The following is a 57671-nucleotide window of genomic DNA, read 5'->3' as shown; positions in this document are numbered from 1 at the left end:
AGGTGGTTCTGCCCAGACCAAGATCATCAAGAAACTGTCCGGTGGTATCCGTACCGCACTGGCACAGTACCGTGAACTTGCGGCGTTCGCCCAGTTCTCGTCTGACCTTGATGAAGCAACGAAGAAGCAGCTTGATCACGGTCAGAAAGTAACTGAGCTGATGAAGCAGAAGCAGTACGCACCGATGTCTGTTTTCGAACAGTCACTGGTTATTTTTGCTGCTGAAAAAGGCTACTTGAATGACATCGAGCTGACTAAGCTTGCTGATTTCGAAGCCGCGTTGCTTTCATATGCCAAAGGTCACTTTGCTGAGCTAGTGTCTCAGGTTGATGAAACGGGTGCTTGGAATGATGAAATCGAAGCCCAGTTCGTGAAACTGGTTGAAGGTTTCAAAGCGACCCAGACTTGGTAATTGGTTGGTGATCGCTCGCGATCACCTACTAACGGAGAGTAACGATGGCCGGCGCAAAAGAGATTCGTAACAAGATCGGTAGTGTCAAGAACACTCAGAAGATCACCAAAGCGATGGAAATGGTGGCTGCGTCTAAAATGCGTAAAACGCAAGACGCAATGGAGTCATCACGCCCATACGCACAAACTATGCGCAAAGTGATCGGTCATATCGCCCTTGGTAGCCTTGAGTATAAGCATCCTTATCTCGAGGAGCGTGAAGCCAAGCGCGTTGGTTACATCATTGTTTCTACAGACCGTGGCCTGTGTGGTGGCCTGAACATTAACTTGTTCAAGCAAGCTATTGCAGACATCCAGGGCTGGTCTGAACAGGGTGCTGAGGTTGAGTTGGGCCTGATTGGTTCCAAGGCGACCGCATTCTTTAACAGCTACGGCGGCAACGTGGCGGCTCAGGTTTCTGGCCTGGGCGACCACCCATCAGTGGATGAGCTGATCGGTACCGTTGGCGTGATGCTGAAGAAATATGATGAAGGCCAATTGGATCGCCTGTACCTGGTTTACAACAAGTTTGTGAACACCATGGTTCAGGAACCAGTGATTGATCAATTGCTGCCTTTGCCTAAGTCAGAAGACGAAGAGATGCAGCGCAACCATGCTTGGGACTACATTTACGAGCCTGAGCCGAAAGCCCTGCTGGATACCCTATTGGTTCGTTACGTCGAATCCCAGGTGTACCAGGGCGTGGTCGAGAACCTTGCCAGTGAGCAGGCCGCTCGAATGGTCGCGATGAAAGCAGCAACCGATAATGCAGGAAACCTGATTGATGAACTGCAGCTTGTGTACAACAAGGCCCGTCAGGCCGCGATTACGCAAGAGCTGTCTGAAATCGTTTCTGGTGCAGCTGCTGTTTAAGGCAAAGATTTAATAAGTTTAGAGGATTAACGATGGCTACAGGTAAGATCGTACAGATCATCGGTGCGGTAGTCGACGTAGAGTTTCCACAGGACTCCGTACCACAGGTATACGATGCCCTTCACGTTGATGCGAAAGAGAACGGTACGCTAGTACTGGAAGTTCAGCAGCAGCTTGGTGGCGGTGTTGTCCGTGGTATCGCAATGGGTACTTCTGATGGCCTGCGTCGTGGTTTGTCTGTTGAAAACACAGGCCGCCCAATTGAGGTTCCAGTTGGTAATGCAACCCTAGGACGTATCATGAACGTTCTGGGCCAGCCAATTGATGAGTGTGGTGATATCGGTGAGAAAGAGCGTTACGCGATTCACCGTGAAGCACCAAGCTACGAAGAGCAGTCAAACGCGACTGAACTACTAGAAACAGGTGTTAAGGTTATCGACCTGATTTGTCCATTCGCTAAGGGTGGTAAAATCGGCCTGTTCGGTGGTGCGGGTGTAGGTAAGACCGTTAACATGATGGAACTTATCAACAACATCGCCCTGCAGCACTCTGGTCTGTCAGTATTCGCCGGTGTTGGTGAGCGTACTCGTGAAGGTAACGACTTCTACTACGAGATGCAGGAAGCGGGCGTTGTTAACGTCGAGAATCCTGAGGAATCGAAAGTAGCGATGGTTTACGGCCAGATGAACGAGCCACCAGGTAACCGTCTACGTGTTGCTCTGACTGGCCTGACAATGGCTGAGAAGTTCCGTGACGAAGGCCGTGACGTTCTTCTGTTTATCGATAATATCTACCGTTACACCCTTGCGGGTACCGAGGTATCGGCACTTCTTGGCCGTATGCCTTCTGCGGTAGGTTACCAGCCAACTCTTGCAGAAGAGATGGGTGTACTTCAGGAGCGTATCACATCGACCAAGACAGGCTCTATCACGTCTGTACAGGCCGTATACGTACCTGCGGATGACTTGACTGACCCATCTCCGGCGACCACGTTCGCCCACCTTGATGCGACAGTTGTACTTTCTCGTCAGATCGCTTCTCTGGGTCTATACCCTGCGATCGACCCATTGGATTCAACATCTCGTATGCTTGATCCGCTAGTGGTTGGTCAGGAGCACTACGATATCGCACGTGGCGTACAGAGCATCCTGCAGCGCTACAAAGAGCTGAAAGACATCATTGCAATCCTGGGTATGGACGAGCTATCTGAAGAAGATAAGCAGGCTGTATCCCGTGCCCGTAAGATTGAGCGTTTCCTAACTCAGCCTTACCACGTTGCAGAAGTCTTCACTGGCGACCCTGGTATCTACGTATCGCTGAAAGATACGCTACGTAGCTTCAAAGGTCTTCTAGCGGGTGAATACGACGATATCCCAGAGCAGGCATTCATGTACTGCGGCGCGATTGAAGACGTATTGGAAAACGCGAAGAAGCTTTAAGCTAAGTAGGAGGCGACATGGCAGCGATAACCTTCCATCTGGATGTAGTAAGTGCAGAGAAACGTCTGTTTTCTGGCCGCGCTGAAAACATCCAGGTGACCGGTAGCGAAGGTGAACTGGGTATTCACGCAGGTCACACCCCGCTGCTGACCGCTATCACGCCGGGTATGGTCCGTATTACCAAACAGCATGGCCAAGAAGAGGTGATTTACCTTTCTGGCGGCATGCTGGAGGTTCAGCCGGGCACGGTTACCGTGTTGGCTGACACCGCTATCCGTGGTGAAGATCTGGACGCAGCGAAAGCGGCAGAAGCGAAACGTCAGGCTGAGGAGCGTATCCACAACCAGCATGGCGATATCGACTTCGCACAGGCAGCCAGCGATTTGGCGAAGGCCATTGCTCAGCTTCGAGTTATCGAGCTGACCAAGAAAGCCCGCTAACATCAGCAAGGCACAAAAAAGCGACCCTCGGGTCGCTTTTTTTATGCCTGGCGCTTGGAGGTGGCGTTTTCATAGTGGGTTATTACTCGTAAAAAAATATCTATTTTTCCTGCCTCCCCTGACATTGGCATTATACAATGGCGTTAGGTTACTTATTTGATATGCACCAAGAGGATTAATTCATGAGCTTCAGTGCTGTGATTCTCGCCGCGGGAAAGGGAACCCGCATGTACTCCAACCTGCCTAAAGTACTGCATACCTTGGCAGGTAAGCCGATGGCCAAGCACGTTATCGATACCTGCGCCGGCCTTGGCGCCAACAATATCCACCTGGTCTACGGCCACGGTGGCGATCAGATGCAGGCCGCCTTGAGCGAAGAGCCGGTTAACTGGGTACTGCAGGCCGAGCAGTTGGGTACCGGCCATGCGGTCAACCAGGCTTGCCCTGATCTGGCGGAAGACGAGAAGGTGCTTATTCTGTACGGTGACGTACCGCTTATCAGCAGCGAGACGTTGGAGAACTTGCTTGATGCCCAGCCTGACGGCGGTATTGCCCTATTGACCGTCGTGCTTGATGACCCGACGGGCTACGGCCGCATCGTGCGCCGCAATGGCCCTGTAGTGGCGATTGTCGAGCAGAAAGATGCCTCGGAAGAGCAAAAGCTGATCAAGGAAATCAATACCGGGGTGATGGTGGCCAATGGCGGTGACCTGAAGCGCTGGCTGTCAGCACTCAAGAATGATAATGCACAGGGCGAATATTACCTGACCGATATTATCGAGATCGCCCACAACGAGGGCCGGGCAGTTGAAGCGGTCCACCCGGTGCGTGCCATCGAGGTCGAAGGGGTCAATAACCGTGTTCAGTTGGCCAAGCTTGAGCGTGCTTTCCAGAGTATGCAGGCAGAGCGTCTGCTGGAGCAAGGTGTCATGCTGCGTGATCCTGCCCGCTTTGACCTGCGCGGTGAGCTGCAGTGCGGGACCGATGTGGAAATTGATGCCAATGTGATTATCGAAGGCAGTGTATCGCTGGGCAATAATGTAGTGATCGGTGCCGGTTCTATCCTCAAGGACTGCGAGATTGATGACAACACGGTGATCCGCCCATATAGCGTCATTGAAGGTGCGACGGTGGGTGAAGACTGTACGGTGGGTCCGTTTACCCGTCTGCGTCCGGGCGCCGAGCTGGTGGGTGACTCGCACGTGGGTAACTTTGTCGAGATGAAAAAAGCGCGCTTGGGCCAGGGCTCCAAGGCCAATCACCTGACCTACCTTGGCGATGCCGAGATCGGCGATCGGGTGAACATCGGTGCCGGCACCATTACCTGCAACTATGACGGTGCCAACAAATTCAAGACCGAGATTGCCGATGATGTCTTCGTCGGCTCGGATACTCAGTTGATTGCCCCGGTCAAGGTTGGCAAAGGCGCGACCATCGGTGCCGGTGCGACCATCAACCGCAATGTGGGGGAAGGCGAGCTGGTGATCACCCGTGCTCCTGCCCGTACCGTCAAAGGCTGGAAGCGTCCAGAGAAGAAGTAATTCTGGTCAAGCTCCGATTATCCAAAGGCAAGGCTAGGTCCTTGCCTTTTTCATGCCTGCAGCCAATATTGCCAGGCTTCTATCCGTCTTCTTTCGAATAAAAAATTAATTGCACATGGTTGATCAAAAAAGTTTTGATCTGCTAGTATTTCTTTCAATTCGAAACTTATAGCTATCGGTTCGTAATTTCATGTCTAAGCGTAATACCCAGCAGCGCCGCCATGCCATTCTCTCTAAGGTCAATGAGCAGGGCGAAGTAAGTGTCGATACATTGGCAAAACACTTTGCCACATCAGAGGTGACGGTCCGTAAGGATCTCGCTGAGCTCGAGAAGAATGGCCTGCTCCTGCGCCGCTACGGTGGTGCTGTGTCGATGCCGACCGAAATGGTCAGTGAGCCGGAAGAACAAGTTTCGGTTCGTAAGTTGGCCATTGCCAAGGCGGCAGCGGCTCGGATCCGCGACCATAACCGGATCATCATCGATAGCGGCAGTACCACTGCCAGCCTGATCAGCCTGCTCAATGACAAGCATGGCCTGGTGGTGATGACCAACTCGCTCAATGTGGCCAATGCGCTGAACAGCCTGGAGAACGAGCCGACCCTGCTGATGACGGGCGGGACCTGGGACCCGCATTCCGAGGCGTTCCAGGGACAGGTTGCAGAATCGGTACTACGCTCGTATGACTTTGACCAGTTGTTTATCGGGGCCGATGGCATAGACACGGCACGGGGAACGACGACCTTTAACGAGCTGGTGGGATTGAGCCGGGTGATGGCCGAGGTGTCGCGGGAAGTGGTGGTGATGGTCGAATCCAGCAAGGTCGGCCGCAAGATCCCTAACCTTGAGCTGCCATGGGCGAGCATCAGCACCCTGATCACCGATGACGGCTTGGACATGGAAGCCAAACAACAGATTGAACAGCATGGCGTGCAGGTTGTCTGCGCGGCAGCGGAATAAAATTTAGGAGCAAGAAACTATGTGTGGGATTGTTGGTGCGGTAGCACAGCGTGATGTAGCGGAAATTCTGGTCGAAGGGCTACGCCGCCTTGAGTACCGCGGTTATGACTCAGCCGGTGTCGCGATTGTCGATGGCGAGTCTAACCTGACCCGCGTCCGCCGTCTGGGTAAAGTCCAGGAGCTGGCTGATGCCGTTGACGAAGCCCATGTGGTTGGTGGTACCGGTATCGCACATACCCGCTGGGCAACCCACGGCGAGCCGTCGGAGGTTAATGCTCACCCACACATGTCTGGTGATATTGCCGTGGTTCACAACGGTATTATCGAGAACCACGAAGAGCTGCGTGAGCTACTGCAATCACGTGGTTACGTATTCGAATCGCAAACCGACACCGAAGTGATTGCTCACATGGTGGAGTGGGAACTGCGCACCTCGGATACCCTGCTAGAAGCAGTGCAGAAAACCGCGAAGCAATTGACTGGGGCCTACGGTACGGTTGCCCTGGATCGCAAGGACCCGTCTCGGATTGTGGTCGCGCGCTCTGGTAGCCCGATTGTTATCGGCTTCGGTGTTGGTGAGAACTTCCTCGCTTCCGACCAGCTTGCCCTGCTCAACGTTACCCGCCGTTTCATGTACCTGGAAGAAGGTGATGTGGCAGAAATAACCCGCCGCGAGGTAACGGTGTATGACGCCTCGGGTGAGCGTGTCGAGCGTGAAATCGCTGAATCCAATGCCGAGCACGATGCCGGTGACAAAGGCCAGTACCGCCACTTCATGCAAAAAGAGATCTATGAGCAGCCGACGGCACTCATCAACACCATGGAAGGACGTATCACCGCCGACTCTGTCGTTACTGAAGCGATCGGTGTGAACGCGGCAGACATCCTGAGCAAGGTAGAGCACGTACAGATTGTGGCCTGTGGCACGTCTTACAATGCCGGTATGACTGCGCGCTACTGGTTTGAAGACATCGCTGGTGTCAGTTGTGATGTGGAAATTGCGTCTGAATTCCGTTACCGCAAGTTTGTTACCCGCCCGAACAGCTTGCTGATCACCTTGTCTCAGTCCGGTGAAACCGCAGATACCCTGGCAGCGCTTCGCCTGGCCAAGGAAAAAGGGTATATGGCGGCCATGACAATCTGTAACGTGGCAGGCTCTTCGCTAGTCCGCGAATCGGATTTTGCCTTCATGACTCGTGCGGGAGTGGAAATTGGTGTGGCGTCAACCAAAGCGTTTACTACACAGCTTTCGGCGCTGCTGATGCTGGTGACGGCGCTGGGTAAGCAGCAAAACCGCATTAGCAAAGAGAAAGAAAAAGAAATCGTTGAAGCGCTGCATGCCCTACCGCAGCAAATCAATGCCGCACTGTCTTTCGAAAAAGAAATCGAAGAGTTGGCCACTGACTTTGCCGACAAGCACCATACCCTCTTCCTGGGCCGCGGTGAGTTCTACCCGATCGCGATGGAAGCCTCGCTGAAGCTCAAGGAGATCTCCTACATCCACGCCGAAGCCTATGCGGCGGGAGAATTGAAGCACGGTCCGCTGGCCCTGATCGATGCCGATATGCCAGTGGTGGTGGTCGCGCCAAGCAACGAACTGCTGGAGAAGCTGAAATCAAACGTGGAAGAAGTCCGTGCTCGTGGAGGCCTGCTGTATGTCTTCGCCGACGCGGATGCGGGCTTTGAGGCCGATGAAACCATGAAGATCATCACCATGCCGCATGTCAGCGAAATCACTGCCGCGATTTACTACACCATTCCGATGCAGCTGTTGTCTTACTATGTGGCACTGATCAAAGGGACCGATGTGGATCAGCCGCGTAACCTGGCCAAGGCGGTTACTGTCGAATAAAAATCAGCCTGTTAGCTATCAGCGAACAGCTTGTCTCAAAAGTGAGAAAAGGCATCCTTGCGGATGCCTTTTTTATTGGGGCCGGGTGTGAGCGTCTACTATCTAGACAGGGATGATTGATTTTTTTGCGTTTTAGGAAAATCAGGCAGCTTGGTCATCTTTTGCAAACCAAATTACAACAACGGTGAGGGAGCTTGTTTTTAACTTGTTGTTATTTAATGGTTTGCTGGGTTTTTCTCAAGTTGGCTTATGTTGTGCAGTCCAGTAATGAAAGCTAGGCATTATTCATTGTGTTGTATTGGAGGTGTGACATGACAGATCCGAAAGCCCAAATCGCAGCCCGCATCAAAGAAGCCAGGGAATGGAAAGGCCTGACCCAGGTGCACATGGCCCAGCAACTCAAGGTGGCGCGTCAGACCTATCTGGATTTGGAAACGGGTAAAACCGAACCCAAGGTGAGAATGCTGTCGGAAATCTCGGAGATCACCGAGCGGCCGTTGACCTGGTTCGTGTACGGTGATGAAGGCATTGAAATCTTGGAGAGTGAATATAAAGAGGAGATTGATCGCCTGCTGCAGTATTTTAGCCGCCTGCCTCACTCGGCCAGGAACGTTATCTTGCAGCAAAGCATTAACTTGGCTGGATTTATGGCGGAGTACACCCGAGCCCTGACCCAGCGGGACAAGTCGTAAAACTGGTCAGATCTGTGTCAGGCTATGCTGACACAATTATTTGCATGGTGTCTTGATAGCTGGTCATTGCGGGGAGAGGGTCACAAATTATAAACATCGCTGATGTGTAAATCTTTGTTCCTAATGAATAATTAAAATATGAATGACATTATACTCATTAAGGAATTGAGATACTCCTCCCAGGCGCTGCGGGTATTGGCTGTGGATGGAGGGGTATCGTTGAGGAAGCTATGGAACAGGTAAAAACATGGATTGCACAGAGGATCAAGGATGCACGGGAGTGGAAAGGGATCTCCCAAGTCGCAATGGCAAAGCATCTCGATGTTGCCAGGCAAACGTATCTTGATCTTGAGTCGGGAAAAACGGAGCCGAGGATTTCCACTCTGGTGAAGATCGCGGAATTAACCGGACAGCCCCTGGGCTGGTTCGTGTTTGATATCCAGCGTCCGGAAATGCAGCAAGAGCAGCTCAAGGCCGAGCTGATCCAGCTGTCGGCACTCTATGAACAGTTAGCCGAGCCTCTGCGGAGCCAAATGCTGGCTTGCCACATCAATCAGCTGAAAGTGGTTCTCGAGCACCTCGATGGGGATAGAGAAAACAAAGCAGCCTCCGAGGCTGCCTTGTAATATTGATGGTTGCCGGATTGGCCCTCATTATTGGGCCAGAAAGAACTGGTATGCCGGGTTGTCTGTTTCATCCTTCCAGCTATAGCCGAGTTCACGGAGGTGGCTGGTGAAGGACAGCAAGTCCTGCTCTTCCAGCTCGAAGCCGCACAGCACCCGGCCATAATCCGCGCCATGATTACGGTAATTGAACAGGCTGATATTCCAGTGGGTGCCCAGGGTGTTGAGGAACTTGAGCAGGGCACCGGGGTATTCCGGAAACTCGAAGCTGTACAGCCTTTCTTTCAATGGCTTGGATGGACGGCCGCCAATCATATAGCGGACATGAACCTTGGCCATTTCGTCATCGGACAAATCCACTACCGGGTAGCCGCCTTTGCGCAGATCGGCAATGATGCTGTCGAGCTCTTCCTGGCCCTGCAGCAAACGTACCCCGACAAACACATTGGCTAAGCTATCGTTGTTATAGCGGTAGTTAAACTCGGTGACGGCGCGACCGCCGAGGATATGGCAGAAATCGAGGAATGCCCCCGGGCGTTCCGGGATGGTCACGGCCAGCAGCCCTTCGCGTTTTTCCCCTAGCTCGCAGCGCTCCGAGACATAGCGTAGGCCATGGAAGTTGAGGTTAGCCCCTGACAGCACGGCGGCAAGTTGTTTGTCCTTGAGCTGGTGGCGCTCGGCAAATTTCTTGAGCCCGGCCAGTGATAGCGCCCCGGATGGTTCGGCGATTGCCCGGGTATCTTCGAAAATATCTTTCACCGCCGAGCAGATCTCGTCGCTACTGACCGTGATGGAGTCGTCGAGGTACTGCTGGCACAGGCGGAAGGTCTCTTCACCGATGCGTTTGACCGCCACGCCATCAGCAAACATACCTACCTGATCCAAGGTCACCGGCTCGCCGGCATCCAGTGCGGCACGCAGGCAGGCCGAATCCTCGGCCTCAACCCCGATCACCTTGATCTGCGGCATCAGCTGCTTGATCAGGACCGCGACCCCGGCAGCGAGCCCACCGCCGCCGACTGGGACAAAAATGTAGTCGAGGTGGCCATTTTGCTGGACCAGCTCAACGCCAATCGTCCCTTGCCCGGCGATCACGGCGGGGTGATCGAAAGGCGGGATGAAGGTATAGCCGTGCTGGCCCGCCAGCATCTCGGCGTGGGCCTTGGCTTCGTCAAAGTTGCCGCCATGCAGCACGACCTTGCCGCCGAATCCCCGTACGGCATCGACTTTGATATCTGGGGTGGTCCGTGGCATGACAATCGTTGCCTTTACCCCGAGGTGCTTGCCCGACATGGCCAGGCCTTGGGCATGGTTACCTGCCGAAGCGGCGATCACGCCGGCTTGGCGCTGGGCCTCGGTCAGCTGGGCCATCATATTATAGGCGCCGCGTAGCTTGAATGAGTGGACCGGCTGGCGGTCCTCCCGTTTTAGCTGAACCTGGTTGCCGATGCGGCTGCCAAGGCGGGTCATGCACTGCAGCGGCGTGACCTGAGCGACTTCATATACCGGAGCCCGCAGGATATCCCGCAGGTAGTCTGCCCCGCTGGGCAGCTCGGCCTCGTGGGCCTGAGTGACTTCGCTCATCATAGATTACCCTTCCAGCTTCGACTTATCGCGCACCGCACCCTTATCGGCGCTGGTAGCAAGGTTGGCGTAGGCGCGCAGGGCAAAGGACACTTCGCGCTGACGATCCACTGGCTTCCAGCCGCGTTGCTCGGCTTGCTCACGGCGGCTGGCGAGCGTTGCTTCGTCGACCTGCAGCTCGATACTGCGGTTGGGGATATCGATGGCAATGGTGTCGCCGTCCTGGATCAGGCCGATAGTACCGCCGTTGGCGGCTTCCGGCGAGACGTGGCCAATCGACAGGCCGCTGGTACCGCCGGAGAAACGGCCGTCGGTGATCAGCGCGCACTCTTTGCCCAGCCCCATGGATTTGAGGTAAGTGGTTGGGTAGAGCATTTCCTGCATGCCCGGACCACCTTTCGGGCCTTCGTAGCGGATCACCACCACATCGCCGGCTTTGACCTTGCCACCCAGGATCCCCTCAACCGCGGTTTCCTGGCTTTCGAACACAATTGCCGGGCCGGTGAAGGTCAGGCAGCTCTCGTCTACCCCGGCGGTCTTCACGATGCAGCCATCGAGAGCCATGTTGCCGGACAATACTGCCAGGCCGCCGTCTTGGCTGAAGGCGTGCTCTTTGCTGCGGATACAGCCGTTTTCACGGTCATCATCCAGGGTATCCCAGCGGCAATCTTGCGAGAATGCCTGGGTGGTGCGGATCCCGGCTGGGCCGGCACGGTAGAAGTCCTTCACCGCCTGTGACTCGGTTTGCATCACATCGTAGTGCTTGAATGACTCTGCAAAGCTTTGGCCAAGCACATTCTGGCAGCTGCTGTGGAACAGGCCGGCACGGTCCAGCTCGGCCAGGATGCCGTAAACCCCACCCGCTCGGTGGACATCTTCCATGTGGTATTTCTGGGTTGATGGTGCCACCTTACACAGGTGCGGGACCTGGCGTGACATGCGGTCGATGTCTTCCATGGTGAAGTCGACCTCACCTTCCTGCGCCGCAGCGAGCAAGTGAAGGACGGTGTTGGTTGAGCCGCCCATGGCAATATCGAGGGCCATGGCGTTTTCGAACGCTTGCTTGGTCGCGATGTTGCGCGGCAGGGCGCTAGCATCATCCTGCTCGTAGTAGCGCTTGGTCAGCTCGACAATTCGCTTGCCGGCATTGATAAACAGCTGCTCGCGGTCGGCGTGGGTCGCCAGCATCGAGCCGTTGCCAGGCTGGCTCAGGCCTAGTGCTTCGGTCAGGCAGTTCATCGAGTTGGCGGTAAACATACCCGAGCACGAGCCGCATGTCGGGCACGCCGAGCGTTCGATCTGCTCGCTCTGCTCGTCGGAGACGTTAGGATCGGCGCCCTGGATCATGGCATCAACCAGATCCAGCTTGAGGATCTGATCCGACAGCTTGGTCTTGCCGGCTTCCATTGGGCCGCCGGAAACAAAGATCACCGGGATATTGAGGCGCAGCGAGGCCATCAGCATCCCCGGGGTGATCTTGTCGCAGTTGGAGATACACACCATGGCGTCGGCACAGTGGGCGTTGACCATGTATTCGACCGAGTCGGCGATCAGCTCGCGTGACGGCAGGGAGTAGAGCATGCCACCGTGGCCCATGGCGATACCATCATCAACGGCAATGGTATTGAATTCTTTGGCGATACCGCCCGCCGCTTCAATTTCCTTCGCGACTAACTGGCCGAGATCCTTGAGGTGGACATGGCCCGGAACAAATTGGGTGAACGAGTTTACCACCGCAATAATTGGCTTGCCGAAATCTTCATCTTTCACGCCGGTGGCGCGCCATAGGGCACGGGCACCAGCCATATTACGGCCGTGGGTGGTAGTGGCGGAGCGGTACTTGGGCATAACGAAAAATCCTTTTGCTGTATTGCTTGGCCGGTGTGTTGGGCACACCGGCCGCGGTGTCAGTGTTTACTTGTCGGCAGGGTAAACGTAGTCAAGCCAACCCCATTTGTCCTCAGTCTCGCCATTGAACAAGCCGAAGTAGGCTTGCTGGAGAGCTTTGGTCACTGGGCCGCGTTTACCTTCTCCGACGGTGATCTGGTCGACGCTGCGAACCGGCACGATTTCGGCTGCTGTACCCGTCATGAAGATCTCATCGGCAAGGTACAGGGCTTCGCGGGCAATGTTCTCTTCGCGTACTTCATAACCGCGCTCTTTGGCCAGCGTCATGATGGTGTCACGGGTGATCCCCGGTAAGATGGCGCTGGTGGTGGGTGGGGTCGACAGGATGCCGTTGCGGACCACAAACAGGTTCTCGCCTGCCCCCTCCGACAGGTAACCGTCAACGCTCAGGGCAATTCCCTCGGCATAGCCGTGGCGGCGGGCTTCGCCGCCGACCAGCAGCGATGACAGGTAGTTACCGCCAGCCTTGGCGGCGGTCGGGATGGTATTCGGCGCGGCGCGGTGCCAGCTGGAGATCATGGCATCGACCCCGTTTTCCAGCGCTTCCTCGCCTAGGTAGGAGCCCCACGGAAAAGCGGCAACCATCACGTCCATTTCGGTGCCAACTGGCGGGCAGACGCCCAGGCCAACATTGCCGACATAGCCTAGCGGGCGGATATACGCCGATTCCAGCTGGTTGACCCGCAAGGTCTCGCGGCAGATCTCCATCAGCTCTTCCGAGCTGTACGGGATCGGGAAGCGGTAGATTTTGGCTGAATTCTTCAGACGATCCATGTGTTCTTTGTGGCGGAAGACCGCCGGGCCTTTCGGGGTGTTGTAGCAGCGGATACCTTCGAAGACCGAGGTACCGTAGTGCATGGCATGGGTTAGCACGTGCACCTTGGCATCGCCCCAAGGCACCATTTCACCGTTGAACCAAATAAAATCCGCTGTGTTGGCCATGTTTGTTCCTTCCTTAAAATCTAATCTCGGTTTGCTACGAGTGTGGTTTCGACGGTACGAATATCCCAGAGTTTTTCGATTTGGTTGATCAGCGTCGTTATCGGGCGGTCGCTGTCGACAAGGATTTCGATACTGGCGATTTTGCTTTCATGGTTTTGGGTTGCGTTCACTTGTTTTATCACAAAACCACGGTGACGGATCACGCGCAAGATACGCTCTAATAATACTGGCTTATCATCCGCTTTGATGTCGAGTAAATATCTGTCCATTAAGTGTTCTCCAGCATATCTTGATTTGCCGCGCCAGGTGGTACGAGGGGCCATACATTGTCTTCTTCCGAGATCAATACATGGAGTAAGTAAGCCGTATCGCTCGCCAACATTTCTTTCAGTGCCGGTTCCACCTCCTCCTTGCGGGTGATGGTTTTACCCGGAATATCGAAGGCTTTGGCCAGCATCACGAAATCCGGGTTGTCATCGAGAATGGTTTCGCTATGGCGGCCATCGAAGAACAAAGACTGCCACTGGCGTACCATGCCCAGGCGTTGGTTGTTGATCAGTACCATCTTGACCGGGATCTGGCGGCGCTTGAGGGTACCTAGCTCCTGGATGTTCATCATGAACGAGCCGTCACCGGTGATCAGGATGGACTCGTCATTCGGGCGGGCGACCTTGGCCCCCATCGCCGCCGGCAGGCCAAAGCCCATGGTGCCAAGGCCAGCTGAGGTGATGTAGTTCTGCGGCTCGCGCGGCTGGATGTGCTGTGCCGCCCACATCTGGTGCTGGCCGACATCGGTCGAGACGATGGTAGAGTCCGGCATCATATCGGATAGCTGTTTCATCAGCAGTGGCGCATAGATCAAGTCGCCCGGGTGGTCATAGCGCCACTTGTTCTGTTGGCGCAGGCTGTCAGTGTAGTCGACCCAGTCGCTGATGTTCTGGCTTAGCTCCAGTTGCGGCAGGATGACGTTGATATCTCCGCGCAGCGGCGCATGGGCATGACGTAGCTTGTTGAACTCGGCGGCATCAATATCGATATGGATCACCTTGGCATGTGGCGCGAAGGTGTCTAGCTTGCCGGTTACTCGGTCATCGAAACGGGCACCGATCACGATCAGCAGGTCACATTCCTGCACCACCAGATTGGCGGTCTTGGTGCCATGCATGCCTAGCATTCCCAAATAGTGCGGGTTGTGGCGTTCGATGGTGCCTAGTCCCTTGAGGGTACTGACTGCCGGCATCGGGTTCATGGCGAGGAAGGTTCTGACGGTCTCGGTCGCATGGGCGAGTTGGACCCCGCCACCGACATACAACACTGGGCGCTGGCTAGCTGATAATACGTGTTGGGCGGCAGCAATTTGCTCGCTGGAAACGACAGGGATCGCAGGGGGAGTGATGGGAGTCAGATCCCCTTCCGGTGCCAGGGCCAGCTGGACATCTTTGGCGATATCGACCACCACTGGGCCAGGGCGGCCGGTCTTGGCCACTTCGAAAGCCTCGGCAAGCGTTGGGATCAGTTCGTTGATATCGGTCACCAGGTAGCTGTGCTTGGCACAGGCCAGTGACATGCCGATCACGTCCATTTCCTGGAAAGCATCGGTACCGATGTGTGAACTGGCTACCTGCCCAGTGATAGCCACGATAGGCACTGAATCGAGAAAGGCGTCAGCCAGTCCTGTCATCAGGTTGGTGGCGCCCGGGCCGGATGTCGCCATGCAAACGGCAACATCCTGGGTGGCTCTTGCCATGCCGATCGCGGCCATGGCAGCCCCTTGTTCGTGGCGGCATAGGATATGCTCGACCCCACCGTCATAAAGGGCATCATAGATAGGCATGATGGCACCACCCGGGTAGCCAAATACCGTTTTTATCCCCTGCTTCTGCAGCGCCTTTACGACTAACTCTGCTCCCGTCATCGCTGCTCTCCCCTGTTCCTTGTCGGTGACGTGCTGATTGTTAATTCAGCGAAATTGATAAAATAGTCCAAAAAAAAGCCCCCTAGCCTGTTGGCTTAGGGGGCTTCTCTGCGTTTGTTGTGCTTGCTGCTAATTTACGCCTGCCCGACCCCCTCGTAGTGAAATAAGCACCACGATGACGTTGATAATGAGAAGGAGGGCGTTGGCCATAAATTGCATTGACTGTCTGTCCGATTTTTTATGTTAAGACGTTGTGTTGACCTAGTGGTAACACAGACATCGCTCGCATGACAAGAAAAAAATCAAAATTATTTTGCAATCCGGCTGCATAAATAGGCTATTGGTGAAACGTATTTGGTGAAAATGTTTAACTTTTTTGTTTGAAATAACAGCAGGATGACTATTGATGAACCTTGCCATTATCCATAGCCGTGCCAGTGTCGGGGTTCAGGCCCCAGCGGTCACTGTCGAGGTGCATATCAGTAATGGGATGCCCGCTTTTCAACTGGTCGGGTTGCCAGAGACCAGTGTCAAGGAAGCCAAGGACCGGGTGCGCAGTGCCATCGTCAATGCGGGGTTTGAGTTTCCGTCTCGGCGTATAACCGTCAACCTGGCGCCGGCCGATCTGCCCAAGGAAGGCGGTCGGTTTGACTTGCCAATTGCGCTTGGGATTCTGGCAGCTTCGGAACAAATCCCTGCCGATAAGCTGCAATATTTTGAATTTTTGGGGGAGTTGGCGCTTTCCGGTGAATTGCGTCCGGTCAAGGGGGCGCTGCCTGCGGCCTTGGCGGCCGGACAGGCCAAACGTTGCCTGGTGGTACCCGATGGCAATGGCGATCAGGTGGCGCTGGTGGGCAAAGAGCGGCATAAATCAGCTCAGAGCCTGTTGGCGGTCTGCACCTATTTACATGGCGAGGGCGAACTGCTGCTGGTGCAGTCTGAAGCTGCGGACCTGGGGGAGTCCCCCGCGCCGGTTCGTGACATGCAAGATATCATTGGCCAGCAGCAAGGCAAGCGGGCTTTGGAAATTGCCGCTGCCGGCGGCCATAACCTGCTATTTCTCGGCCCACCCGGTACCGGCAAGACCATGCTGGCGTCACGGCTGTGTGATTTGCTGCCGCCGATGTCCATTGAGGAGGCGATGGAAACTGCCGCCGTTGCCTCGCTGACCCAGCAGCATATCCACGAGGGCAATTGGCGCCAGCGCCCTTTCCGCACCCCCCACCATTCCAGCTCGATGGCGGCGTTAGTCGGCGGGGGCTCGGTCCCCCGCCCCGGTGAAATCTCCCTGGCCCACAACGGTATCCTGTTCCTGGACGAAATGCCGGAATTCGAGCGCAAGGTGTTGGACTCGCTGCGCGAGCCTCTGGAGTCTGGCGAGATCGTGATCTCCCGTGCGACCAGCAAGACCACTTTCCCTGCCCGGTTCCAGCTTATCGGTGCCCTGAACCCCAGCCCGACCGGCTTTTACGAGGGCAACCAGTCGCGTACCAATCCGCAAGCCATACTGCGCTACCTTAGCCGCTTGTCGGGTCCGCTCCTTGATCGCTTTGATATGTCGATTGAGATCCCGGCCCTGCCGCGCGGGACACTGGCGGATGGTGGCGATCGGGGCGAGCCCAGTGCGGTTATTCGTGAGCGGGTGTTGGGCGCGCGCAACGCCATGGTCCATCGCAGCGGACGGGTCAATGCCCTGCTGGGAACGCGGGAGCTGGACACGTTCTGCAAGCTCGGCAGGCAAGATGCGGAATTTCTCGAAACCGCCTTGCATCAGCTCGGCCTGTCGATCCGGGCTTATCACCGGATCATCAAAGTGGCGAGGACGATTGCCGACCTGGCCGGCTGTGAAGCTATCGAGCGGCGACATCTTGCCGAGGCGCTAGGATACCGGGCAATGGATAGGCTACTGCGCCAGCTGACGGCGCAGGCAATATAGCGTGCCACCGCCGTGTATGGGGGGAAACAAAAAAGGCCCGCAGGCCTTTTTTGTCGGTGCCGGGCGGGGTTATTTGGTCAGCAGGTAGTTCACCAACTCGAAGTACTCATCGATTGATTTGACCTTGCCGGCTTCAACCTGGTACTTGTTGTTGACGATAATCGCCGGTACGCCGGTCAGGCCGCTGTCTTGGAAGGCTTTGTTGAAGCGGTTCACCATTGAGTTCACGGCAAAGCTGTTGAAGGCGCCGTCGAAGTCTTCCGCGCTGACGCCTTCATCCAAGAAAATCTGGCGCAGCTCATTGTCGTTGCGTGGTGGCTTTTGCATGTCATGGACGCGGGCAAACAGCACCGGTGTCATTTTGTCTTCCACACCGAGTACTACGGAGGTGGCGTAGGCTTTGCTCATCGATTTACCCATAGCGCCGCCCATGAAAGAGACGTGGTTCTTCTGCAGCTTGGCATTGTCCGGCAGGTTTTTCTTCAGCTGCTGGATGATGGGCTCGAAGCTGTTGCAGTGTGGGCAATAGAACGAGAAGAATTCGGTCACCACAGGGCTGCTGGACTTTGGCAGATCCAATACCTTGTAGTAATCCCCCTCGGTAAACTTCGCCGCCTGGACTGACAGCGACAGCAGTGCCACGCTGGCAAAAGCAAGGATTTTCTTAAACATGAATCAAATTACTCCCTTAAATCAAAGGTCTGAAATAACGCCGTTATTTCTCCGGTGTCGTGATTAGTATTATTACCATTGTGGCATCAGTTGCAATGGCGGCTCGTGGAGGGCTGCTAGTTGCTCCTTGAATGCCAAGACCTGGCCTTCCCAATACTTGGCATCGGCAAACCAAGGGAACGCCTGCGGGAAAGCAGGATCTTCCCAGCGACGGGCCAGCCACGCCATGTAATGTACCATCCTAAGACCGCGCAAAGGCTCGATCAGTTGCAACTGTTTGTGATCGAAATCGGCAAACTCGCAATAGGCTTCCAGAATCGTATCGAGCTGGGCCAGCTGGTCATGGCGCTCGCCGTTGAGCAGCATCCACAGATCCTGCACCGCCGGGCCATTGCGTGCATCATCCAAGTCGACAAACAGCGGACCGTCACGCCACAGGATATTACCCGGGTGGCAGTCGCCATGCAGGCGGATTGATTGCCAGTCACAGTGCCACTGCTGCTCCAGCTCGCGGATCAGGGTATCGAGGTCGGCAAAAAAAGCATGCTTGAGGTGATCGGGGATCATGGCCGATTGCTCGAGGGCCTGGCGAGGCTGGTAGAGGTATTCCTCGAGGCCTATGGTCGGGCGATGCTGGAATGTCGCGCGCTGGCCTACCCGGTGGATCCGGCCCAAGAAGCGCCCGACCCATTCGAGCTGGTCAAAATTGTCGACTTCGAACTGGCGTCCGCCCATGCTTGGAAACAAGGCCAGGCGGTGGTGCTGAAAAGGATGCAGGGTACGGCCGGCGATGTTGATCGGGGCCGCCACGGGAATTTCTTGTTCGGCCAGCTCCAGCGTGAACTGATGCTCTTCGTCTATCTGTGCGTCGGTCCAGCGCTGGGGGCGATAGAATTTGGTGACATAGCGGGCACCGTCTTCGGCGACAAACTGGTAAACCCGGTTCTCGTAGCTGTTGAGTGGCAGCAAGCCGGATTCAGCCCGGATACCGATGCTGTCGAGGGCGTCCAGCAACAAGTCTGGGTTTAGGTCGGCAAAGTTGAAGCCGTGTTGTTGGGTCATCGTGACTTTCCACTAGGTACAGGTTGTACGCAATTATAACATCATAATAAGAAAGGGCCTTTTATAGCCCTTTCTTTACACTATTTTGCACTCTTCTGGCTGCGAACTAGCGCAGCTCGCCGATGAACCGGCTTTCGGTATGGATCTGGCTGCCGTCGCTCTCCCGGGTCAGGGTGAAGGTGATCTCGGCAATCTTGCCTTGCAACAGGTACGGGTCGACGCCGAGGCTGACCGGCAGGGTAAAGATTTCGCCTGCTTCGACGTTGATTTGCTGCGGGCCATACCACTCTATCTCCTCGATACCGCTCACCGACAACGTATAGCGGGTATCCTGCTGGGTTTTGTTGAGTACCTTGAGGGTATAGGTATTTTCCACCAGCCCTTGGTTGTTGACCCTAAACAACTGGCTGCGATCGCGGATCACATCCAGTCCCATCGGTTGTACCGAGGCTAGCAGGTAGAAGAACAGGCCGATCATCGCCACCATCACCCCGCCATAGCCGATCAGCTTGGGACGCATAACATGGGTACTATGGCCTTCCAGTTTATGCTCTGTGGTGTAGCTGATCAGGCGCTGGTCATAGCCCATGCGCGCCATGGTCTCATCACAGGCATCGACACAGGCACCGCAGTTGATGCATTCATATTGCAGGCCGTCACGGATATCGATACCGGTCGGGCAAACTTGCACGCACAGGTTGCAGTCGATGCAGTCGCCGAGGCCAAGGGCCTTGGGGTCTTTCTTGCGAGGTCTTGGGCCGCGTGCTTCGCCGCGGGCCTCGTCGTAGCCGACGATATAGGTGTCCTTATCGAACATCGCTGACTGGAAGCGGGCGTAGGGGCACATATGGATACAGACAATCGAGCGCATCCAACCGGCATTGGCATAGGTGCAGCCGGTAAAGAACAGTACCCAGAAGCCAGCCCAGAAACTGGTACCAAAAGTAAAGAAGTCGACCACCAGGGATTTGATCGGCAGGAAATAGCCGACAAAGGTCAGCCCGGTGGCTAGGGCCACGGCGAGCCAGGCAAGATGTTTGAGGACTTTACGGCCAATGAGCTTGGCCGTGGGCCTCATGCTGTCCTGCTTGCGGCGTTTGTTGGCGGGCCCTTCGAGTTTTTCCTCAAACCAGATATAGATGAAGGTCCACACGGTTTGCGGGCAGAAGTAGCCACACCAAACCCGGCCGAGGAACGTGGTGACGAAAAACAGGGCAAAGGCTGCAATCATGAACAGGGTAGCCAGCAAGGTCAGATCCTGTGGCCACAGGGTGGTGCCGAAAAAGTTGAACTGCTGCTGGCCGATATCGAGCAGGATGGCCTGGCGGTCGCCATAGGGGATCCAGGGCAGCCCCATAAACAGCAGCATCAGCAGCCAGCCCATGCGGCGGCGAAGCTGTTGGTATACCCCCTTGGCGGCCCGGACATAAATCCGGTTGCCGGGGTTGAAGCGGTCTGCTCCCCCTTTGTGGGTCTTCGGGTTGAAGGCCGGCGGAGTGACATCCTTTATCTTGATTTTCTCTTGGGTCATGACATTACTTTCCTTGGATGCTGCTTGTCGCGCAGCGCAGCCAGTACATTGCCGGCCAGTACGTTGTAATTGTAAGAGATTGGTAAATAAATGTTACAGGGAGGAGTATATCCTAGCCGCGAGGGGGAGTACGCTAGCAAGGTCATAATTTAGGCAATGGATAACCGAGAGTGTGATGTGGCGGGGAGGGAGCGGTTGATCACGGGAGGAATGTGGTCAGGCGCTGGGTCAAGAGAAACATGCTGGGCCGCAGCGACCCAGCAGGGGATCACTTGATGATGCCGCGGGCACGCAAGATAGCGGTTTTGAAATCGTCTTCGCAGTCTTTGGCGATACCTGGGATCATTTCCTGTTTCTCGCTGTTGCGCATCTTCAGGTGGTAAATCAGCACGTCGTCGGTCAGATCTTCCAGTTTGCCTTCGAACTTGGCTTCTTCGGCCAGTTTCAACAGAAACTGGACTAAGTTTAGATCCGGCTCCTTGAGCCATTCAGGGTGAATGAGCTCAATCATTTCATTGACGCGATGGGTCTTCATAACAACTCCGCTAGTAAAGGCTGATGATTTTTTATAGTCATATTTATAGTGTGGGTAACGTTATAACAAAGACGGGACGGATACAAATAAAAGGGCAGCCCGGAGGCTGCCCTGAACACGTGTGGCGCTACGCGGCTTGTTCGTTGCCGCTGCTGATAACATCGGCCTTGTGAGGGGCTGGAGTCACCGGAAGGGGCTGAACTACGGCGTGTTTTGTTTTGCTTTTTAGTGCTGGGGCGTGCGAGGTACTGCGCAGACGGGATGGGCTGCGAGGTGTACTGTACCTGACAAACGAGGCTGGGCGCATGATTTACCTATTAGTCAGGCGCTTCCGTGGCCAGAGTGAATATATTATTACCGCATCTGTGTTGTTGGCTGGGCCGTTCCTCTGCGGGAATAAAATGGTGTTTAATTTTTCGCCGCGAGAATAGCAACAACCTATCATTAAGTCGAGTGTTATTTGACCATGCGCGTGGTATTTACTTCTCGTTTTTTTCCTGTGCTTGCAAGCGAATTGTTACCCGTCTCGTCATCTGTGAAGATAAGCCGTTTATCTGGTGCCGCTTTGTGGTCTAATGCAGCCTTGCTGGCAATAAGTGTCTGCCCGATAAGTCAAGGCAGGACGATAACAACAGCCTCTGGAGGGAGTTAATGGATCACGATCAACAGCGACGGGTCACCAGCCGTAATCTGTCGTATAAACTGGCAGAATCAATCGGCCAACAGATCTTGCGCGGGGAAACGGCACCAGGTGATATTTTGCCGGGGGAAGTAGAACTGGGTGAAATGTACGGGGTAAGCCGGACCGCGATTCGAGAAGCAATCAAAATGCTCGCGGCCAAGGGGATGGTATTGCCCCGCCCGCGTATCGGTACCCGGGTGTTGCCGAAGCGCAATTGGAATTACCTGGATCAGGACTTGTTGGCCTGGCTTAACTTCGAGCAGCAAGGTGATCTGGTGTCTGAGTTCCAGCGGGTCAGGATCTCCCTGGAGCCAGAGGCCGCGGCCCTGACGGCCCTCAATGCCAGCGAGGCTGATCGCGAGGAACTCTGCCGCCTGATGGCAGAGATGCATGCCCTGGGCGAGCAGTTCGATCAGGAACGTTGGGTTGACGTCGATACCCGCTACCATCAGCTGATTTATTTTGCGTCGGGCAATCATTTCATCAGCCCGTTCGGCAACCTGTTCAAAGCGGTATTCGAAAGCTATTTCAGGGTGATCACCCGGGAGAAGCTGCTGAAACTGGAACTGCACCAGAGGGTGGTGGACGGGATTATGGCTCGCGATCCGGAAGCGGCCAGGCTGGCTACGATTGAGCTGCTGCGCTAGACCAAGAAAACGAAGCTTCGGCTTCGTTTTTTGTTTGTGCACCAGATCGCTAAGTCCCCCCTTGAAGCGACACAGTGTTCACTGCAATATAAGTATCATTTCATATTGAAAGTGCGCGCCGGGTCGAGCGGTCATGCGCATGCAGCAAAGGAGATGCTCTGATGTCATTATTCCGCAAAAGCCTAGCCAGCCTTGGTATTGGTTCGGCTCGGGTCGATACCGTGCTGCCGCAAGGGGTTTTGATCCCGGGGGAGCCCCTGGCGGTCGATGTGCAGGTCCATGGGGGGAAGGTGGAGCAGCAAATCGATAATATCCACCTGTTCCTGTGTTGCCGCTACGAGGATGAAGTGGAGACCAGCCGGGGGGATAGCCAGCACCGCAAGGAAAAAATTACCCAGATCTGCCGACTGGCCGAGTGGTCCCTGCCCTATTCGTTTGTCATCGGTGCCAACGAGGAGCGCCACTTTGAGGTCAGCTTGTCGCTGCCTTTCAATACCCCTATCACCATCGGTGACTCCCATGTCTGGCTTGAAACGCACCTCGACATGCCGCTGGCTTTCGATGCCAAGGACAAAGACTTGCTAACGGTGAGGCCCGATCCCCTCTTGGATGGAGTGTTCTCGGCCCTCGAGCTTGCTGGCCTGCGGATCCGCCAGGTCGAATGCGAGGCGGCCAAAGGGTTTGCCCTGCCATTTGTTCAAGAGTTTGAGTTTGTTCCGGTATCTGGGCCATACCATGGTCGATGGCGTGAACTGGAAGTCGTGGTCTACCGTGATGAATCGGGCCTGCAGATGTGGTTTGAAATCGACCGCCGTCAGCGTGGTTTCAACGGTATGTTGGCGGGGTTGCTTGGCCGTGGCGAGCTGGAGCGCTACTGTGAGATCCCGGCCAGCCTCCATCCGCAGCAGGCTGGCGAGCGGGTATTGGCCTTTTTAGATCAAACAACCTAACCCGTCGATTTTGGCTGCCTTGGCCGTGAAATGAGAACGGTTGCTAAAAAATACCCATTTCAGCTTACACCTGTAAGCTTAATATGCCATACTGCTGCTCTATTGAGCATAAACTCTATTTTTGAGGACGACAGCAATGGCAGAGCAGGTGTTAACCGGATCGGGGTATTCGGTGACGGAGGAAGTGGCAAACAGTGTGAGCCATGGCCTAGGCATGGTGTTTGGGATTATTGGCCTGGTCCTGTTGCTGATGCAGGCGGTCAGTGCAGGTGCTGATGCGCTGAGTATCACCAGCCTGAGTATTTATGGTGCCAGTATGATTTTGCTCTATTTGGCATCGACCCTGTATCACGCGATCCCGTTCGAGCGGGCCAAGCGGGCATTGAAGACCTTTGACCATTGTGCCATCTACTTGCTGATTGCTGGCACCTATACCCCGTTTCTTCTTATATCGCTGCGAACGCCGCTTGCCATTACCTTGATGGTGGTGATCTGGACCATTGCGCTGATTGGCATTGTACTGAAAATCGCCTTTGTCTATCGCTTCAAGCGGCTGTCATTGGCAACCTACCTGATTATGGGATGGCTGTCGCTGATAGCCATCTACCCGTTGGCGATGTCCTTGGCCACCGGCGGCTTGGTACTGCTGGCGGCTGGGGGCATTGTTTATTCTGTCGGGGTGGTGTTCTATGTCAACAAGCGCATCCCCTATAACCACGCTATTTGGCATTTGTTCGTGCTGGGCGGCACCGTCTGCCATTTCTTGGCGATTTACTTCTACGTCAAGCCGGTCTGAGATCCGTTGGCAGGTGAGCAGCACGTTTCTGTTTGTTCAATAAAAAAGAGAGCCGGTTGGCTCTCTTTTGTTTTCTGCGCAGGCGGTAGGGCTAGTTGCGCCAGAATGCCGGGAAGAACACGACCAGTACGGTCAGGATTTCCAGCCTTCCCATCAGCATGCCGAAGCTCAGGGTCCACTTGGCCAGATCGGGCAAGGTAGCAAAGTTGCCGGTCGGGCCTATCACATCGCCCATGCCCGGGCCGACGTTGGCCACGGCGGTGACAGCACCGGTAATACTGGTGACGGCATCCAACCCTTGCATACCGAGGACAGCGGCTACCACGACGATGGTAAGGACAAAGGTCAGGGCGAAGGCAACCACCGAGCGAACAATCCCATCGGTTACCGGGCGGCCGTTATAGCGCTGGATAAACACCCCCGAAGGGTGGATCAGCTGCATCATCTGCTTGCGCAGCAGGGCGAAAGCGACCTGGAAACGGAAGATCTTGATCCCGCCTGCCGTCGAACCCGAGCAGCCGCCGACCAGCATGATGAAGGCGAACACTATGGTCGGGAATGGTCCCCAGGCGGTGAAATCATCGAGGCCGAAGCCGGTGGTGGTGACCACCGAAATAATATTGAACAGCGAGACCCGGAAGGCGTCGATAAAGCGGTAGTCCAACTGCCAGGTTAACCACAGCGCAACGGCAAGCCCGGCGGCGAGCACCAAGAGGGTGAATCCCCTTACTTGGGCATCACTCAGTAAGGTGCGGGCCTCTCGTTTGCGCAGCGCCTGGACAAACAGCAGGAACGGCAAACCACCGGCAAACATGAACACTATCGCCACCCAGTGGGCACTGTTGGAGAAGTGGTTCATTGAACCGTCCGAGGTCGAGTAGCCCCCGGTCGACAGGGTGGTAAAGGCATGGTTGATGGCATCGAAGGTGTTCATGCCAGTCAGCAGGTAACCGAGGAAACACAGGCCGGTCAGGCTGAGGTAGACATTAACGATGTTCTTGGCCACGCTTTTGGTCCGCGGCGAGCTTTTATCTGACCAGTCGGAGGACTCAGTCTGGAACAGGCGCATACCACCGACGTTGAGCATCGGCAGGATGGCCACCCCCATCACGATAAAGCCGATCCCGCCCAGCCACTGCAAGGTGGAGCGCCAGAGTAAAATACTAGGAGCCATATCATCCAAGCCGCTCAGTACCGTCGAGCCGGTGGTGGTGATCCCCGACATGGTTTCGAAATAGGCATCGGTGAAGCTAATATGGTTGATAAAGACAAACGGCAAGGCGGCAAAGGCACTGGCAATGGTCCACACCAAGGTAGTGATCAGGAACATATCCCGTACCCCGAGTTTGAACTCGCTGGTACGGCCGAATGTCAGGCACAGGAACGCCACCACATGGGTGATCAGAACCGCGGTGGCGAAGTCGATAAATCCCTCGGTCCCGGTGGCGAAGGCCACCAGGGTCGGGACATACATGAACAGGGCGATCTTAGATAAGACCAGCCCTATCACGAACAGAATGGGACGAAAGTTGACCATGATGGCTGCTACAGGAAGAACGGGCTAGGTTGGAACAGGCGTTCGACGTCTGGGATGTATTTCTTGTCGACCAGGAACATTACCACGTGGTCGTTTTGTTCGATCACGGTCCGGTCATGGGCAATCAGTACCTCTTCACCGCGGACAACCGCACCGATGGTGGTACCCGGCGGCAGCTTGATTTCGCCGACGGCCCTGCCGACCACCTTGGAGGTGCTCGAGTCACCGTGGGCAATGGCCTCGATGGCTTCGGCTGCCCCGCGGCGTAGCGAGGAAACATTGACGATATCGGCTTTGCGGACGTGGGTCAGCAAGGCAGATATCGTGGCCTGCTGTGGCGAGATCGCAATATCAATCGTCCCGCCCTGGACCAGATCGACGTAGGCCCCGCGCTGGATTAGCACCATGACCTTCTTGGCCCCCATCCGCTTGGCCAGCATGGCCGACATGATGTTGGCTTCGTCATCGTTGGTAACGGCAATGAACACGTCGATCTGCTCGATGTGCTCTTCGCTCAGCAGTTCCTGATCGGAGGCATCTCCACAGAACACGATGGTGTTTTCCAGCATCTCGGACAGGTTTTCCGCCCGCTCCGGATTGCGCTCGATCAGCTTGACGCTGTAATTCTGCTCGAGGCGGCGGGCCAGGCCGGCACCGATATTCCCCCCGCCGACAATCATCAGGCGCTTGTAGGGTTTCTCGAGGCGCTGCAGCTCGCTCATTACCGAGCGGATATGATTGCTGGCGGCAACGAAGAACACTTCGTCGTCGGCTTCGATAATAGTGGTACCGCGAGGGCGGATAGGCCGGCCCTGGCGGAAAATTGCGGCAACCCGGGTGTCGACATGCGGCATATGTTCGCGCAGTGCTGACAGGGCATTACCGACCAGCGGACCGCCGTAGTAGGCTTTGACTGCAACCAGTCCTACTTTGTCTTCGGCAAAGCCTACCACCTGCAGGGCGCCCGGGTACTCGATCAGGCGTTCGATATAACCGGTTACCAGCTCTTCCGGCGCGATTAGGTGATCGACCGGTACGGCGTCGGACTGGAACAGCTGGTCCTTTTCCTTGAGGTACTCCGGCGAGCGGATTCGCGCCACTCGGTTCGGGGTGTTGAACAGGGTAAAGGCGATCTGGCAGGCGATCATATTGGTTTCATCGGAGTTGGTGACCGCGACCAGCATGTCGGCATCCTGTGCCCCTGCCTCGCGCAGGGTGCGGGGATGGCTGGCAAAGCCCTGTACGACACGCAGATCATATTTGTCTTGCAGCTCGCGCAGGCGCTCAGGGTCCTTATCGACGATAGTGATATCGTTGTTCTCGCCAACCAAGTTTTCGGCGAGTGTGCCGCCGACCTGTCCGGCTCCGAGAATGATAATTTTCATAGCATATGCCTGATTAGTAGAATCGTTGTAGGTTACTACGCTTCGGGATAAGGGTCATGCAGAACTCTGCTCATTTAGAATAACTTAGTTTTCAGCGATAGAAAGCTCACACGCAGAATTACCCGCTTAACGTCCCGAAATGTGGACAAAAAAACGGAACTTGATGGTCAAGTTCCGTGGTCGGTTATTTAGCTCGCTTTGCGCATAACGGCATAGTAGAAGCCGTCCATATCCTGCTCGCCCGGCAATATCTGGCGGCCGGGTTGCTGGCGATCGCTGCCGATCAGCTCGGCATCGGCGGTGCGCTCGAGGAAGGCTTTGACCTGCTCGCTGTTTTCCTGCGGGGTGATTGAGCATGTCGCATAGACCAGGGTGCCGCCCGGCTTGAGCTGCTGCCACATGGCATCGACAATTTCCGACTGGAGCTGGGCCAGCGCGGTGATGTCATCGGCGCGGCGCAGCCATTTGATATCCGGATGGCGGCGGATCACACCGGTTGCCGAACAAGGTGCATCCAGCAAGATGCGGTCGAACTGCTCGCCTTGCCACCACTGTTCAGGATGGCGGGCATCGGCACACAGTACCTGGGCCGACAGCTTAAGGCGCTGGAGGTTGTCATGCACCCGCTTGAGGCGGTTGTCATCACAATCGATAGCGACCACTCGGGTATCCGGCTGGCGTTCCATGATATGGGCCGTTTTGCCACCCGGTGCCGCGCAGCAATCGAGGATCAGTTCGCCGGCCTGGGGCTGGAGGTATTCTACCGACAGCTGGGCGGCGGCATCCTGGACTGACACCCAGCCATCCGCAAAGCCCGGCAGCTTGTTGACATCGCACGGTGCATGGAGCTTGAGGGCATCCGGTGCTTCCGGGTGGATATCGGTTTCGATTCCGGCCTCGTCGAGCAGCGCGCGATAGGCATCGCGGCTGTGGTGCTGGCGGTTGACCCGAAGCCACATCGGCGCCTTGGTGTTGTTGGCGCTGGTGATGCTGTCGATCTGCTCTGGGTAACTCGCTTTCAGCAGCTTGAGTAACCAGCCCGGGTGGCCATAACGGCCGGCATCATGGCTGATAGCTTGCTGGTCGAGACTTTCCTGCTGACGCTGGTAGTTACGCAAAATGGCATTGATCAGGCCGCGTAGCTGCGGTTTTTTCAGGTTCTTGGTGGCATTGACCGTTTCGGCAACCGCTGCATGGGCTGGGATGCGCATGTAACCCAGTTGGTAAAGACCGACAAGAATAAGGTGGTGGAAGACGCGCTGTTTGCCTTTGAGCGGCTTGTCCATGAGTTGCTGGGTGATCGACTCCAGGCGTGGCAGCCAGCGCAGTACGCCATAGCAGATCTCTTGGAGCAGCGCATGGTCACGCTCTTTGATATCTTGTTGAGCAGCCGGCAGGGCGGTAGAAAGCGACTGGCCCTGATCAACCACTTGATAGATAACCTTGGCTGCTGCAGCTCTTACGTTCATGCAGATTTCCTGATGTGTTGACCCGCAGTCAGTGGCTCAGCGCCATGGCTGCGGGGTGAAAAAAGTAAGGCCAGTGCAAGCACTGGCCCTTAGAAGGTTACAGTACCGTGCCGGGTTCGAACCATTCGCGGCGCGAGTTCAGAAGATCTTGTGCCTTCATCGCTTTTTTGCCCGGCGGCTGGAGCTCGGTCAGGCGCAGCGCCCCTTGGCCGGTGGCCACCAGGATCCCCTGCTTGTCGGCCGAAAGTACCGTTCCCGGTGCTTTGCCTTGGTTATCGGCCTCAACCTTGGCCTGCCACACCTTGACGTTCTGCTCCGCCACGACAAAGTAGCTCATCGGCCACGGGTTGAAGGCGCGGATGCAGCGCTCGATGTGGGCGGCATCATCGGCCCAGTTGATGCAGGCTTCTTCCTTGCTCAACTTCTTGGCGTAGTTGGCTTGGGCGTCGTCTTGCTTGTCTGCAACGGCTCTACCGTCGGCAATATCAGCCAGACAGTCTACCAAAGCAACCGGACCCAGCTCGGCCAGCTTCTCGTACATCGAGGCGCTGGTATCGCTTGGTTCAATCGGCAGGGTAGCAATCTTTAGCATGTCGCCGGTATCCAGGCCGATATCCATCTGCATGATGGTCACGCCGGTTTCTTTATCGCCGGCCCAGATCGAGCGCTGGATTGGCGCGGCACCACGCCAGCGCGGCAGGATAGAGCCATGGACATTGATACAGCCGAGCTTTGGTGTATCCAGTACGGCCTGTGGTAACAGCAGGCCGTAGGCCACCACCACCATGATATCGGCACCAAGGTCAGCTAGTTGCTGCTTGGCTTCGTCAGACTTGAAGTTCTCCGGTTGGTAAACCGGGATATTGTGCTCAAGGGCAATGTTCTTTACTGGGCTGGCGGTCAGCTTCTTGCCACGCCCTGCAGGACGGTCCGGTTGGGTATAAACCGCAATCACGTCGTGCTCCGAAGACAATAACGCCGCCAGGTGACGGGCGGCGAAATCCGGAGTACCTGCAAAAACAATTTTCAAAGGTTTGCTCAAGGTAGCGTCCTTAAATCTGGTCGCGAATTAGGCTTTGTTCGCGTGTTTTTCGTTGAAGCGCTTGATTTTGGACAGCTTGTCCTGGATGCGCTTGCGCTTTAGCGGTGACAGGTAATCGACAAACAGCTTACCTTCGAGGTGGTCAAGCTCGTGCTGGACGCAGATAGCCAGTAGATCGTCGGCCTCAAAGGTGAACTCCTCGCCGTCACGGTTCAGGGCTTTTACCGTTACCTCTGCTGCGCGAGGCACCAGGGCTCGGGCACCAGGCACCGACAGACAGCCTTCTTCGATACCGTCTTCGCCGCGCTTTTCGATGATTTCAGGGTTGATCAGTACCATTGGCTCATTGCGCTCTTCCGACAGGTCGATCACCACGATGCGCTGGTGGAAGTCCACCTGAGTTGCTGCCAGGCCGATCCCTTCTTCGTCGTACATGGTTTCCAGCATGTCATCGATAAACTTCTGGATCTCAGGGGTCACAGCTTCAACCGGTTTGGCAACCGTGCGCAGGCGCTCGTCAGGGAATGTTAATACTTGCAATACAGACATAGATACTCGTTTTAAAGACAGTACTGATAACAGGGATCGTTCAATTGTTCTAATTCTAGTCATTTTGAAAGCCAAATCATAGTACCCCGTTGCAGTACCTGCTGGCATTAACCCTGTGTGACACCTGCATGCGCCACCTCAACGGTCTGCAACAACAGCGCCGGAAAAGTGAAGCCGGCCGAAAACTCCGTGTGAACTGCAGCCGTGTGCTGGACACGGTAAAGGGGCAGTGACAGCCTGATGGTCGGTTTGGCTGAAGGGGGGCGGAGTAATGAGGATGCTGAAAACGGTACTGGGGTACGGGGTGCTGGGGCTGGCGGTTGCCGGGATGTGTGTGGTGGGGCAAGCCCGGGCTTCAGATCTAAACCTCATTGACGGTGCGCCCGCTATTTATACGGTTAAGAAGGGGGATACCCTTTGGGATATTGCCGCGCACTACCTCCACAGCCCATGGCGCTGGCCGGAGTTGTGGCAGAGTAACCGCAGCACGGTAGCGGATCCCCACTGGATTTACCCCGGTGATCAGCTCTATTTACATTGGGTTGATGGCCAGCCCCGATTGCGGCGTAAACCGCGTCGGTATTTAGCCCCCAAGGCTGTCGTTTCGCCGAAGCCAGTGACGACCCTGCCGGCTGATTTACTGCTGCCCTATCTCGCAGAGGATAAGTTGCTGGCTAAAAAAGAGCTGAAGTACTTGCCGCATGTGATTGGTGAAAACCGGGCCTTGGGATACATTCCCCGGGGAGAAACGATTTGGGTCGATATGCCGCTGACCAAAGGGGATAAGTGGGGGATCTTCCGTCCCAAGCAGCTCTTGCAGCGTGAGCTGGAATCTGGCGAAACGGCCGAGGTCTTCAGTTTGAAAGAAGTGGCGCGGGGAGAGGTGGTCGCGGTATCGGGAACGACCAGTGCAGTGCTGCTGACAGGATCCCGGCGCGAGGTGCAGCCCAATGATGTGCTCTTGCCTGCCCCGTTGCCGGTTAGCGAGGCGGCGATGAGCTTTTCACCCTCCCCTTCTCCGGCTGCGGCCGAGGCCCGTGTATTGTCCGGTATCGGGGGGATGGAGTACATCGCAACCCATGAGGTTGTGGTATTGGATCAGGGGCATCTCGATGGCTTGGCCGCAGGTCAGGTGTTCAATCTTCTCCGGCCCGGGGCGGGTTATGTTGGCACGAAAGGTCATTATGATTACAGCAAGCCGGAAAGTCCGATACTGCCTCCTCGCTTGAGGTTCTCCCAGCCACCGCAACTTCAGGCCGTTCCAATTGGCGAAGTGATGGTGATCCGCCCCTATGAGTATTTCAGCCTGGCCATTGTGACCAAGGCTACAGAACCCTTCAGGGCCGGGGCACAGTTAGTCTCCCCTTCTCGAGGGTAAGCCGGCGCAATGTCCTCCCTCTACGATTGGCTAGTCGTGGCATCCACTCCCCAGCTAGGTGGTTATCGCATCGGACGATTGCTGGAGCGCACCACCCCGACCGGCCTGTTGCAGATGTCCGATCACGAGCGGGGAGGACTTGGCCTTAGCGAGCGCCAATGCCAGCATCTGAAACATCCGCCGCTGCAGCGAATTGAGCGGTGCCTCGAGTGGCATCACCGCCCCAACCAGCAGATCATCCCCCTTGGTTCCCCGCTCTACCCCTCAATGCTCAAAGCGATCCCCTCTCCTCCCCCGGTATTGTTTGTGCGCGGCGAGCCTCGTTGGTTGCATGAGCCTCAGCTGGCGATAGTAGGCAGCCGAGCGGCCAGTATTGATGGTCTGGAGGCTGCCTATGAATTTGCTGCCGCGATGGTCGCGGCGGAATACGTGGTAACAAGTGGCCTTGCTCTGGGGATTGATAGCCGGGCCCATTACGGAGCATTGAAAAATGGCGGTGCCACGGTTGCGGTATTGGGCTCTGGCCTTGATAAGGTCTATCCGGCAAAGCACCGCGAGTTAGCCGCGACGATTGTCGAGCAGGGGGCGCTGGTGTCGGAGTTCTGGCCCGATGAAGCACCGCGTCCGCAGCATTTTCCCCGCCGTAATCGAGTGATCAGTGGGCTGTCGGTCGGCGTACTAGTGGTTGAGGCTGAAATCAAAAGTGGATCTCTTATCACGGCCCGCTATGCACTGGAACAAGGTCGGGACGTCTTTGCCATTCCCGGATCGATCTACAGTGCAATGAGCCGAGGATGCCATGCGTTGATAAAAAACGGTGCTAAATTAGTCGAAACGCCGGTCGATATCTTTGAGGACGTGGGGGTACTGACGGAGTGCGCAAAAAGTAGCCGATCGGTTCTTTCCGCCCCACAACCTGAAAATGAAAAATTGCCATTTCCAGCGCTGTTGGCTAACGTAGGCAATGAGGCAACACCCGTAGATGTAGTTGCTGAACGCAGTGGGCTACCCGTTCATGAAGTCATGATGCAGTTACTTGAGTTGGAATTGCATGGCGTGGTCGCTGCCGTACCAGGTGGCTATGTCAGAACGAGGAGGGGCTAGTTATGATGGATATCCTAATGTACCTGTTTGAAACCTATATCCACAGCGATGCGGAACTCATGGTCGATCAGGATGAACTTTCCGAAGAGTTGCTTCGTGCTGGTTTCCACCAGGAAGATATTTACAAGGCGCTAGAGTGGCTAGAGAAGCTCGCCGCCCTGCAAGATACCGAAGAAACCCCTTACATGAACACCAGTTCAGTGACCGCAATGCGCATCTACACGGCGCAAGAAATGTCACGACTGGATACAACTTGCCGCGGCTTCTTGACCTACCTTGAACAAATCCATGTATTGGGCGCAGATACCCGGGAGATGGTGATTGACCGAGTGATGGCACTCGAGACCGCGGATTTTAATCTCGATGATCTGAAATGGATTATCTTGATGGTGTTGTTCAATGCTCCGGGAAATGAAAGTGCCTACAGCCAGATGGAAGAGTTGCTGTACGGCATGGAAGATGGCTACATACACTAAATGTGCCGCGGTGGGTTGTTGTTGAAGATGATTGAGTCGTATGTCTGGAAAAATTAACACCCAGCTATTCAGTGCCCATGAGCACGCGCTGGAGCATGATAACCTGTGCCCGGAATGCGGCTCGCCGCTGGCCATGCGCAACAGCAAGCGCGGCCCTTTCCTTGGCTGCACCCATTACCCCGAGTGCGAATACATCAAGCCCCTGGCCCAAAATGACGGCCATATCGTCAAGTATCTGGGGCAAGCGTGTCCCGATTGCGGTGAGGAATTGGTATTGCGCCAAGGGCGCTATGGCATGTTTATCGGCTGCAGCGGCTACCCACAGTGCCACCATATTGAATCACCCGAGAAAAAAGCTGAGTCGACCCAGATCCCCTGTCCTCAGTGCCAGCAAGGTAGTCTCGTTGAGCGCAAGTCACGTTACGGCAAGGCGTTTTATGCCTGCGATCAGTACCCAAGCTGTCGCTTTGCGGTCAATGCCAAACCGGTGGCTGGTCGCTGCCAAGCATGCGGCTTTGGTTTGCTGGTTGAGAAGAAACTGGCTAGCGGTTCCAAGCTGCAGTGTGCCGATCGTCGTTGCCATGCCTATCAGGGAGAGGCCATAGACTAGGGGCCGCCTGATCACCCCCATATAAAAACAAAGCCAGCATCGTGCTGGCTTTGTTGTATTGGTCGGCTAGCTAGCGCTTGAGAGCCGGAAATGCCACTGGGTCAAGGTAAGTGGCTACAGTGCTCAGTGACGTCTCTAGCTGCTCTTGGGTAGCGGCACAGACATTGATATGCCCCATCTTGCGGCCCGGGCGCTTTTCTTTGCCATACCAGTGAATATGGCACTGCGGGAGGCTGAGCAAATCGGTTGGCAGGCGATCCTCACCTAGGATGTTAATCATGGCCGTTGGGCGAAGCAACTCGGTACTGCCCAAGGGCATCCCCGCAACAGCACGCAGGTGATTTTCGAACTGGCAGGTTTCGGCTCCCTGCTGGGTCCAGTGACCGGAGTTGTGTACTCGCGGGGCGATTTCGTTGACCAGCAGTTTGCCGCCGACATCAAAGAACTCAATGGCCAGTACGCCGACATAGTCCATGGTTTCTGCCAGCGAGCGGAACATTCCCTCTGCTTGGGCTTGCAGTGCCTCATTGCCAGTCAAGGCAACGGACAGGCTCAGGACCCCGTCTGTGTGGGTGTTTTCTGCCAGTGGGTAGACCGCGATATCGCCATTCTTAGCTCGGGCACCAACCAATGAAACTTCGCGGTCAAACGGCACGAACTCTTCGGCCACGATTGCCTGGTTATCGGTCTGTGCCATGAACTCTGCCATTTCTGGCCAGATCTTGTCGGCATTTTCACGTTGCTTCAGGCGCCATTGGCCTTTGCCATCATAACCGCCCAGGGCACTTTTCAGTACCATCGGCAGGCCAACCGTATCTATCGCGGCGGTCAGATCGTCACGGCTGTTGATCAGGTGGTATTTGGCATTGGCAACACCGGCACTGTCGAGCAATGCCTTTTCGAGGCGGCGATCACCGCCGGCCTTGATGGCATCAGTCGTTGGGAGAAACTTACCGCTCTGCTCGCAGATATCCAGAATCTCATGGGGGATATGCTCGAATTCTGCCGTGATCACATCGGAATAGGTGATAGCCGTATTGAGCCCTTTCAGCATGACTTGTTGGGTCAGTGGGTGCACCACATTGCCGGTACCAACATCATAAGCAAAGACTTCGATGTTTAGCGGGGCACCTGCAAGCGACATCATTCGGGCGAGCTGCCCGGCACCAAGTACCAGTACTTTCATCATGCTTCCTCTGCCGGGTTCGGGTTGGCCAGGACGGTGTCGGTTTGCTCTTTGCGGAACGCATCGATTGCTGCCATGACCGCGCTGTCTTGGGTGCCGATGATTTGTGCGGCGAGCAGGCCAGCATTGGCAGCGCCTGCATCACCGATTGCCAAGGTGCCGACAGCGACGCCTTTTGGCATCTGAACAATAGAAAGCAGGGAGTCCATTCCTTTGAGCGCGCGGGACTGAACCGGTACCCCAAGTACAGGAAGGCTGGTGAAGGCGGCCGTCATACCTGGTAGGTGGGCTGCGCCACCGGCACCGGCAATGATCACCTTGATACCGCGCTGTTGTGCTTGCTCTGCATACTCAGCCAATAGGTGCGGAGTACGGTGGGCAGAAACGACCTTGGTTTCATAAGCAATGTTGAAGCGGTCCAGCATTTCAGCCGCATGCTGCATGGTTGGCCAATCTGACTTTGAGCCCATGATGATCCCAACTTTCATCCCGATCTCCTTTGGGGTAACTAAACTGTGAGGTATTAATGCATGTGCCGCGCATTATACGAGTATTTTTTGTGAAGGAAAACGTTTGCGTCGGGTAAATTGCAACAATGATTAACGAGCATGGAGTTGTTAGTAAGGAGTCGGTAAGATAGGTAAACAGAACGTTAAAACGGACGTCAGTCATTTCAAAGAGGTACCTGTGGAGAACCTTAATCAAGTGGTTGCTGCTTTGCAGCAGCAGGGTGTTATTGCCTACCCGACCGAAGCGGTGTTTGGCGTGGGGTGTGATCCTGATAGTGAAACAGCCGTTAACAAGCTGTTGGCGCTTAAACAGCGTCCGATTGAAAAAGGCCTGATCCTCATTGCCGCCAACTATGAGCAGTTGGCGCCTTATGTCGATGACAGTGGATTGAGCGAAGAGCAGAGAGCTCGTATTTTTGCCTCCTGGCCTGGGCCGGTAACCTGGGTGATGCCGACCAAGCCGGGTGTGCCGCGCTTCTTGACCGGGCAGTTTGATACGATTGCCGTGCGGGTGACTGATCACCCCCAGGTACAGCAGCTGTGCCTGGCTTTTGGCAAACCGCTGACCTCGACCAGTGCCAATCTGACGGGGCAAGAGCCTGGCCGCACGGTGGCCGATGTCGAAGCGCAGCTGGGCTCTCAGCTGTCGGCGATTTTAGAAGGGGAAACTGGAGGGCGAGATAATCCTTCTGAAATCAGGGATGCCATTACCGGTAATGTTTTCCGCCAAGGATAGGGTGAAGCGAATGCAGCAAGTGAATAAAGAAGCCGTTAAAGCCTTTTTACTGGATCTGCAAGATAGGATCTGCCGTGCTGTGGCCGAGCAAGACGGCCAGGCAAGTTTCGAGCAAGATGAGTGGCTGCGGGAACAAGGTGGTGGCGGCCGCAGCAGGGTCTTGCGCGAGGGGCGTGTCTTTGAGCAGGCCGGTGTTAATTTTTCTCACGTGTTCGGCACCCAGATGCCGGCGTCGGCAACCGCGCACCGCCCGGAGCTGGCCGGGCGTAGCTTTGAAGCGATGGGGGTGTCGTTGGTGATCCACCCGCGCAACCCGTATGTGCCGACGTCCCATGCCAATGTCCGCTTTTTCATTGCCGAGAAAGACGGGGAAGAGCCGGTCTGGTGGTTTGGTGGGGGCTTTGACCTGACACCGTTCTACCCGTTTGAAGACGATTGCCAGCATTGGCATGATACTGCCAAAGCGCTGTGCCAGCCGTTTGGTGATTCCGTGTATGACGAGCACAAGGCGTGGTGCGACAAGTACTTCTTCTTGCCGCACCGCAATGAGACTCGTGGCGTCGGCGGGTTGTTCTTCGACGATCTCAATGAATGGGGGTTCGAAAAGAGCTTTGCTTACATGCAGGCTGTCGGTAATGGATATCTGGATGCATACCTGCCGATTGTCGAGAGGCGCCACCCTACCCCTTATGGTGAGCGTGAGCGCCAGTTCCAGCTCTACCGCCGTGGTCGGTATGTTGAGTTCAACCTGGTGTACGACCGCGGTACCTTGTTTGGCCTACAGAGTGGTGGCCGTACCGAGTCTATCCTGATGTCGATGCCTCCCCTTGCCCGCTGGGAGTACAGCTATTCCCCGGAGCCGGGTACGCCGGAGGCCGATCTCTATGATAACTACTTGAAGCCGAGAAGCTGGTAAGGGTGCTGAAAGGATTTGAGTCCTTGAATCGGCAATGATAGGGTCAGTAGCAATACTGGCCCTTTTTATTGGTTTGATAACACGGAACCCCGGCATATGGATAAGTATGTTGTTTTTGGCAACCCGATTGCCCAGAGTAAGTCCCCTTTTATTCACACCCTCTTTGCCCGCCAGACCGGACAAGATATGCAATACGACGCCCAGCTTGCACCCGTTGACGGTTTCAAAGAGGCGGCAGAAGTTTTTTTTGCTGCTGGTGGCCGCGGTTGTAATGTCACCATGCCTTTTAAAGAGGACGCATTTGCCTATGCCAACCAGTTGACCGAGCGGGCCCGGCTAGCCGGTGCCGTTAACACCCTGAAGAAACTCGATGACGGGGTCATTCTCGGTGACAATACTGATGGCGAAGGGCTGGTGCAGGATTTGCTCCAGCACAATACCCTGCTGGAAGGCCAGCATGTTTTGCTTATCGGTGCTGGTGGTGCTGCCCGGGGGGTGGTACTGCCATTGCTGGCACAGGGGATCGGCTCTCTAACCATTGCCAACCGCACGGTGGCCAAAGCAGAAGCCTTGGTGGAGTTGTTCTCCCCTCATGGCAAGGTACAAGCGAGGGCTTTGTCTGATCTCGAGGGTGAGCAGTATGACGTCATTATCAATTCCACGTCTGCCAGCCTGAGTGGTGAGCTGCCGGGGATACCCGACAGTTTGATCCGCCCAGAGGTGACCTGCTATGACATGGTCTATGGTGCGGAGCCGACAAGGTTTAACCTCTGGGCCAAGGAGCGTGGTGCCAGGGTAACATTGGATGGGCTTGGGATGCTGGTTGGCCAGGCGGCTGAGAGTTTTATGCTATGGCGTGGGATCCGGCCCGGAGCGAAACAGGTGCAGAATGAATTGCGCCGTTCACTACAAAAATAAAGAGAGCTATGAACCAAGATATTTTATTTGCAGATATGCAGACATGGCACAGCGCACGCCAGGCGGTGAATTTCCCTGCGCAACAAGGCGGTGCACTGATCAACTGCTGGGTCAGCCGGGCTTGGCTGGAGAATGCGTGCGGCCAGGCACTGGCTAATGAGGCTGCTGTCATCAATGCTTTTGTGCAGTGCCGCTTCGACTTGGAAGAAATCGCCGAAACCATGATTGAAGATGAAGACTTCAATGGGGATGGCGATATCGAAATCAATTGAGCCCTACCCTTCCGCTAGGTATTCATTTTTCAGCCTGACATAATTGTCGGCAGAGCCGGGTAAAAAAGTGCGCTCTTTATCAGATAACGGGCGTGCTTGCTTGACAGGGCTACCGATATAAAGGAAGCCACTTTCTAGGACTTTGCCTGGAGGGACCAAGCTACCAGCACCGATGATCACATCATCCTCAACAATCGCTCCATCTAATATGATAGCTCCCATCCCTACTAGGACCCGGTGGCCGATCTGGCAGCCGTGCAGCATTGCCTTATGGCCTATGGTTACATCGTCCCCAATGTACAAGGGGTGGCCTTGCGGATTGTCGTTACTGGTTCGGGTGACGTGCAGGACAGTACCATCCTGAACATTGCTCCTGGCACCAACCTTTATATGGTTAACATCGCCGCGCGCAGCAACCAGAGGCCAAATGCTGGCATCTTCTCCAAGGGTAATATCACCGACGAGTACTGCTGATGGGTCGACATAGGCGCTAGAAGCGATTGTCGGATAAGTGCCTTTATAGGGACGTATAGATGAAAACATATCGTTGAGCCTTAAAAATTTAAGTTTATACCGTTAGATTAGCCTTGCTGCGGTACAAATTATATCGAAAAACACCGCTTTTGTTTGATTAGTGCGCAGTTGGCTTTGGGGGATGTTTTTTTTTTGAAATTGCCCTTGCCAACGTGATCGAAGTCTCTATAATGCCACCTCACTGACACGGAGCACGGCGAGTTAAGCCGCTAACCAATCAGTATTGTTCTTTAACAATTTGACCATGCAATCTGTGTGGGCACTCGTGAAATGATAGTCAACAAAAGAATTATCAATGAAACTGAGTGACCAAATCGAATCGCAAGATTCGGCACAGTCAATTCATTCATTACTTCGGTAATGGATTAACAGTATTCATTGAGCCAAAACTTTAATTGAAGAGTTTGATCATGGCTCAGATTGAACGCTGGCGGCAGGCCTAACACATGCAAGTCGAGCGGCAGCGACATGACTGAACCTTCGGGGGACGTTATGGGCGGCGAGCGGCGGACGGGTGAGTAATGCCTGGGAATATGCCCTGATGTGGGGGATAACCATTGGAAACGATGGCTAATACCGCATAATCTCTTCGGAGCAAAGAGGGGGACCTTCGGGCCTCTCGCGTCAGGATTAGCCCAGGTGAGATTAGCTAGTTGGTGAGGTAAGAGCTCACCAAGGCGACGATCTCTAGCTGGTCTGAGAGGATGATCAGCCACACTGGAACTGAGACACGGTCCAGACTCCTACGGGAGGCAGCAGTGGGGAATATTGCACAATGGGGGAAACCCTGATGCAGCCATGCCGCGTGTGTGAAGAAGGCCTTCGGGTTGTAAAGCACTTTCAGTTGTGAGGAAGGCATTGTCGTTAATAGCGGCAGCGTTTGACGTTAGCAACAGAAGAAGCACCGGCTAACTCCGTGCCAGCAGCCGCGGTAATACGGAGGGTGCGAGCGTTAATCGGAATTACTGGGCGTAAAGCGCATGCAGGCGGCTTGTTAAGCCAGATGTGAAAGCCCGGGGCTCAACCTCGGAATAGCATTTGGAACTGTCAGGCTAGAGTCTTGTAGAGGGGGGTAGAATTTCAGGTGTAGCGGTGAAATGCGTAGAGATCTGAAGGAATACCGGTGGCGAAGGCGGCCCCCTGGACAAAGACTGACGCTCAGATGCGAAAGCGTGGGGAGCAAACAGGATTAGATACCCTGGTAGTCCACGCCGTAAACGATGTCTACTTGGAGGTTGGTGTCTTGAACACTGGCTTTCGGAGCTAACGCGTTAAGTAGACCGCCTGGGGAGTACGGTCGCAAGATTAAAACTCAAATGAATTGACGGGGGCCCGCACAAGCGGTGGAGCATGTGGTTTAATTCGATGCAACGCGAAGAACCTTACCTACTCTTGACATCCAGAGAACTTTCCAGAGATGGATTGGTGCCTTCGGGAACTCTGAGACAGGTGCTGCATGGCTGTCGTCAGCTCGTGTTGTGAAATGTTGGGTTAAGTCCCGCAACGAGCGCAACCCTTATCCTTGTTTGCCAGCACTTCGGGTGGGAACTCCAGGGAGACTGCCGGTGATAAACCGGAGGAAGGTGGGGACGACGTCAAGTCATCATGGCCCTTACGAGTAGGGCTACACACGTGCTACAATGGCGTATACAGAGGGCTGCCAACTTGCGAGAGTGAGCGAATCCCAGAAAGTACGTCGTAGTCCGGATTGGAGTCTGCAACTCGACTCCATGAAGTCGGAATCGCTAGTAATCGTGGATCAGAATGCCACGGTGAATACGTTCCCGGGCCTTGTACACACCGCCCGTCACACCATGGGAGTGGGCTGCACCAGAAGTAGATAGCTTAACCTTCGGGAGGGCGTTTACCACGGTGTGGTTCATGACTGGGGTGAAGTCGTAACAAGGTAGCCCTAGGGGAACCTGGGGCTGGATCACCTCCTTAACGATAGACTGCGTTTGCGCAGTGTCCACACAGATTGCTTGGTGAAATGGTTTTAGAATGAGCAAAAGTGCTAATGAATAACGTCAGTTATTGATTAACGCTTTTGCGTTATGCTCTTTAACAATCTGGAAAGCTGACTAGTAAATTCAATCGATAGATTGATTTATTTTGTTCTTCTTTATGAAGAACGAGTTCTCAAGCAAAACACATTCAAGTGTCTTGTTATGTTTGATTTCACTTTTTTAAAGTGAAGACAAATAGTGAGTCCGGCGAAACACAGTTCATCATACTCAGATGAACAACCTTGGTTGTTGAGCCATACGAACAGACCCCTTGGGGTTGTATGGTTAAGTGACTAAGCGTACACGGTGGATGCCTGGGCAGTCAGAGGCGATGAAGGACGTGCTAACCTGCGATAAGCCAAGAGAAGATGGTAAGAATCACTATACTCTTGGATTTCCGAATGGGGAAACCCAGCTGCATAAGCAGTTATCGTAACGTGAATACATAGCGTTGCGAGGCGAACCGGGGGAACTGAAACATCTAAGTACCCCGAGGAAGAGAAATCAACCGAGATTCCGGCAGTAGCGGCGAGCGAACCCGGATTAGCCCTTAAGCTAGTTTTGCGTCAGGTGAATGTGCTGGAAAGCACAGCGATACAGGGTGATAGCCCCGTAACCGGTAGCGCATTATCAGTGAAAACGAGTAGGACGGGACACGTGTTATCTTGTCTGAAGATGGGGGGACCATCCTCCAAGGCTAAATACTCCTGACTGACCGATAGTGAACCAGTACCGTGAGGGAAAGGCGAAAAGAACCCCTGTGAGGGGAGTGAAATAGAACCTGAAACCGTGTACGTACAAGCAGTAGGAGCCCTTCGGGGTGACTGCGTACCTTTTGTATAATGGGTCAGCGACTTAATTTTAGTAGCAAGGTTAACCGATTAGGGGAGCCGTAGGGAAACCGAGTCTTAACTGGGCGTACAGTTGCTAGGATTAGACCCGAAACCAGGTGATCTAGCCATGGGCAGGTTGAAGGTGAGGTAACACTTACTGGAGGACCGAACCGACTAATGTTGAAAAATTAGCGGATGACTTGTGGCTAGGGGTGAAAGGCCAATCAAACCTGGAGATAGCTGGTTCTCCCCGAAAGCTATTTAGGTAGCGCCTCGGACGAATACTACTGGGGGTAGAGCACTGTTAAGGCTAGGGGGTCATCCCGACTTACCAACCCTTTGCAAACTCCGAATACCAGTAAGTACTATCCGGGAGACACACGGCGGGTGCTAACGTCCGTCGTGGAGAGGGAAACAACCCAGACCGCCAGCTAAGGTCCCAAAGTTATAGCTAAGTGGGAAACGATGTGGGAAGGCTCAGACAGCCAGGATGTTGGCTTAGAAGCAGCCATCATTTAAAGAAAGCGTAATAGCTCACTGGTCGAGTCGGCCTGCGCGGAAGATTTAACGGGGCTAAGCTATACACCGAAGCTGCGGCAATGCATTTTATGTATTGGGTAGGGGAGCGTTCTGTAAGCGGTTGAAGGTGCATCGTAAGGTGTGCTGGACGTATCAGAAGTGCGAATGCTGACATGAGTAACGATAAAGGGAGTGAAAAACTCCCTCGCCGGAAGACCAAGGGTTCCTGTCCAACGTTAATCGGGGCAGGGTGAGTCGACCCCTAAGGCGAGGCCGAAAGGCGTAGTCGATGGGAAACGGGTTAATATTCCCGTACTTCTTACTATTGCGATGGGGGGACGGAGAAGGCTAGGTGGGCCTGGCGACGGTTGTCCAGGTTCAAGGGTGTAGGCTGTAATCTTAGGCAAATCCGGGATTACTTAAGGCTGAGACCCGATGTCGAGGCACTACGGTGCTGAAGTCATTGATGCCATGCTTCCGGGAAAAGCCTCTAAGCTTCAGATAGTAAGGAATCGTACCCCAAACCGACACAGGTGGTCGGGTAGAGAATACCAAGGCGCTTGAGAGAACTCGGGTGAAGGAACTAGGCAAAATGGTACCGTAACTTCGGGAGAAGGTACGCTGCCGGCGGTGAAGAGACTTGCTCTTGGAGCTGCTGGCAGTCGCAGATACCAGGTGGCTGCAACTGTTTATTAAAAACACAGCACTGTGCAAAATCGAAAGATGACGTATACGGTGTGACGCCTGCCCGGTGCCGGAAGGTTAATTGATGGGGTTAGACTTCGGTCGAAGCTCTTGATCGAAGCCCCGGTAAACGGCGGCCGTAACTATAACGGTCCTAAGGTAGCGAAATTCCTTGTCGGGTAAGTTCCGACCTGCACGAATGGCGTAATGATGGCCACGCTGTCTCCACCCGAGACTCAGTGAAATTGAAATCGCAGTGAAGATGCTGCGTACCCGCGGCTAGACGGAAAGACCCCGTGAACCTTTACTACAGCTTGGCACTGAACATTGACCCTACATGTGTAGGATAGGTGGGAGGCTTTGAAACCAGCACGCCAGTGTTGGTGGAGCCGTCCTTGAAATACCACCCTTGTAGTGTTGATGTTCTAACGTCGCCCCGTTATCCGGGGTGCGGACAGTGCCTGGTGGGTAGTTTGACTGGGGCGGTCTCCTCCCAAAGCGTAACGGAGGAGCACGAAGGTGGGCTAATCACGGTCGGACATCGTGAGGTTAGTGCAATGGCATAAGCCCGCTTGACTGCGAGAATGACGGTTCGAGCAGGTGCGAAAGCAGGTCATAGTGATCCGGTGGTTCTGTATGGAAGGGCCATCGCTCAACGGATAAAAGGTACTCCGGGGATAACAGGCTGATACCGCCCAAGAGTTCATATCGACGGCGGTGTTTGGCACCTCGATGTCGGCTCATCACATCCTGGGGCTGAAGTCGGTCCCAAGGGTATGGCTGTTCGCCATTTAAAGTGGTACGCGAGCTGGGTTTAGAACGTCGTGAGACAGTTCGGTCCCTATCTGCCGTGGGCGTTGGATGATTGAGAGGGGCTGCTCCTAGTACGAGAGGACCGGAGTGGACGAACCTCTGGTGTTCGGGTTGTGTCGCCAGACGCATTGCCCGGTAGCTAAGTTCGGAATCGATAACCGCTGAAAGCATCTAAGCGGGAAGCGAGCCTCAAGATGAGTCATCCCTGAACCTATAAGGTTCCTGAAGGGTTGTTGGAGACTACGACGTAGATAGGCAGGGTGTGTAAGCGTTGTGAGGCGTTGAGCTAACCTGTACTAATTGCCCGTGAGGCTTAACCATACAACACCCAAGGGGTTTTAACGGACTCCATGAGCACTTGAATGTAGTGCGAGAACATCAGCTTTCGAGATTGTAAGAATTTTGCTTGGCGACCATAGCATTATGGACCCACCTGATCCCATGCCGAACTCAGCAGTGAAACGTAATAGCGCCGATGGTAGTGTGGGGCCTCCCCATGTGAGAGTAGGACATCGCCAGGCTTCCAATTTATTTTCACTTTTAAAAAGTGAAGACAAATAGGGCACTTGCTTACAACGTAAGCAAGTCACCATAGAGCTTTAAGTTTTCTTAGAGTTTTATGTTGACTTTCAAAGTGAGTAGCGTATTATACGCGTCCTGCTTAAGTGCTAAGGCACTGAAAGGCAATATGTTCTTTAACAATTTGACCATGCAATCTGTGTGGGCACTCGTGAAATGATAGTCAAAAAGAATTATCAATGAAACTGAGTGACCAAATCGAATCGCAAGATTCGGCACAGTCAATTCATTCATTACTTCGGTAATGGATTAACAGTATTCATTGAGCCAAAACTTTAATTGAAGAGTTTGATCATGGCTCAGATTGAACGCTGGCGGCAGGCCTAACACATGCAAGTCGAGCGGCAGCGACATGACTGAACCTTCGGGGGACGTTATGGGCGGCGAGCGGCGGACGGGTGAGTAATGCCTGGGAATATGCCCTGATGTGGGGGATAACCATTGGAAACGATGGCTAATACCGCATAATCTCTTCGGAGCAAAGAGGGGGACCTTCGGGCCTCTCGCGTCAGGATTAGCCCAGGTGAGATTAGCTAGTTGGTGAGGTAAGAGCTCACCAAGGCGACGATCTCTAGCTGGTCTGAGAGGATGATCAGCCACACTGGAACTGAGACACGGTCCAGACTCCTACGGGAGGCAGCAGTGGGGAATATTGCACAATGGGGGAAACCCTGATGCAGCCATGCCGCGTGTGTGAAGAAGGCCTTCGGGTTGTAAAGCACTTTCAGTTGTGAGGAAGGCGTTGTCGTTAATAGCGGCAGCGTTTGACGTTAGCAACAGAAGAAGCACCGGCTAACTCCGTGCCAGCAGCCGCGGTAATACGGAGGGTGCGAGCGTTAATCGGAATTACTGGGCGTAAAGCGCATGCAGGCGGCTTGTTAAGCCAGATGTGAAAGCCCGGGGCTCAACCTCGGAATAGCATTTGGAACTGTCAGGCTAGAGTCTTGTAGAGGGGGGTAGAATTTCAGGTGTAGCGGTGAAATGCGTAGAGATCTGAAGGAATACCGGTGGCGAAGGCGGCCCCCTGGACAAAGACTGACGCTCAGATGCGAAAGCGTGGGGAGCAAACAGGATTAGATACCCTGGTAGTCCACGCCGTAAACGATGTCTACTTGGAGGTTGGTGTCTTGAACACTGGCTTTCGGAGCTAACGCGTTAAGTAGACCGCCTGGGGAGTACGGTCGCAAGATTAAAACTCAAATGAATTGACGGGGGCCCGCACAAGCGGTGGAGCATGTGGTTTAATTCGATGCAACGCGAAGAACCTTACCTACTCTTGACATCCAGAGAACTTTCCAGAGATGGATTGGTGCCTTCGGGAACTCTGAGACAGGTGCTGCATGGCTGTCGTCAGCTCGTGTTGTGAAATGTTGGGTTAAGTCCCGCAACGAGCGCAACCCTTATCCTTGTTTGCCAGCACTTCGGGTGGGAACTCCAGGGAGACTGCCGGTGATAAACCGGAGGAAGGTGGGGACGACGTCAAGTCATCATGGCCCTTACGAGTAGGGCTACACACGTGCTACAATGGCGTATACAGAGGGCTGCCAACTTGCGAGAGTGAGCGAATCCCAGAAAGTACGTCGTAGTCCGGATTGGAGTCTGCAACTCGACTCCATGAAGTCGGAATCGCTAGTAATCGTGGATCAGAATGCCACGGTGAATACGTTCCCGGGCCTTGTACACACCGCCCGTCACACCATGGGAGTGGGCTGCACCAGAAGTAGATAGCTTAACCTTCGGGAGGGCGTTTACCACGGTGTGGTTCATGACTGGGGTGAAGTCGTAACAAGGTAGCCCTAGGGGAACCTGGGGCTGGATCACCTCCTTAACGATATGACTGCGTTTTACGCAGTGTCCACACAGATTGCTTGGTTAATAGTAAAAGACATACGGTATCGGGTCTGTAGCTCAGGTGGTTAGAGCGCACCCCTGATAAGGGTGAGGTCGGTGGTTCAAGTCCACTCAGACCCACCACTTCTTCTCCCAGAGGATGTGGTGACGGTATCGGTATTTCGATGGGGCTATAGCTCAGCTGGGAGAGCGCCTGCCTTGCACGCAGGAGGTCAGCAGTTCGATCCTGCTTAGCTCCACCACTCTCTAAAAACATTCTTGTGAGTGTGTTTAGAAAGTGGATGTCGAAAGACAAACACATGCTCTTTAACAATCTGGAAAGCTGACTAGTAAATTCAATCGATAGATTGATTTATTTTGTTCTTCTTTATGAAGAACGAGTTCTCAAGCAACACACATTCAAGTGTCTTGTGTAAGAGTCCGGCGAAACACAGTTCATCATACTCAGATGAACAACCTTGGTTGTTGAGCCATACGAACAGACCCCTTGGGGTTGTATGGTTAAGTGACTAAGCGTACACGGTGGATGCCTGGGCAGTCAGAGGCGATGAAGGACGTGCTAACCTGCGATAAGCCAAGAGAAGATGGTAAGAATCACTATACTCTTGGATTTCCGAATGGGGAAACCCAGCTGCATAAGCAGTTATCGTAACGTGAATACATAGCGTTGCGAGGCGAACCGGGGGAACTGAAACATCTAAGTACCCCGAGGAAGAGAAATCAACCGAGATTCCGGCAGTAGCGGCGAGCGAACCCGGATTAGCCCTTAAGCTAGTTTTGCGTCAGGTGAATGTGCTGGAAAGCACAGCGATACAGGGTGATAGCCCCGTAACCGGTAGCGCATTATCAGTGAAAACGAGTAGGACGGGACACGTGTTATCTTGTCTGAAGATGGGGGGACCATCCTCCAAGGCTAAATACTCCTGACTGACCGATAGTGAACCAGTACCGTGAGGGAAAGGCGAAAAGAACCCCTGTGAGGGGAGTGAAATAGAACCTGAAACCGTGTACGTACAAGCAGTAGGAGCCCTTCGGGGTGACTGCGTACCTTTTGTATAATGGGTCAGCGACTTAATTTTAGTAGCAAGGTTAACCGATTAGGGGAGCCGTAGGGAAACCGAGTCTTAACTGGGCGTACAGTTGCTAGGATTAGACCCGAAACCAGGTGATCTAGCCATGGGCAGGTTGAAGGTGAGGTAACACTTACTGGAGGACCGAACCGACTAATGTTGAAAAATTAGCGGATGACTTGTGGCTAGGGGTGAAAGGCCAATCAAACCTGGAGATAGCTGGTTCTCCCCGAAAGCTATTTAGGTAGCGCCTCGGACGAATACTACTGGGGGTAGAGCACTGTTAAGGCTAGGGGGTCATCCCGACTTACCAACCCTTTGCAAACTCCGAATACCAGTAAGTACTATCCGGGAGACACACGGCGGGTGCTAACGTCCGTCGTGGAGAGGGAAACAACCCAGACCGCCAGCTAAGGTCCCAAAGTTATAGCTAAGTGGGAAACGATGTGGGAAGGCTCAGACAGCCAGGATGTTGGCTTAGAAGCAGCCATCATTTAAAGAAAGCGTAATAGCTCACTGGTCGAGTCGGCCTGCGCGGAAGATTTAACGGGGCTAAGCTATACACCGAAGCTGCGGCAATGCATTTTATGTATTGGGTAGGGGAGCGTTCTGTAAGCGGTTGAAGGTGCATCGTAAGGTGTGCTGGACGTATCAGAAGTGCGAATGCTGACATGAGTAACGATAAAGGGAGTGAAAAACTCCCTCGCCGGAAGACCAAGGGTTCCTGTCCAACGTTAATCGGGGCAGGGTGAGTCGACCCCTAAGGCGAGGCCGAAAGGCGTAGTCGATGGGAAACGGGTTAATATTCCCGTACTTCTTACTATTGCGATGGGGGGACGGAGAAGGCTAGGTGGGCCTGGCGACGGTTGTCCAGGTTCAAGGGTGTAGGCTGTAATCTTAGGCAAATCCGGGATTACTTAAGGCTGAGACCCGATGTCGAGCCGCTACGGCGGTGAAGTCATTGATGCCATGCTTCCGGGAAAAGCCTCTAAGCTTCAGATAGTAAGGAATCGTACCCCAAACCGACACAGGTGGTCGGGTAGAGAATACCAAGGCGCTTGAGAGAACTCGGGTGAAGGAACTAGGCAAAATGGTACCGTAACTTCGGGAGAAGGTACGCTGCCGGCGGTGAAGAGACTTGCTCTTGGAGCTGCTGGCAGTCGCAGATACCAGGTGGCTGCAACTGTTTATTAAAAACACAGCACTGTGCAAAATCGAAAGATGACGTATACGGTGTGACGCCTGCCCGGTGCCGGAAGGTTAATTGATGGGGTTAGACTTCGGTCGAAGCTCTTGATCGAAGCCCCGGTAAACGGCGGCCGTAACTATAACGGTCCTAAGGTAGCGAAATTCCTTGTCGGGTAAGTTCCGACCTGCACGAATGGCGTAATGATGGCCACGCTGTCTCCACCCGAGACTCAGTGAAATTGAAATCGCAGTGAAGATGCTGCGTACCCGCGGCTAGACGGAAAGACCCCGTGAACCTTTACTACAGCTTGGCACTGAACATTGACCCTACATGTGTAGGATAGGTGGGAGGCTTTGAAACCAGCACGCCAGTGTTGGTGGAGCCGTCCTTGAAATACCACCCTTGTAGTGTTGATGTTCTAACGTCGCCCCGTTATCCGGGGTGCGGACAGTGCCTGGTGGGTAGTTTGACTGGGGCGGTCTCCTCCCAAAGCGTAACGGAGGAGCACGAAGGTGGGCTAATCACGGTCGGACATCGTGAGGTTAGTGCAATGGCATAAGCCCGCTTGACTGCGAGAATGACGGTTCGAGCAGGTGCGAAAGCAGGTCATAGTGATCCGGTGGTTCTGTATGGAAGGGCCATCGCTCAACGGATAAAAGGTACTCCGGGGATAACAGGCTGATACCGCCCAAGAGTTCATATCGACGGCGGTGTTTGGCACCTCGATGTCGGCTCATCACATCCTGGGGCTGAAGTCGGTCCCAAGGGTATGGCTGTTCGCCATTTAAAGTGGTACGCGAGCTGGGTTTAGAACGTCGTGAGACAGTTCGGTCCCTATCTGCCGTGGGCGTTGGATGATTGAGAGGGGCTGCTCCTAGTACGAGAGGACCGGAGTGGACGAACCTCTGGTGTTCGGGTTGTGTCGCCAGACGCATTGCCCGGTAGCTAAGTTCGGAATCGATAACCGCTGAAAGCATCTAAGCGGGAAGCGAGCCTCAAGATGAGTCATCCCTGAACCTATAAGGTTCCTGAAGGGTTGTTGGAGACTACGACGTAGATAGGCAGGGTGTGTAAGCGTTGTGAGGCGTTGAGCTAACCTGTACTAATTGCCCGTGAGGCTTAACCATACAACACCCAAGGGGTTTTAACGGACTCCATGAGCACTTGAATGTAGTGCGAGAACATCAGCTTTCGAGATTGTAAGAATTTTGCTTGGCGACCATAGCATTATGGACCCACCTGATCCCATGCCGAACTCAGCAGTGAAACGTAATAGCGCCGATGGTAGTGTGGGGCCTCCCCATGTGAGAGTAGGACATCGCCAGGCTTCCAATTTAGATTATCGTGCTGAACACACGGTGATTTGAGTGGAGCGGTAGTTCAGTTGGTTAGAATACCGGCCTGTCACGCCGGGGGTCGCGGGTTCGAGTCCCGTCCGCTCCGCCACTTATTAAGAAACCTCAGTCGAAAGGCTGGGGTTTTTTTACATCTGTCGGTTATGTTCGCCTTGCAGGCGAATGAGTCCCGCTGGTGCGCCAGCCTGGCCGCTCCGCTACTTATACTAAGCCCAAGCTGTAATGCCTGGGCTTTTTGCGTTGTGCAATAGGCTAAATAGATTGCCGTTGGAAGAGATCTCCAAGCACAGGAATCAAGAAAAACACAATTAAAAGATTAACTGAAAATTCCCAATCTCCCGTACTCCTCACTGATAATTATAAAAGTGCCTTAGCCACTGCTCGGCAATGGCGGTTTCATCATTTTCATTGAGCGGCTGGATACCTGGTTTGAAGTCTTCGGGTTGGCAGAGTAGCTGCAGCCCTGCCAGCATATGGGCGGCTTCGAACAAATACAGGGTGGGATCCCCCATACCGGTTTTAAATGGGGTATTGGCAGACTCACCGCCAGCTAGGAGATAGAGCCGGTGGCCTTGTCTGGTTTGGTATTCACGGATCAGTTTATTGCCGCCCACTTCAGTCAGGGCGCCATTGGCGATTAAGGCCGGGAGGTTCAGCTCATCATCGGCTGAGGTCACGGTGGCGATAAAGCTATTGTCGCTAATGACATCAAGTAGGTGTTCTGGGATAGCGCCGTTGCCGGTACAACAATAAATGAGGTTGCATTCGCAGACCAAGCGCTCTATTGAGCATACTTGGACGCCATTACGGGGGAACTGAGTTAGTCTTCTCGGATCGATGTCAGCGACAAGGATATTGCCGATAGCTTTGCCTTTGAGGTACTGGATCACCCCACACCCGAGGTTTCCCGCACCGATGACGCCAACCTTGAGGAAGCCATCGTTATTGAGTTTCAAACCAAACTCTTCACGCAGGATTTGGTCGGAGTAATGAACGATGCACTCTGAAGCTTCGTAGTCGGCTGGGGCCTTGATGCTGAGGTGGGAAACCGTGACAAGCGGATGATACATGCTGCGGTTGAGGTATTTGTATAGACCGTTAGCGGTGAGCTCGGTAATCCCTACCAACTGCTCTTGAAAGACGTTGCCCAGGTGTTCGATTGCATGAGAGAAATAGCCGCCATGATCGAGCAACAGGAATTTACTGTCAGCTTCAACATATTGGCGAATGAAGGCTTCAGCGATGAGTGGATCCCGCAGATGCTCTTTGGTAATTTCAGGGCCGGCAATCGAGCAGCTGGGCAGTTTCTCGATTGTGCTCTTTATCTCGCTGTTGCCATTGGCCGTCGCCCCTTTGGGAATGAAGATCAGCTGATGGGCCAGCTCAGCCAGGACATTGATATAGGGCAATGAGCCCTCGTAGCAATGCATGACCGAAAAGATAATTAGATTGCTCGGCGTGTTGTAGCTCTGTGCTATTTGCTTTAAAAAATCATAGCCTTTGGCTGCATAGAAATCTGAGTAGTACGAATGAGTTAAGATTGGTTGGGGCATTATTATTATTCCATTGAAAAATTAATTGCAGCCAAAAAGATTTAGTAGTGCATAGAGTAAAGGCTCATTTTGCCGGCTTTGTTTACAGCACAGACCTAGATTCATTGGTTGCACTTTTTCTTTTTCCAGCCGTTTGACTTTGTTCCCTACCGGGCTGTTCTCTATCACTACATCTGGGGCAATACCTATCCCACAGCCCAAGGCGACCATACTGACAATTGCTTCATGGCCACCGACCTGGGCATAAATGTTGGGCCTTATTTTTTTACTTTTCAGCCATTTGTCAGCTTTATCACGAGCCGTGCCTGAATCCGGCAAGATAAACGGCAAGCTGGCCCAGTTGGGAGGCTCTGCCAATGCTTTTTGCAAACTCGATGGTGGGAAGAGCGGAGCGATAACTGACATCGAGACATTGTCGAGCTCTATATAGGTCATTTTGCCTGGTAAAGTGTCGGGTTTGGCTGCAATAGCTATATCGGCCTCATCTTGCTGAACTTTATCAATAGCTTGGGCAGGATCACCCGTAAGTAGCTGTATTTCGACTTGTGGATAAAGCTGGCGAAAGCGATTGAGAATATCGGGTAAGTGGCTATAGCTTGCTGTGACAGAGCAAAAAAGTTTGAGTTTGCCCTGCAGCTGATGGCGGTGGTCAGAGAGCTCCGTCTTGATTTCCTGCCAGCTTGAAGTGATCAGGGCTGCGGTCGGCAACAAGGCCTGCCCGGCAGAGGTGAGCTCGACGCTTCGGTTGTCACGTACAAACAGGGTTTGCCCGAGGTCTTCTTCAAGGCGTTGGATTATACGGCTGAGCGCTGATGGGCTGATATGCATGGCCTGGGCGGTCTGGCTGAAGCTCTTTGACTCGCACAGGTGTAGGAATAGCTGCAAAGTTCTTATGTTCATCTTCCATGTTGCACTTTTTGCAATGACTTATTGTGAATATATCACTTTGCGCAATTTACTGCGTGATCTACTATCGGATTATTCGACAAGCACTGTCGGCCCAAGGAATAGAATTCACGGAGTTTGCTGTTATGGCTAATTATTTCAATACCCTAAATCTTCGCCAGCAATTAGATCAACTAGGCCGTTGCCGATTCATGGATCGCAGCGAGTTTGCCAACGAGGCTGATTACCTTAAAGGTAAGAAAGTCGTTATCGTCGGCTGTGGCGCTCAAGGCCTGAACCAAGGCCTGAACATGCGTGATTCTGGTCTGAATGTGGCTTACGCCCTGCGCCAGGCTGCTATTGATGAGCAGCGCCAGTCATACAAGAACGCAAAAGAAAACGGTTTTGAGGTAGGTAGCTACGAAAACCTGATCCCGCAAGCGGATTTGGTTGTTAACCTGACACCGGACAAGCAGCATACCAATGTGGTTGAAACTGTTATGCCGCTGATGAAGCAAGGTGCGGCACTGGGCTACTCCCACGGCTTCAATATCGTAGAAGAGGGCATGCAGATCCGCCCTGATATCACGGTTGTGATGGTGGCACCTAAGTGTCCGGGTACCGAGGTACGTGAAGAGTACAAGCGTGGTTTCGGTGTACCAACACTGATTGCGGTTCACCCTGAAAACGACCCGCAGGGTGATGGCCTAGAAATCGCCAAAGCGTGGGCGGCAGCGACCGGTGGTCATCGTGCTGGTGTACTGGAGTCTTCGTTTGTTGCGGAAGTGAAATCTGACCTGATGGGTGAGCAAACTATCTTGTGTGGCATGCTGCAGGCTGGCTCGATTGTGTGCTACGAGAAAATGATTGCTGACGGAGTGGACGCAGGCTATGCCGGCAAATTACTGCAGTACGGCTGGGAAACCATTACCGAAGCACTAAAGTTCGGTGGTATCACCCATATGATGGATCGCCTGTCTAACCCGGCTAAGGTAAAAGCGTTTGAGTTGTCTGAAGAGCTGAAAGAGCTGATGCGCCCGCTGTACAACAAGCACATGGATGACATTATCACTGGCCACTTCTCAAGCACCATGATGGCCGACTGGGCTAACGACGATGTCAATCTGCTGGGCTGGCGTGGCGAGACGGCAGAAACCGCGTTTGAAAATTACCCAGATACCGACGTGGAAATTTCTGAGCAAGAGTACTTCGATAACGGTATCTTGATGGTGGCAATGGTCCGTGCCGGGGTTGAACTGGCGTTCGAGGCAATGACCGCTTCAGGGATCATCGAAGAGTCGGCTTACTACGAGTCTTTGCACGAGCTACCACTGATTGCCAATACCATCGCCCGCAAGCGTCTGTACGAGATGAACGTGGTGATTTCTGATACCGCCGAATATGGTAACTACCTGTTTGCTAACGTGGCAACACCGCTACTGCGCGAAAAGTTTATGCCATCGGTAGGCACAGATGTTATCGGTAAGGGGCTAGGCGAGAGCTCTAACCAGGTTGATAATGCAACGCTAATTGCGGTTAACGACACGATCCGCAACCATCCGGTAGAGTATATCGGTGAAGAGCTGCGTGGTTACATGACAGACATGAAGCGCATTGCTGTCGGTGGTTAAGGTGTTCTGATATGATTCGTAAGCCCCCTATATATGGGGGCTTTTTTGTATCTGTTGTACTTGTTCGTTTCCAGATGTTTGGTGCAGTTATAAGAAAAGTGGTTACAAGAATGGTTACAAGGATGGCTTTGTAACCACAAGAGCAACTTTAACTTGGTATCATTTCTGGTGGGCTTATGGCTAAATTCAATAGCAAACAACTTCGTTCTATGTATACACGAAAAGAAGTCGGGCGACATGCTGTTGGGGGTGGGTTGTACTTTAGGATTTCAGCTAGCGGAACAGCTTCATGGGAAGTTCGCTATACATTGAACAACAGTCGTAAATTTTACACATTAACGGCTGGCTACCCTGAGCTGTCCTTGGCTGATGCTAGTATAGAAGCTGCTGCTGTGAAACGTTTGGTTCGGCAGGGTGTTGATCCAGTCACCAATCGCCAGCGCGAGAAGATGATTAGGATTAAGTCTGTTACTGATCTTTTTAATGCTTATTTGGACAAAATCCAAAGTGAAATCAAGGAACCGCATAGAACAAAGCGATTGTACGAGATGTCTGTTCTACCTTATATGGGAGACAGCTCTATCGAAGGCATAACCGCTCGTGATGTGGAATCGCTTATCAACAATGTGATAGCTAAAGGCCACAAGGCCAAAGCGAACAAGTTGCTCTCCCTCCTTAAGAAAATGTTTGCTTATGCCGTGAAGCTTGATTTGCTTCCAGCTAGCCCTGCCGCTGTTTTCACCACAAGAGATGCTGGTGGAAGGCCTGCTCAAAGGAATGTCCATTTAACATTGGGTGAGATATCCCAACTTTTTAAGGCAATGAATAGTGACGAGCTATTTACAAAGTCAAACAAACTCGCAGTAGCGTTGATTATTGTTTTAGGGAGCCGCAAGATGGAGCTTATAGGTGCGCCTTGGTCGGAGTTTGACCTTGATAATGGGCTGTGGCATCTGCCAGCGAAGAGAAATAAAACTAAAGAGGCTATCACTTACCCTCTACCTTCCCAGTGTGTTACTTGGCTTCGGGAGCTTCATTTTCTAGCCGCTGATAGTCATTACGTTTTCCCTAAACGAATGGCTTACAGTAAAACGCCTCATATTAGCGAAAGAACCCTTTTAACAGCTATTCAGACCCTACAAGAACGTCATGGATTAAAGGTGACTACTGTTCACGATCTTCGTCGAAGTTGTCGGACTTTACTTTCAAGTATCGGTACAACTAACGACACGGCTGAAAGGATGCTTAATCATAAGATGGACAAAATACGTGGTACTTATGACCATTATGACTACCTGGATGAAAGGGCTGTCGAACACGCAAAAATCGCCGCAATGATTCAGCCAATGGTCGATAGCATTTCAAATGTGACCACTTTGGAGACTGTACGGAGGGGCGGAGGTATATAGTTTGCCATCCAACAGTATTTCTTTAACTGGTGCCGGTTAAATAGTGAGCGGTTGGTGTTTTTTTTTCTATGGTTTCATGTGCTTTGAAGTGATATCAGTTTGTATTAAATCATTACTAGTCCTTTAATTTGTTTTTTCAACCTGTTGTTATTAAAGGATTAAATTTCCATGTTCTCTATTGTTTCCTTATAATCCCTCCAGATGTCATAGCTCACGGAGATAAGCATGGAAACAAGAAAATTTTCATCGTTAGCGTTAAGCCCTTTTTCGGTTCCTAGTATTGAACAACGTATTAAGGTATTGCGTATTGCTGGAGAGCATGAGCGCCTTGTTCGCGATGAAGAACGGCAAAGAATTACAACAATATCTCGCTCTCGAACCTGGATGCTTGAGCGAGAAGGTCGACACCCTAAACGTCGTAAACTAGGAGCTAACTCTGTGGCATGGCTGTTGTCTGATTTACTGTGGTTTATACACAACCCTTCAGATGATCCAATAGCGTGAGCGTCGATTGGAGATGGATTTTGATATGGATAGAAGTAATAAAGTCGTATGCGTAAATAGGGCCCCTACACCAGAAGCCACGAAAGGCTAAAAGCGATGATGTCTATATTAGAGTCACCATATGGTGTTACAGAGAAGAGCATCAATAAAGCCGTTAGCGTAATGAGTGGCCGTAACTACCCAACATGTATACAGCGTAAGTTCGGAATAAGGCTTTTTCACCCAAAGGTTCGTAAGAAAGGTGAGGATGGTAGTCTTTACACCACATATCAGCTAGAAAGTCCTACTGAGGCCCGAAAGCTTGCTGTTCTGATGATCCAACACTTTCGCAAATACAACCTTTTTATTCCAAAAATAAACAGCCTTTTTAGGCTGATAAATGCTTTCCCTGACCGAAGCAGGCGGAAGGCCAGTACCGTTTAAAAATAATAAATTAACCATTTTTTATTTATATCAGTCCACGCTGAGGGACTTTTGCGCCCTAAAAGTGGCGTGGGCCTGTAGGAAATTGCTTGATGTATTGTTATTTCTATTTGTTTTTGCCGCTTTGTACTGATGAGCTTCTCTCTAATATTTCTTCCCAAGTAAGTCGGCCTGGACGATGTATAGGTATGATCTTTCCAAGGTTAATCATGGTAATAAGAAAAGTGGAGTGGATTTATGACTAACGTCGACGATCTAGCCCAAGCCGATAAGGCGGCAGTATATTACTTTCATCATTACAATCCACAGCTTTGCTACTCAGCTTTGAAGTACTGTGAAAACCTGTTAATCATCAATGCAATAAGCGAAACTTTGCCTATTGATGAGGCCGACTGCGGCACATGGTCTGGTGATAGCAAAGAAGCCAGGGCAAAGAGAAATGATTACTTGGTGACCAAACTGGGTGATCGGACTTTAGTCGAAAAGCTGGTGGTTGATAGCGATAGCGCATTAGCCTTTAAAACCAAGCTGGAAAGAAAAAATACAGCAAATACACAAACTATCTACCCCATCTGTACCAATAGTGTTGAAAGTCAATTAAATCAAGAGATTATAGAGGGGGGGGGATGAAAAATAATATTTATCCCATATCAACACCATCTATGTCAAAGCTCTGCCATTCTCTGGGGGATGGGACACCATTAAAGTCTGAGCAGGTTCAGGCTCTGGCTGACATTAATGGTCAATACACCCACGTAACTATAGGCGGTAAGCACAAGGTGGTGATGAGAAAGCCTTGCCAGACCAACGGCATGACCCACAGTTTTGAGGACTTAGGCCAGTTCCAAAATTACTTCTTACACTGTGAGCGGATTGAGAGGCAGACTTTAGGGAGGGCTTGGCTTAGGTGGCCAAGCAAAAACTACAAGCCGGATGGTGTCGGCTTCTATCCCTTACCTGATAAGTGCCCCGGTACTGTCTTTAACATGTTTATGGGCTTTGGTGTTGCGCCTAAGGAAGGAGATATCAGTCCCTACCTTTACCATCTGAAAGAGGTGATCTGTGCTGGCGATGAGGCCAGCTATTCATATTTGCTTGGCTGGATGGCTCATTTGGTACAAAAGCCCGATGAAAAACCGAGTGTAGCCGTTGTGATGAAGGCAGTAGAGGGTACCGGAAAAGGTACCATGGTTGATCCCTTGGCCAAAATTCTAGGACCTCACTTCACTCATGTGAATGGCCACGGCCAGATAGCGGGACGCTTCAACTCGTCTATTGCGAACAAGCTACTAGTGTTTGCTGACGAGGTTGATTTAACTGATGCAAGGGTGGCTGACAAGCTTAAAGGGTTGATCTCAGAGCCAACGATCAATCTCGAGCGGAAAGGCATAGACCCAGAGCCGATGCCGAACTATAGCCGCTTTATCTTTGCCAGCAACAGAGAACAGGTTATTAAGGCTGGCTTGAGAGAGCGGCGTTATCTGGTACTAGAGCCCGATCCGAAGTATGCGCAGGATATTGGTTACTTCAGTAACCTAAGAGCCTGGATTAATGATGGTGGAGCTGAGGTGTTGTTAAATCATTTATTAAGTCTGGACATCACTACCTTTTCACCCCACAAGGCACCAGCAACAACAGCGTTGCTGGAAGAAAAACTGGCCAGCCTAAGGCCATCGGAGCTGTATTTACTCACTGAGCTATCACAAGAGAGGCCATTT

At 53.5% G+C, this 57671-nt stretch carries 45 protein-coding genes, 3 tRNA genes and 6 rRNA genes (2 of these 54 only partly in view); 35 read left to right on the top strand and 19 right to left on the bottom strand.

Going from position 1 to position 57671, the window contains the following annotated elements:
* The 9 genes from atpA to PTW35_RS17575 form a co-directional block, all read left to right on the top strand.
* A protein-coding gene (gene atpA / locus PTW35_RS17615) for a F0F1 ATP synthase subunit alpha (RefSeq protein WP_044622200.1) crosses the window boundary here: on the top strand, positions 1 to 412 show its 3' portion. It extends 1130 nt beyond the left edge of the window; the window shows 412 of its 1542 coding nt (coding positions 1131-1542); the start codon falls outside the window, past its left edge; its stop codon occupies positions 410 to 412.
* A gap of 44 nt (positions 413 to 456) precedes the next feature.
* A complete protein-coding gene (atpG, locus tag PTW35_RS17610) occupies positions 457 to 1323 on the top strand; it encodes a F0F1 ATP synthase subunit gamma (protein WP_044622199.1) in 867 nt (288 codons plus the stop codon).
* A gap of 32 nt (positions 1324 to 1355) precedes the next feature.
* The gene (atpD, locus tag PTW35_RS17605) at positions 1356 to 2762 is read left to right on the top strand and encodes a F0F1 ATP synthase subunit beta (RefSeq protein ID WP_039468216.1); all 1407 of its coding nucleotides are present in this window, start codon (positions 1356 to 1358) and stop codon (positions 2760 to 2762) included.
* 17 nt (positions 2763 to 2779) lie between these two features.
* Complete coding sequence (locus PTW35_RS17600; RefSeq protein WP_044622197.1) at positions 2780 to 3202, top strand: F0F1 ATP synthase subunit epsilon; 423 nt, start codon at positions 2780 to 2782, stop codon at positions 3200 to 3202.
* A gap of 182 nt (positions 3203 to 3384) precedes the next feature.
* A complete protein-coding gene (gene glmU, locus PTW35_RS17595) occupies positions 3385 to 4743 on the top strand; it encodes a bifunctional UDP-N-acetylglucosamine diphosphorylase/glucosamine-1-phosphate N-acetyltransferase GlmU (protein ID WP_039468222.1) in 1359 nt (452 codons plus the stop codon).
* Positions 4744 to 4933: 190 nt separating this feature from the next.
* The gene (locus PTW35_RS17590) at positions 4934 to 5701 is read left to right on the top strand and encodes a DeoR family transcriptional regulator (protein ID WP_281026022.1); all 768 of its coding nucleotides are present in this window, start codon (positions 4934 to 4936) and stop codon (positions 5699 to 5701) included.
* A 19-nt stretch (positions 5702 to 5720) separates the two neighbouring features.
* A complete protein-coding gene (gene glmS, locus PTW35_RS17585; protein ID WP_281026021.1) occupies positions 5721 to 7553 on the top strand; it encodes a glutamine--fructose-6-phosphate transaminase (isomerizing) in 1833 nt (610 codons plus the stop codon).
* A gap of 311 nt (positions 7554 to 7864) precedes the next feature.
* Positions 7865 to 8245 carry a helix-turn-helix transcriptional regulator gene (locus PTW35_RS17580; RefSeq protein WP_039468230.1) on the top strand — a complete coding sequence of 127 codons (381 nt, stop codon included), beginning with the start codon at positions 7865 to 7867 and terminating at the stop codon, positions 8243 to 8245.
* 230 nt (positions 8246 to 8475) lie between these two features.
* The gene (locus PTW35_RS17575; protein ID WP_281026020.1) at positions 8476 to 8871 is read left to right on the top strand and encodes a helix-turn-helix transcriptional regulator; all 396 of its coding nucleotides are present in this window, start codon (positions 8476 to 8478) and stop codon (positions 8869 to 8871) included.
* Positions 8872 to 8898: 27 nt separating this feature from the next.
* On the opposite strand, the gene ilvA is transcribed toward PTW35_RS17575, so the two are convergent.
* The 5 genes from ilvA to ilvG form a co-directional block, all read right to left on the bottom strand.
* Complete coding sequence (ilvA, locus tag PTW35_RS17570; RefSeq protein WP_281027553.1) at positions 8899 to 10452, bottom strand: threonine ammonia-lyase, biosynthetic; 1554 nt, start codon at positions 10450 to 10452, stop codon at positions 8899 to 8901.
* 6 nt (positions 10453 to 10458) lie between these two features.
* Positions 10459 to 12300, bottom strand: coding sequence for a dihydroxy-acid dehydratase (ilvD, locus tag PTW35_RS17565; protein ID WP_281026019.1), 1842 nt, complete (start codon positions 12298 to 12300; stop codon positions 10459 to 10461).
* A gap of 66 nt (positions 12301 to 12366) precedes the next feature.
* Positions 12367 to 13302, bottom strand: a complete 936-nt coding sequence (gene ilvE, locus PTW35_RS17560; RefSeq protein ID WP_044622194.1) for a branched-chain-amino-acid transaminase — start codon at positions 13300 to 13302, stop codon at positions 12367 to 12369.
* A gap of 20 nt (positions 13303 to 13322) precedes the next feature.
* A complete protein-coding gene (ilvM, locus tag PTW35_RS17555) occupies positions 13323 to 13571 on the bottom strand; it encodes an acetolactate synthase 2 small subunit (protein WP_039468244.1) in 249 nt (82 codons plus the stop codon).
* The gene (gene ilvG, locus PTW35_RS17550) at positions 13571 to 15217 is read right to left on the bottom strand and encodes an acetolactate synthase 2 catalytic subunit (protein ID WP_281026018.1); all 1647 of its coding nucleotides are present in this window, start codon (positions 15215 to 15217) and stop codon (positions 13571 to 13573) included. The genes ilvM and ilvG overlap by 1 nt, the downstream gene beginning before the upstream one ends.
* Positions 15218 to 15623: 406 nt before the next feature.
* On the opposite strand from ilvG, the gene PTW35_RS17545 reads away from it, so the two are divergent.
* A complete protein-coding gene (locus tag PTW35_RS17545; RefSeq protein WP_281026017.1) occupies positions 15624 to 17153 on the top strand; it encodes a YifB family Mg chelatase-like AAA ATPase in 1530 nt (509 codons plus the stop codon).
* A 69-nt stretch (positions 17154 to 17222) separates the two neighbouring features.
* On the opposite strand, the gene PTW35_RS17540 is transcribed toward PTW35_RS17545, so the two are convergent.
* The 4 genes from PTW35_RS17540 to PTW35_RS17525 form a co-directional block, all read right to left on the bottom strand.
* Positions 17223 to 17825, bottom strand: a complete 603-nt coding sequence (locus tag PTW35_RS17540) for a thiol:disulfide interchange protein DsbA/DsbL (RefSeq protein WP_281026016.1) — start codon at positions 17823 to 17825, stop codon at positions 17223 to 17225.
* Positions 17826 to 17897: 72 nt separating this feature from the next.
* Complete coding sequence (locus tag PTW35_RS17535) at positions 17898 to 18887, bottom strand: serine/threonine protein kinase (protein WP_281026015.1); 990 nt, start codon at positions 18885 to 18887, stop codon at positions 17898 to 17900.
* A gap of 106 nt (positions 18888 to 18993) precedes the next feature.
* Positions 18994 to 20418: a cytochrome c oxidase accessory protein CcoG gene (ccoG, locus tag PTW35_RS17530; protein ID WP_281026014.1), complete on the bottom strand. Its 1425-nt coding sequence runs from the start codon at positions 20416 to 20418 to the stop codon at positions 18994 to 18996.
* A 268-nt stretch (positions 20419 to 20686) separates the two neighbouring features.
* On the bottom strand, positions 20687 to 20953 hold the full coding sequence (locus tag PTW35_RS17525) for a YihD family protein (RefSeq protein ID WP_281026013.1): 267 nt from the start codon (positions 20951 to 20953) through the stop codon (positions 20687 to 20689).
* 651 nt (positions 20954 to 21604) lie between these two features.
* Between PTW35_RS17525 and PTW35_RS17520 the strand changes: the two genes are divergently transcribed.
* The 3 genes from PTW35_RS17520 (at position 21605) to PTW35_RS17510 (ending at position 24028) form a co-directional block, all read left to right on the top strand.
* The gene (locus tag PTW35_RS17520) at positions 21605 to 22282 is read left to right on the top strand and encodes a FadR/GntR family transcriptional regulator (RefSeq protein ID WP_281026012.1); all 678 of its coding nucleotides are present in this window, start codon (positions 21605 to 21607) and stop codon (positions 22280 to 22282) included.
* A gap of 161 nt (positions 22283 to 22443) precedes the next feature.
* On the top strand, positions 22444 to 23232 hold the full coding sequence (locus PTW35_RS17515) for a sporulation protein (RefSeq protein WP_281026011.1): 789 nt from the start codon (positions 22444 to 22446) through the stop codon (positions 23230 to 23232).
* A gap of 136 nt (positions 23233 to 23368) precedes the next feature.
* The gene (locus tag PTW35_RS17510; protein ID WP_281026010.1) at positions 23369 to 24028 is read left to right on the top strand and encodes a hemolysin III family protein; all 660 of its coding nucleotides are present in this window, start codon (positions 23369 to 23371) and stop codon (positions 24026 to 24028) included.
* A 91-nt stretch (positions 24029 to 24119) separates the two neighbouring features.
* Here PTW35_RS17510 and PTW35_RS17505 read toward each other — a convergent pair whose 3' ends face one another.
* From PTW35_RS17505 to def, 5 genes are all read right to left on the bottom strand, one after another.
* Positions 24120 to 25565, bottom strand: coding sequence for a TrkH family potassium uptake protein (locus PTW35_RS17505; RefSeq protein ID WP_281026009.1), 1446 nt, complete (start codon positions 25563 to 25565; stop codon positions 24120 to 24122).
* An 8-nt stretch (positions 25566 to 25573) separates the two neighbouring features.
* The gene (gene trkA, locus PTW35_RS17500; RefSeq protein WP_281026008.1) at positions 25574 to 26950 is read right to left on the bottom strand and encodes a Trk system potassium transporter TrkA; all 1377 of its coding nucleotides are present in this window, start codon (positions 26948 to 26950) and stop codon (positions 25574 to 25576) included.
* Between the two features lie 188 nt (positions 26951 to 27138).
* Positions 27139 to 28419 (bottom strand): 16S rRNA (cytosine(967)-C(5))-methyltransferase RsmB, encoded by a 1281-nt coding sequence (rsmB, locus tag PTW35_RS17495; RefSeq protein WP_281026007.1) that lies wholly within the window; start codon positions 28417 to 28419, stop codon positions 27139 to 27141.
* Between the two features lie 97 nt (positions 28420 to 28516).
* Positions 28517 to 29461: a methionyl-tRNA formyltransferase gene (gene fmt / locus PTW35_RS17490; RefSeq protein WP_281026006.1), complete on the bottom strand. Its 945-nt coding sequence runs from the start codon at positions 29459 to 29461 to the stop codon at positions 28517 to 28519.
* Positions 29462 to 29488: 27 nt separating this feature from the next.
* The gene (gene def / locus PTW35_RS17485) at positions 29489 to 30010 is read right to left on the bottom strand and encodes a peptide deformylase (RefSeq protein WP_281026005.1); all 522 of its coding nucleotides are present in this window, start codon (positions 30008 to 30010) and stop codon (positions 29489 to 29491) included.
* 271 nt (positions 30011 to 30281) lie between these two features.
* Here def and PTW35_RS17480 point away from each other — a divergent pair, with 271 nt between their 5' ends.
* Genes PTW35_RS17480 through PTW35_RS17465 form a run of 4 tightly spaced genes read left to right on the top strand, consistent with a single transcriptional unit; the run spans position 30282 to position 33578 of the window.
* Positions 30282 to 31388 (top strand): LysM peptidoglycan-binding domain-containing protein, encoded by a 1107-nt coding sequence (locus PTW35_RS17480; protein ID WP_281026004.1) that lies wholly within the window; start codon positions 30282 to 30284, stop codon positions 31386 to 31388.
* Between the two features lie 9 nt (positions 31389 to 31397).
* Complete coding sequence (gene dprA / locus PTW35_RS17475) at positions 31398 to 32492, top strand: DNA-processing protein DprA (protein ID WP_281026003.1); 1095 nt, start codon at positions 31398 to 31400, stop codon at positions 32490 to 32492.
* 2 nt (positions 32493 to 32494) lie between these two features.
* A complete protein-coding gene (locus PTW35_RS17470) occupies positions 32495 to 32968 on the top strand; it encodes a DUF494 family protein (RefSeq protein ID WP_281026002.1) in 474 nt (157 codons plus the stop codon).
* A gap of 40 nt (positions 32969 to 33008) precedes the next feature.
* A complete protein-coding gene (locus tag PTW35_RS17465) occupies positions 33009 to 33578 on the top strand; it encodes a topoisomerase DNA-binding C4 zinc finger domain-containing protein (RefSeq protein ID WP_281026001.1) in 570 nt (189 codons plus the stop codon).
* A 70-nt stretch (positions 33579 to 33648) separates the two neighbouring features.
* Here the strand turns inward: PTW35_RS17465 and PTW35_RS17460 are convergent, their stop codons facing one another.
* Together PTW35_RS17460 and purE are read right to left on the bottom strand one after the other, a co-directional pair.
* Positions 33649 to 34764, bottom strand: coding sequence for a 5-(carboxyamino)imidazole ribonucleotide synthase (locus PTW35_RS17460; protein WP_281027552.1), 1116 nt, complete (start codon positions 34762 to 34764; stop codon positions 33649 to 33651).
* Positions 34764 to 35252 (bottom strand): 5-(carboxyamino)imidazole ribonucleotide mutase, encoded by a 489-nt coding sequence (gene purE, locus PTW35_RS17455; RefSeq protein WP_281026000.1) that lies wholly within the window; start codon positions 35250 to 35252, stop codon positions 34764 to 34766. The genes PTW35_RS17460 and purE overlap by 1 nt, the downstream gene beginning before the upstream one ends.
* Positions 35253 to 35451: 199 nt before the next feature.
* On the opposite strand from purE, the gene tsaC reads away from it, so the two are divergent.
* The 4 genes from tsaC (at position 35452) to PTW35_RS17435 (ending at position 38115) form a co-directional block, all read left to right on the top strand.
* Entirely contained in the window at positions 35452 to 36009 is a 558-nt protein-coding gene (gene tsaC / locus PTW35_RS17450; RefSeq protein ID WP_281025999.1) for an L-threonylcarbamoyladenylate synthase type 1 TsaC, read from the top strand.
* Positions 36010 to 36019: 10 nt separating this feature from the next.
* On the top strand, positions 36020 to 36925 hold the full coding sequence (gene hemF / locus PTW35_RS17445) for an oxygen-dependent coproporphyrinogen oxidase (RefSeq protein WP_281025998.1): 906 nt from the start codon (positions 36020 to 36022) through the stop codon (positions 36923 to 36925).
* A 96-nt stretch (positions 36926 to 37021) separates the two neighbouring features.
* A complete protein-coding gene (gene aroE / locus PTW35_RS17440) occupies positions 37022 to 37843 on the top strand; it encodes a shikimate dehydrogenase (RefSeq protein WP_281025997.1) in 822 nt (273 codons plus the stop codon).
* An 8-nt stretch (positions 37844 to 37851) separates the two neighbouring features.
* Complete coding sequence (locus PTW35_RS17435) at positions 37852 to 38115, top strand: DUF1488 domain-containing protein (protein WP_281025996.1); 264 nt, start codon at positions 37852 to 37854, stop codon at positions 38113 to 38115.
* Positions 38116 to 38118: 3 nt separating this feature from the next.
* On the opposite strand, the gene PTW35_RS17430 is transcribed toward PTW35_RS17435, so the two are convergent.
* Positions 38119 to 38658 (bottom strand): gamma carbonic anhydrase family protein, encoded by a 540-nt coding sequence (locus PTW35_RS17430; protein ID WP_281025995.1) that lies wholly within the window; start codon positions 38656 to 38658, stop codon positions 38119 to 38121.
* 383 nt (positions 38659 to 39041) lie between these two features.
* On the opposite strand from PTW35_RS17430, the gene PTW35_RS17425 reads away from it, so the two are divergent.
* The 9 genes from PTW35_RS17425 (at position 39042) to PTW35_RS17385 (ending at position 49639) form a co-directional block, all read left to right on the top strand.
* Positions 39042 to 40593 (top strand): 16S ribosomal RNA (locus tag PTW35_RS17425).
* A 345-nt stretch (positions 40594 to 40938) separates the two neighbouring features.
* Positions 40939 to 43825 (top strand): 23S ribosomal RNA (locus PTW35_RS17420).
* Positions 43826 to 43909: 84 nt separating this feature from the next.
* Positions 43910 to 44025, top strand: a 5S ribosomal RNA gene (gene rrf / locus PTW35_RS17415).
* A 334-nt stretch (positions 44026 to 44359) separates the two neighbouring features.
* Positions 44360 to 45911 (top strand): 16S ribosomal RNA (locus PTW35_RS17410).
* Positions 45912 to 45980: 69 nt separating this feature from the next.
* Positions 45981 to 46057, top strand: a tRNA-Ile gene (locus PTW35_RS17405).
* A 43-nt stretch (positions 46058 to 46100) separates the two neighbouring features.
* Positions 46101 to 46176: transfer RNA gene (locus PTW35_RS17400), tRNA-Ala, on the top strand.
* A gap of 257 nt (positions 46177 to 46433) precedes the next feature.
* Positions 46434 to 49320: ribosomal RNA gene (locus PTW35_RS17395) — 23S ribosomal RNA — on the top strand.
* 84 nt (positions 49321 to 49404) lie between these two features.
* Positions 49405 to 49520: ribosomal RNA gene (gene rrf, locus PTW35_RS17390) — 5S ribosomal RNA — on the top strand.
* The 16S, 23S and 5S rRNA genes sit together here with 3 tRNA genes alongside, the layout of an rRNA operon.
* 42 nt (positions 49521 to 49562) lie before the next feature.
* Positions 49563 to 49639: transfer RNA gene (locus PTW35_RS17385), tRNA-Asp, on the top strand.
* Positions 49640 to 49895: 256 nt separating this feature from the next.
* Here the strand turns inward: PTW35_RS17385 and PTW35_RS17380 are convergent.
* Entirely contained in the window at positions 49896 to 51101 is a 1206-nt protein-coding gene (locus PTW35_RS17380; protein ID WP_281025994.1) for an S-adenosyl-L-homocysteine hydrolase, read from the bottom strand.
* A gap of 21 nt (positions 51102 to 51122) precedes the next feature.
* Positions 51123 to 52001, bottom strand: a complete 879-nt coding sequence (gene ilvY / locus PTW35_RS17375) for an HTH-type transcriptional activator IlvY (protein WP_281025993.1) — start codon at positions 51999 to 52001, stop codon at positions 51123 to 51125.
* Between the two features lie 131 nt (positions 52002 to 52132).
* Here ilvY and ilvC point away from each other — a divergent pair, with 131 nt between their 5' ends.
* From ilvC to PTW35_RS17350, 5 genes are all read left to right on the top strand, one after another.
* Positions 52133 to 53617 carry a ketol-acid reductoisomerase gene (gene ilvC / locus PTW35_RS17370; RefSeq protein WP_281025992.1) on the top strand — a complete coding sequence of 495 codons (1485 nt, stop codon included), beginning with the start codon at positions 52133 to 52135 and terminating at the stop codon, positions 53615 to 53617.
* A gap of 176 nt (positions 53618 to 53793) precedes the next feature.
* Complete coding sequence (locus PTW35_RS17365; RefSeq protein ID WP_281025991.1) at positions 53794 to 55026, top strand: site-specific integrase; 1233 nt, start codon at positions 53794 to 53796, stop codon at positions 55024 to 55026.
* Between the two features lie 225 nt (positions 55027 to 55251).
* On the top strand, positions 55252 to 55530 hold the full coding sequence (locus tag PTW35_RS17360; RefSeq protein WP_281025990.1) for an AlpA family phage regulatory protein: 279 nt from the start codon (positions 55252 to 55254) through the stop codon (positions 55528 to 55530).
* 660 nt (positions 55531 to 56190) lie between these two features.
* The gene (locus PTW35_RS17355; protein WP_281025989.1) at positions 56191 to 56583 is read left to right on the top strand and encodes a hypothetical protein; all 393 of its coding nucleotides are present in this window, start codon (positions 56191 to 56193) and stop codon (positions 56581 to 56583) included.
* On the top strand, positions 56580 to 57671 hold the 5' portion of the coding sequence (locus PTW35_RS17350; protein ID WP_281025988.1) for a primase-helicase family protein. The gene runs 249 nt beyond the window's last position; 1092 of the gene's 1341 nt are visible here — the first part of the coding sequence; its start codon is at positions 56580 to 56582; its stop codon lies beyond the right edge, outside the window. Before PTW35_RS17355 ends, PTW35_RS17350 begins: the two co-directional genes overlap by 4 nt.

The organism is Photobacterium sp. DA100 (assembly GCF_029223585.1).
Taxonomy (GTDB): domain Bacteria; phylum Pseudomonadota; class Gammaproteobacteria; order Enterobacterales; family Vibrionaceae; genus Photobacterium.
This window is presented reverse-complemented; position numbering and strand designations above follow the sequence as displayed.

What these genes read in the sequence shown, in the direction of transcription:
- PTW35_RS17365 (WP_281025991.1), top strand. Translation starts at nt 53,794, where the DNA reads ATGGCTAAATTCAATAGCAAACAACTTCGTTCTATGTATACACGAAAA.
- def (WP_281026005.1), bottom strand. Translation starts at nt 30,010, where the DNA reads ATGTCTGTATTGCAAGTATTAACATTCCCTGACGAGCGCCTGCGCACG.
- PTW35_RS17535 (WP_281026015.1), bottom strand. Translation starts at nt 18,887, where the DNA reads ATGACCCAACAACACGGCTTCAACTTTGCCGACCTAAACCCAGACTTG.
- atpG (WP_044622199.1), top strand. Translation starts at nt 457, where the DNA reads ATGGCCGGCGCAAAAGAGATTCGTAACAAGATCGGTAGTGTCAAGAAC.
- trkA (WP_281026008.1), bottom strand. Translation starts at nt 26,950, where the DNA reads ATGAAAATTATCATTCTCGGAGCCGGACAGGTCGGCGGCACACTCGCC.
- ilvG (WP_281026018.1), bottom strand. Translation starts at nt 15,217, where the DNA reads ATGACGGGAGCAGAGTTAGTCGTAAAGGCGCTGCAGAAGCAGGGGATA.
- PTW35_RS17580 (WP_039468230.1), top strand. Translation starts at nt 7,865, where the DNA reads ATGACAGATCCGAAAGCCCAAATCGCAGCCCGCATCAAAGAAGCCAGG.
- atpD (WP_039468216.1), top strand. Translation starts at nt 1,356, where the DNA reads ATGGCTACAGGTAAGATCGTACAGATCATCGGTGCGGTAGTCGACGTA.
- ccoG (WP_281026014.1), bottom strand. Translation starts at nt 20,418, where the DNA reads ATGACCCAAGAGAAAATCAAGATAAAGGATGTCACTCCGCCGGCCTTC.
- dprA (WP_281026003.1), top strand. Translation starts at nt 31,398, where the DNA reads ATGTCCTCCCTCTACGATTGGCTAGTCGTGGCATCCACTCCCCAGCTA.
- PTW35_RS17515 (WP_281026011.1), top strand. Translation starts at nt 22,444, where the DNA reads ATGTCATTATTCCGCAAAAGCCTAGCCAGCCTTGGTATTGGTTCGGCT.
- PTW35_RS17540 (WP_281026016.1), bottom strand. Translation starts at nt 17,825, where the DNA reads ATGTTTAAGAAAATCCTTGCTTTTGCCAGCGTGGCACTGCTGTCGCTG.
- PTW35_RS17575 (WP_281026020.1), top strand. Translation starts at nt 8,476, where the DNA reads ATGGAACAGGTAAAAACATGGATTGCACAGAGGATCAAGGATGCACGG.
- ilvY (WP_281025993.1), bottom strand. Translation starts at nt 52,001, where the DNA reads ATGAACATAAGAACTTTGCAGCTATTCCTACACCTGTGCGAGTCAAAG.
- PTW35_RS17465 (WP_281026001.1), top strand. Translation starts at nt 33,009, where the DNA reads ATGTCTGGAAAAATTAACACCCAGCTATTCAGTGCCCATGAGCACGCG.
- hemF (WP_281025998.1), top strand. Translation starts at nt 36,020, where the DNA reads ATGCAGCAAGTGAATAAAGAAGCCGTTAAAGCCTTTTTACTGGATCTG.
- PTW35_RS17355 (WP_281025989.1), top strand. Translation starts at nt 56,191, where the DNA reads ATGACTAACGTCGACGATCTAGCCCAAGCCGATAAGGCGGCAGTATAT.
- glmU (WP_039468222.1), top strand. Translation starts at nt 3,385, where the DNA reads ATGAGCTTCAGTGCTGTGATTCTCGCCGCGGGAAAGGGAACCCGCATG.
- PTW35_RS17505 (WP_281026009.1), bottom strand. Translation starts at nt 25,565, where the DNA reads ATGGTCAACTTTCGTCCCATTCTGTTCGTGATAGGGCTGGTCTTATCT.
- PTW35_RS17600 (WP_044622197.1), top strand. Translation starts at nt 2,780, where the DNA reads ATGGCAGCGATAACCTTCCATCTGGATGTAGTAAGTGCAGAGAAACGT.
- PTW35_RS17460 (WP_281027552.1), bottom strand. Translation starts at nt 34,764, where the DNA reads ATGAAAGTACTGGTACTTGGTGCCGGGCAGCTCGCCCGAATGATGTCG.
- PTW35_RS17380 (WP_281025994.1), bottom strand. Translation starts at nt 51,101, where the DNA reads ATGCCCCAACCAATCTTAACTCATTCGTACTACTCAGATTTCTATGCA.
- PTW35_RS17520 (WP_281026012.1), top strand. Translation starts at nt 21,605, where the DNA reads ATGGATCACGATCAACAGCGACGGGTCACCAGCCGTAATCTGTCGTAT.
- PTW35_RS17470 (WP_281026002.1), top strand. Translation starts at nt 32,495, where the DNA reads ATGATGGATATCCTAATGTACCTGTTTGAAACCTATATCCACAGCGAT.
- PTW35_RS17480 (WP_281026004.1), top strand. Translation starts at nt 30,282, where the DNA reads ATGAGGATGCTGAAAACGGTACTGGGGTACGGGGTGCTGGGGCTGGCG.
- ilvD (WP_281026019.1), bottom strand. Translation starts at nt 12,300, where the DNA reads ATGCCCAAGTACCGCTCCGCCACTACCACCCACGGCCGTAATATGGCT.
- rsmB (WP_281026007.1), bottom strand. Translation starts at nt 28,419, where the DNA reads ATGAACGTAAGAGCTGCAGCAGCCAAGGTTATCTATCAAGTGGTTGAT.
- PTW35_RS17525 (WP_281026013.1), bottom strand. Translation starts at nt 20,953, where the DNA reads ATGAAGACCCATCGCGTCAATGAAATGATTGAGCTCATTCACCCTGAA.
- PTW35_RS17510 (WP_281026010.1), top strand. Translation starts at nt 23,369, where the DNA reads ATGGCAGAGCAGGTGTTAACCGGATCGGGGTATTCGGTGACGGAGGAA.
- ilvE (WP_044622194.1), bottom strand. Translation starts at nt 13,302, where the DNA reads ATGGCCAACACAGCGGATTTTATTTGGTTCAACGGTGAAATGGTGCCT.
- glmS (WP_281026021.1), top strand. Translation starts at nt 5,721, where the DNA reads ATGTGTGGGATTGTTGGTGCGGTAGCACAGCGTGATGTAGCGGAAATT.
- ilvM (WP_039468244.1), bottom strand. Translation starts at nt 13,571, where the DNA reads ATGGACAGATATTTACTCGACATCAAAGCGGATGATAAGCCAGTATTA.
- ilvA (WP_281027553.1), bottom strand. Translation starts at nt 10,452, where the DNA reads ATGAGCGAAGTCACTCAGGCCCACGAGGCCGAGCTGCCCAGCGGGGCA.
- PTW35_RS17360 (WP_281025990.1), top strand. Translation starts at nt 55,252, where the DNA reads ATGGAAACAAGAAAATTTTCATCGTTAGCGTTAAGCCCTTTTTCGGTT.
- PTW35_RS17430 (WP_281025995.1), bottom strand. Translation starts at nt 38,658, where the DNA reads ATGTTTTCATCTATACGTCCCTATAAAGGCACTTATCCGACAATCGCT.
- PTW35_RS17545 (WP_281026017.1), top strand. Translation starts at nt 15,624, where the DNA reads ATGAACCTTGCCATTATCCATAGCCGTGCCAGTGTCGGGGTTCAGGCC.
- aroE (WP_281025997.1), top strand. Translation starts at nt 37,022, where the DNA reads ATGGATAAGTATGTTGTTTTTGGCAACCCGATTGCCCAGAGTAAGTCC.
- PTW35_RS17435 (WP_281025996.1), top strand. Translation starts at nt 37,852, where the DNA reads ATGAACCAAGATATTTTATTTGCAGATATGCAGACATGGCACAGCGCA.
- PTW35_RS17590 (WP_281026022.1), top strand. Translation starts at nt 4,934, where the DNA reads ATGTCTAAGCGTAATACCCAGCAGCGCCGCCATGCCATTCTCTCTAAG.
- ilvC (WP_281025992.1), top strand. Translation starts at nt 52,133, where the DNA reads ATGGCTAATTATTTCAATACCCTAAATCTTCGCCAGCAATTAGATCAA.
- purE (WP_281026000.1), bottom strand. Translation starts at nt 35,252, where the DNA reads ATGAAAGTTGGGATCATCATGGGCTCAAAGTCAGATTGGCCAACCATG.